Below are 57,671 nucleotides of genomic sequence, written 5' to 3'. Positions count from 1 at the left end.
ATCTGGTACTGGGGTTTCCGGCACTGGACCGACTCCGAGGGTTTCCAGTCGGCGATGGGCGTGGTCTCGCCGCTGCTGGTGCTCCTGTCGTTCGCGGTCGCCTGCGCGGTCGGTTGGCTGCGCTACGAGCGCACCGGGACGTATCCGTGGATCCAGGTGTCGGCGGCGATGTTGTGCGGTTTCCTGCTGCTGCACAAGGTGCATTCACCGCAATACACCTTGTGGTTGTTGCCGTTCTTCGTGCTGGTGTCGGTGCGATGGGGTTGGGTCGTGGCGTACCTGGTGGCGGACTCGGCGATGGGCATCAGCATCTTCCGCTGGCTCTACCTGAATATGGCCGGTCAGCCGAGCGGCATTTCCGACGGTTTCACCTCGCAGGCGTTGATGATCGGGGTGTGGGGCCGGGCCGCGCTGCTGGTCGGACTGTTCGTGGCATTCCTCGCCGCGCGTTCCACTGTGGACAAATTCGGCTCCGTTGCGCGAAGCGACACGAGACTCACGAGGCGTAGCGGGACGCCAGTGCGGTGACGGCTTCGGCGACCGCGGCGCGGAGTTCAGGCGGGCCCAGGACCTCGGCTCCCACGCCGAGCCGGAGCACGTCGGTGACGGCGACGGCTTGCTTTTCGACGGGCAGTTCAACCTGCACCCAGCCGTTCTCGTCCGGCGGCCCGGCTGCCGCGAGGGCCCGGCTGCCGTTCGCGCCGAACTTCGCGGGCAGCAGTTTCTGCGCCTCCGGCGAGATCCGCAGCCGGGCGGTTCCGACGTACATCGCCGCTTCCATTCGGCGGGACGACTCCGCCCAGGTGGCGGCGAGATCGAACCCGGCGGGTCGGGTGAAGGATTCCGGCGTGACCGCCACGGCCAGGAAGCGCGAGATCCGGTAGGTGCGGACGGCCGTGCCCGCCTGTGCTACCAGGTACCAGATCCCGCCCTTGAGGACGATTCCCAGCGGGCCCAGTTTCCGATGCACCTCGCCGCGCCAGCGGCGGTAGTGCGCGTGCAGCACGCGCTGTTCCCACACCGCATGGGCGATGTCGGCCAGGTGCGGGACCGGTTCGACATCCCGGAACCAACCAGGGGCGTCGAGGTGGAACCGGCCCTGGATGCGCCGGGCGCGTTCGGCCAGTTCGGCGGGCAGCGCTGCTTGCACCTTCAGCTGCGCGGTGGCCAGGACAGCGCCCAAGCCCAGGTCGTGTGCCGGACCCGGTGCGCCGGACAGGAACAGCGATCCGGCCTCGGCGTCGGTGAGGCCGGTCAGCCGGGTGCGGTAGCCGTCCATCAGGCGGTAGCCGCCTTCGGGTCCGCGATCGGCGCGAACCGGTACGCCGGCGGACCCGAGGGCCTCGATGTCCCGGTAGATCGTGCGGACCGACACCTCCAGTTCCGCGGCTAGCTCGGTCGCGGTCATCCGGCCGCGGTTCTGGAGCAGCAGGAGGACGGCGAGCAGCCGGTCGGCGCGCATGGCACGGATTCTGCCCGCCGTACCTGACGGGAGGTGTCAGGTACGGCGATCAGGCTTGTCTAGAGACCGATCGAAAGGGTGCCCATGACCAAGCAGACCACCGGGAGCTTCGCCGTCTCGCGCTGGGAGGAGAGCGCCGTAGGCAACCCCGAGCTGCATCCGAAGCTCGCCCACGCCGCGGTCACCAACGACTTTTCCGGCGGCATCGAGGCGGCCGGCGCGAGCTGCGAATACACCATCGCTTACGTCACGGAGGCGACCGGCCGCTTCACCGGCATGCAGCTGCTCAGCGGGACTCTCGCCGGGCGCAAGGGAACATTCATCTTCCAGGAACGGGGCTGGTTCGGCGACGACGGCGTGATCCACAGCGACTTCGAGGTGCTGCCGGGGTCGGGCACCGACGAGCTGGCCGGACTCCGCGGCACCGGTCACTACACCGCGGAACCCGGCAAACAGGTGGCCTACACCTTCGACTACGACCTGGACTGACGGTGCGCACGCGGGCAAGAGCCGACTCCGCTCACGAAGTACGGCTGCGGGGGCCGTGGATCTGCTGGTCACCATCCAACGGACTCACGGCCCCGTTACCGACGGAAACAGCGCCTCAGAAAACGGATTCGTCCAGCTCCATCAGGGAATTGTCGGCCGCCTCGATGATCTTTCGGCGGCCGGTGAGCTCCGGCAGCACGTTCTTCGCGAAGAACCGGGCCACCGCCAGCTTGCCCTGGTAGAACGGCTGGTCCTTGGCGGACGCGCCGGCGTCGAGCGCGGCGAGGGCGATCTCGGCCTGCCGCAGCAGCAGCCAGCCGACGAGCAGGTCGCCCATGCTCAGCAGGAACGAGACCGCGTGCTGGCCCACCTTGTAGATGTTCTTGACGTCCTCTTGCGACGAGGTCAGGAACTCGATCAGCGTGCCGAGCATGCCCTGGGCGTCCTGCAACGCCCGGGCCACCAACGCGCGCTCCTCCTTTAGCCGCTCGTCGGCACCCTCCGCCTCCAGCGCCGCCTGGATCTCGGCGGCGACATGGCCGATGGCGGCGCAGTTGTTGCGGACGATCTTGCGGAAGAAGAAGTCCTGCGCCTGGATCGCGGTGGTGCCCTCGTACAGGCTGTCGATCTTGGCGTCCCGGATGTACTGCTCGATCGGATAATCCTGCAGGTAGCCGGAGCCGCCCAGGGTCTGCAGCGACAGGGTCAGCATCTCGTAGGCCCGTTCCGAGCCGACGCCCTTGACGATCGGCAGCAGCAGGTCGTTGACCTGTTCGGCGGTGCTGGCGTCGGTGCCATCGTGCCTGCTCTGCGCCACCTGATCCTGGAAGCTCGCGGTGTAGAGGTAGACCGCGCGCAGACCTTCGGCGTAGGCCTTCTGCAGCATCAGGATGCGGCGCACATCGGGGTGGTTGGTGATGGTTACGCGCCGCGCGCTCTTGTCGGCGGCTTCGGTCAGGTCGGCGCCCTGCACCCGTTGCTTGGCGTAGTCCAGCGCGTTGAGGTAGCCGGTGGACAGGGTGCCGATGGCCTTGGTGCCGACCATCATCCGGGCGTGCTCGATGACCTGGAACATCTGCGCGATGCCGTCGTGCACCTCGCCGAGCAGCCAGCCCTTGGCCGGGGTGCCGTGCTGGCCGAAGGTCACCTCGCAGGTGGCCGAGGCGTTCAGGCCCATCTTGTGCTCGACGTTGGTGACGAAGGCGCCGTTGCGCTCACCGAGCTCGCCGGTCTCGGTGTCGAAGCGGAACTTCGGCACCAGGAACAGGCTCAGGCCCTTGGTGCCGGGCTTCGCCGCCACGCCCGGCTCCTCGGGGCGGGCCAGCACGAGGTGCATGATGTTCTCTGTCATGTCCTGGTCCGCGGAGGTGATAAACCGCTTGACGCCTTCCAGGTGCCAGGAGCCGTCTTCCTGCTTGACGGCCTTGGTGCGGCCGGCCCCGACATCGGAGCCCGCGTCCGGCTCGGTGAGCACCATCGTGGCGCCCCACCCGCGCTCAATCATCAGCTTGGCCCAGTGGCGCTGCTCCTCGGTGCCGGTGCTCCACAGGATGGTCGCGAAACTCGGGCCCGCCATGTACATGTAGATCGCCGGGTTCGCGCCGAGCATGAGTTCGGCGGCCGACCAGATGACGCTGGGCGGGGTGCCGTACCCGCCGAGTTCGTCGGGCAGGCTCAGCCGCCACCACTCGCCGTCCACTACCTGCTGGTAGGACTTCTTGACTGCCTCGGGCAGGGTCACGGAGTGCGTCGCCGGGTCGAACTGGGCGGGGCTACGGTCGCCCGCGACGAAGGACTCGGCCAGCGGGCCGGTAGCCAGCTCGTTGAGCTCGGTGAGCACGCCGCGCACGGTGTCCTCGTCGGACTGCTCGAAGGCGCCCTTGCCCAGCCGGTCCTGCACCCTGAAGACCTCGAACAGGTTGAACTCGAGGTCGCGGACGTTGCTCTTGTAGTGGCCCATCAAAGGCTCCCTCTTGCGCGCTGCTGCGGGCGGGCCCGGCTCGGCCCTTACTCGTCGGTAACAAGAGGATATTACCTGACGGTAACTTCTGCCAAGACCATTCTTCCCCAAGCCGTCGTCGGCATCGATCACGACCAGGGGATTCCCCGCGAAAATCGGCTCCCGGCGCCAGCCTCCCGCCAGGCAAGTGCGACCACGCGCCGATTCCGGGTTCATCCGAACGGCTGCGCCTCGGTTGCCCGGGTGGCTGCCGAAAATCGGCGGCGGTTTGTCGGGGCGGACTCATACAGTGACGCTGACATTCCCGGCAATACCCCTAACGGAGGACCCGATGACCGCCGTGCGCGCGGAAGCATTGGTGAAAACCTTCGGATCGAACCGCGCGCTCGACGGCGTGGACCTGGAGATCCCGACCGGCCAGGTCCTCGGTCTGCTCGGCCCCAACGGGGCGGGTAAGACCACGACCGTGCGGATCCTGACCACACTGCTCAAACCCGACTCCGGACGAGCCTTCGTGGCCGGCCACGACGTGCTCGCCGAGCCGCAGGCGGTGCGCCGCTCGATCGGCCTGTCCGGGCAGTACGCGGCCGTCGACGAGAACCTCACCGGCTACGAGAACCTCTACATGGTCGGCCGGCTGTATGGCATGTCCCGGGCGGACGCGACCGCACGAGCGCGCCAATTGCTGGACCGGTTCCGCCTGCAGGAAGCCGCCGACCGGCCGTCGAAGGGCTACTCCGGCGGCATGCGGCGACGGCTGGACCTGGCCGGCGCACTGGTCGCCGCGCCCGCCGTCGTGGTGCTCGACGAGCCCACCACCGGGCTGGACCCGCGTGGCCGGATGGACACCTGGCAGGTCATCGGTGAACTCGTCGCCGACGGCACCACCGTGCTGCTGACCACCCAATACCTGGAAGAAGCCGACCAGCTGGCCAACAGCATCGCGGTGATCGACCGCGGCCGGGTGATCGCCAGCGGCACCGCCGACCAGCTCAAGACCCAGGTCGGCGGAGAGCGCCTCGAACTGATCGTGCAGGACGCCGCGGACCTGCCGGTGGTGACGCGGGTGCTCGCCGAGGTCGGCGCCGGGCCGCCGGAGGTCGAGGAGCAGTTGCGGAAGGCGTTTGTCGCCGTGGACGCCGGGCCGAAGGCGCTCATCGAGGCGCTGCGCCGGTTGGACTCCGAAGACGTCGCGGTGCACGACGTCGCATTACACCGGCCCACCCTGGACGACGTGTTCCTGGGTTTGACCGGTCGGCGCACCGAAGAGCAGGAGGGGCAGTCGTGACCGCACTCGCCGGCAGCATGCGCGACAGCAGTGTCGTCGCGTGGCGAAACCTGATGAACATCAAGCGAAACCCGGACATGCTGCTGTCCAGCACCGCGCAGCCGATCATGTTCGTGCTGCTGTTCGCCTACGTCTTCGGCGGCAGCCTCGGCGGCGAGGCGTACCGGGAGTTCCTGATCGGCGGGATCTTCGTGCAGACCGTCGCGTTCAACAGCGCGTTCACCGTCATCGGGCTGGCCAACGACCTGAAAAAGGGGATCGTGGACCGGTTCCGCTCGCTGCCGATGTCGCGGGTCGCGGTGCTGCTCGGCCGCACCTGCTCGGACCTCGTGGTGAGCGTGCTGACGGTGGTGATCATGTCGCTGTGCGGGCTGGTGGTGGGCTGGCGGATCCGTGGCAGCCTGTTCGAAGCGCTGCTCGCGTTCGCCATCCTGCTGCTGTTCTCGTTCGCGATGTCCTGGGTCGGCGCCTTCATCGGGCTGATCTCGCGCAGCGTCGAGGTGGCGCAGAGCGCCGGGCTGCTCTGGCTGTTCCCGGTCACCTTCATCTCGTCGGCGTTCGTGCCCGCGGAATCGATGCCGGGGCCGTTGCGCGCCTTCGCGGAGTGGAACCCGATCACCGTCACCGCCGACGCGCTACGCCAGCTCTACGGCAACCCGCTGCGGGTGACCGGGCCGGTACCGGACAGCTGGCCGGCGCAGCACGCGGTGCTGTACTCGGTGGTGTCCGCGCTGGTCATCCTGGCGATCTTCATGCCGCTCGCGGTCGCCCGCTACCGCCGCGTCGCCAGCCGCTGAGCCCGTGGTCGTGGCCGCCCCGGCGGCCACGACCGCTCACGGCCCGAGCAGGCCGCTGAGGAACTCCGCGACGAGGCGGTCCCGGTCGATTTCGGTTGCCACGTCGATCAGCGGGCCGTCGCGCCCGGAAAACTCGCGGCGGTCGACGACGAGCATGCCGCGAGTCTGAGCGCCCCGGAGTTCCACCTGGACCGGCACCTTTTTGTAGCGCGCCAGGTCGGGGCGCACCGCGAGCACGGCGGCGCTCGGGTCGTGCAGCGGGCAGCCGGGCCGGTCATGCCTGCCCCGGTAGAACGTCAGGTAGTGCCGGAGGATCGAGTGCGCGAACTCGGCGACGCGCCCGGGGGCCGAGGCGATTCGGTCCACATCGGACTGATCGAGCCAGGTGTGCATCGTGACGTCCAGTCCGACCAGGGTCAGCGACCAGCCGGCGCCGAACACCAGCGCGGCGGCCTCCGGGTCGTGCCAGATATTCGCCTCGGCCAGCGGGCTGATGTTCCCGGGCTCCCGCGTCGTGCCGCCCATGACGACCACGTTGCGCACCAACTCCGGCAGCCGGGGTTCGAGCAGCAGCGCCACCGCCAGGTTCGTCAGCGGTCCGGTGGCCACCACGGTGCACTCACCGGGACGCTCCCGCACGATTCGCACCAGCTGCTCGGCGGCCGACACCGGCTCCCGTCGCAGCTCGGGCACCGCGTGCGCCTGCCCACCGAGGCCGTCCTCGCCGTGCACGAGCGCGGAAACCTCCAGCGGCTGAGCCAGCGGTCGCAGCGCACCAACCGCCACCGGAATGTCGCGCCGGCCGGCGATGTCGAGCACCTGCAGGGCGTTGGCCGCGGCGGCATCGGCCCGCGCGTTGCCGTGCACCGTGCCGACCGCGAGGAGTTCGACGTCCGCCCGGCCGGCGAGGAACAGCGTCGCGAGCGCGTCGTCGATCCCATAATCGCCATCGAAGATGACCTTGACCATTCGCTGCCTCGTTTCCTGCGGCGGCGATTTCGATGGAAATCAACACCCTCCCTGATTTCCAGTGAAATCGCTTCCGGTCGGTCACGGGTCGTCGCGCTGCCCGACCGTACCGCTGGCGGGAGAATCGAACCGCAACGGCGGAAAAAGGGGGACCTGATGAGTGACACCACGATCATCAAGGTGGACAGCGCGCACTCGCCGCGCGGCTCCCTCGGCCAGTACTACCTCGCCGAAGGCTTGGGCCTGGCGATGCGGCTGTGGCGGGAGGAACCGCCGGGCGTGGACAAGCCGTCGGCGGCGCGGAACTACGAGACCGCCGGGTACGTGATCAGTGGCCGCGCGGAGCTGCACAGCGAAGGCCAGACGGTGCTGCTCGAACCCGGTGACTCCTGGGTTATCCCCAAGGGCGCCGAGCACCACTACAAGATCCTCGAGACTTTCACCGCCGTCGAGGCCACGCACCCACCGGCCCAGGTCCACGGCCGCGACGAAAAGCCCACCTGACCTGCGGCCGGGCCTGTCATGGTGGCGGTCGAAGTCGTCGAGACGGCGTCGCTGGGCGATCGCAGCTACCTGGTCACCGACGGCGCGGTGGCGGCCGTGGTGGACCCGCAGCGCGACATCGACCGGATGCTCGCCCTCGCCGGTCGCCACGACGTCCGGATCACCCATGTGCTGGAGACGCACATCCACAACGACTACCTCTCCGGCGGCCTGGAGCTGTGCCGGCTGACCGGCGCGGAGTACGGCGTGGCCGCGTCGGACGTCGTGTCGTTCGCGCGCCGCCCGCTGGTCGAAGGCGACGTGGTGGTGATGTCGCAACGGCTGCGACTGCGCACGCTGGCCACCCCCGGCCACACCTTCCACCACCTGTCCTACGTGGTCGAAGACACCGATGGCGCGGTCGGGGTGTTCACCGGCGGGTCGCTGCTGTTCGGCTCGACCGGGCGCACCGACCTGCTCGGCCAGCAGCACAGCGAGGAACTCGCCCGGCAGCAGCACGCATCGGTCCGCAAGCTCGCCGACGTGCTGCCGGACGACGCGCAGATCTGGCCGACGCACGGCTTCGGCAACTTCTGCTCGGCCACCGAGGTGTCCGGCTCCTCCGCGACCGTCGGCCAGCAGAAGAAGGTCAACGCCGTCTTCCGGCTGGGCGAGGACGAGTTCGTCGAACACACCCTCTCCGCACTGGATGCCGTGCCCGCCTACTACGCGCAGATGGCACCGCGGAACATGGCCGGACCGGAGCAGGTTGACCTGCGGGCCCCGGCCAGGGTTCGGCCGGCGGAGCTCGCGCGTCGGTTGCGCCTCGGCGACTGGGTGGTGGACCTGCGATCCCGCCGGGCGTTCGCGCACGCGCACCTGGCGGGCACGATCAGCCTCGGCCTGGACGGTCCGCTGGCCACCTGGCTCGGCTGGCTGGCCGACCGGGGAGCGCCGCTGACCCTGATCGGCGAGACACCGGAGCAGGTCGCGGCGGCCCAGCGCGAGCTGGTGCGCATCGGCGTCGACCGGCCCACCGCGGCGGTGGGTCGTCCGCGAGAACTCGCCGTGGACGCGAGCCTGGTGCGCAGCATGCCGTCCGCGACGTTCGGCGATCTCGCCGAATCCGGTCCGGGAAGCGTCGTGCTGGACGTGCGGATGCGCCGCGAGTGGCGGGCCTGCCATCTCAAGAACGCCGTGCACATCCCGCTTTTCGAACTGCGGTACCGGTCTCACGAACTCGCCGACGGGGTTGTGTGGGTACATTGCAGCGCCGGATACCGCGCCGCAGCAGCGGCCTCGCTGCTCGCGCGCGAGGGCCGCGAGGTCGTGTTCATCGACGATGAGTTCGCCGCGGCGCACGAGGCCGGACTGCCGTTGGTGTCCGATCGCTCACCGCCCGGCAGGTGAGCGACGTCCGGCCGGGCGGAAGTACTGTCGGACGGCCAGCGGCATGCGCTGACATGCTCGAACGCGCGAGTGCGGGCATACACTCGGGAACGACAAGGTGATCGGTGAGTGCGGGCGGTCGTGCGATGACAACCCGACGGGTGGGCAAACTCCCCGACGACCTGACGAGTTTCGTTGGCCGCCGAGGGGCTATTACGCAGATCAAACGGATGCTCGCGGCCTCCCGACTGGTGACTCTGACCGGCGTGGCCGGGGTCGGCAAGTCTCGGTTGGCCACCCGCGTCGCACGCGATCTGCGCCGCGTCTTCCCAGACGGCGTCTGGCTGGTGGAGCTGGCCAGGGTCCGTCCCCGGGACGAGCTTGCCCGCGTGCTGCTGACCAGCCTCGGAATCGACGAGCCAACCGCGGCGTCGCCGAGGAAAGCCCTCGCCGAGCAGCTCGCGGACAAGCGACTGCTGCTCCTGCTCGACGGCTGCGAGCACCTGCTGGACGAATGCGGGCCGCTGGTCAGCGACCTGCTCGCGGCCGCACCCGAGGTGCGCATCCTGGCCACCTCGCGGGCGCCGCTGGCGATCGCGGCCGAACAGGTGTGGCCGGTGCCTCCGATGGTCATGCCCCGGCTCGACCCGCAAGGCCACGTGGTGCAGAAAGCCACCGGCTATGAGGCGCTGGAGCTGTTCGCCGATCGCGCCTCGGCGGTGCTGCCGGGGTTCACCGTCAACCGGGCCAATGAGGCGCTGGTAGTCCGGGTGTGCCAGCAGTTGGACGGCTTGCCGCTGGCCATCGAGCTGGCAGCGGTGTGGATGCGGTCGCTTTCGGTGGAAGAGATCCTGGACCGGCTCACCGACCGTTACCGGCTACTGACCCTGGGCGATCGCAGCGCCGTGCCGCACCACCGCACGTTGCGGGCGGCTATCGAGTGGAGCTTCGACCTGTGCTCGCCGACCGAGCAGGCCCTGTGGACGCGACTGTCGGTGTTCGCCGGAAGCTTCGAGCTGGACGCCGCAGAGGCGGTCTGCGTCGGTGACGGGGTGGCCGCCGAGGACATCTTCGTCGGGGTCTCGGGCCTAGTGGAGAAGTCCGTGCTGTTCAAGGAGGACCTGCCCGACACCCGCACCCGCTACCGGCTGCTGAAGACGATCCAGGAGTACGGGCGGATGCGGCTCGGCGGCGGCACGAAAGAACTGGCGCTGCGGCGCCGACACCGCGACTACTTCCTGCTGCTCGCCGAGCACGTCGACGCGGAATGGGTCGGCCCGAACCAGGTCGAGTGGCTGAGCCGGCTCCAGCAGGACCGCCCAAACCTGCGAGCCGCCCTGGACTTCTGCCTCACCGAACCCGGGGAAGGGCACGAGGGCCTGCGAATGGCCGCCGCGCTGCGGTTCTTCTGGGTGGCCGGCCGATGGCTGCGGGAGGGCCGGTACTGGCTGGACGAAGCGCTCCAGGTGGCGCCGGAGCCCGGGCAGCAGCGGGCGCGTGCGCTGGTGGTCGACGGCCTGGTCAGCGGCGTACAAGGGGACACCGATACGGCCTATCTGCTACTGGCCGAGGCGCAGGACGTGGCGCGGCAGGTCGGGGCAGACGCGGTGGTGAGGCTGGCCGCCTACACCGCCGGGACCATCGAGCTGTTGCGCAACGAGCACCGGTCTGCGGCGGCCCGGTTCGCCGAAGCGCTGCGGCGCGAAGAAATGCTGCGGCACGACGGGGTCGCGCTGATGAGTCTGCCGAGCGTGGCGTTGTTGGCGATCTTCCAGGGCGACTACGAACGGGCCGTCGAAGTGTGCGAGCAGTGCCGGGAGATCTGCGAGGAGCACGGCGAGCTGTGGGGGCGCGCCTGGGCCGAGATGGTGCTAGGACTCGCTCGCTGGCGGCTAGGCGAATTCCCCGAGGCGCTAGTGCACCTGCGCGAATCCGTCCGGATCAAGCACCTGTTCAACGACCGCACCGGGATCTTGATGGCGATCGAGATGGAGGCGTGGATCGCCGCCGCCCAAGGGCGCGCGGCCCGGGCCGCCCGGCTGAGCACGGCGGTCGCGCACCTGTGGAAACCGCAGGGTGGCTACCTGTTCGGCATCGAGCGCTACCTCGAATGGCACGCGGAAGCCGACCTGCGCATCCGCAACGCCTTGTCGGCGGCGGAACTCCGCGCGGCGCGGTTCCGGGGTACCGAGGACACACTGGACGAACTGATCCGGTTCACGCTCGGGGAGACGCCGCCGATGGCGTCGGCGGACGCGCCGATCAGGCTGACCCCGCGCGAGCGGGAAGTGGCGCACCTGGTCGCGCAGGGCATGTCGAACCGGCAGATCGCCGAGCAGCTGGTGATCTCGAAGCGGACCTCGGACAGTCACATCGAGCACATCCTGGCCAAGCTCGGCGCCACCTCCCGCGCGCAGATCGCGGTGTGGGTTGCCGAACAGCCCTGATCGCGAGTGCGTTGCCGGAGCGGCCCCGTCAAGCGGCCACTAACGGCATGGTGTCGGTGCGAGCGCGGCGGGTCGCCGAGAAGATGACCTGCCGCTCCGGTACCGAGCGGTCCGCGCGCGGCGGGTTGATCCAGCGCGGGTCGTCCAGCGGCGGAAGCACCAGTCGGCTGCCGGCCGGCACGACCGCGACCTCGGCGAGGTCGTCCGGGCGGTCGCGGCGACCGTCGCTCTGGGTGAACAAGACCCAGTGGTCGCCGGCGTCCAGCACCGGTCCGGTCTGCAGGTGGATGGACAGGACTTGGTGCACTCGGGCAGCGATTTCGGCGGGCATCCGCAATGCGCTGACGCGGCCGCCGACGATGAGCGTGGTGTTATCGGTCTTCGGGTCGGGTTCGACCCACCAACCGTAGGAACGGTAGTCAGAAGTGTTATTCATGTCGGGTGTTTAGATCGGGGGGGCGTGGGCCTTCGGAGGGTCGGGGGTATGTCGGCGAGGCGGGTGCGGCGGCTCCGTTACCGCCTTGTCGGACGGGAGCACCCACCTCGCCGATGGGAGGGCCGAACAACAGGCAGCTGGGGCAAGTAGCTGCTGTCCGGTCACTGGCTACCTCCTCCCTTTTATGAGACGCCGCTGGAAACTCCGGGAGTCGACCTTGACCGAGCCGACCGGGTGGGCCACGGCCGACCCGGCGATATCGCCGTTCGGCTACCTGGGCTCCCATGCGGTGTTGTCTGGTGCGCCGTTTGTCTCGGCGCCGCGTCCGAACTTCCGGGCGCTTTCAAAAGCATGGACCTAAGACCCTGGTGCCGAAGCGGGACAAGTACCGATGGCCCTACCGATGTGCGGCGCCCCGATATCACCCGTTCGGGGGTCACGACACGCGTCGGAACCCGCCTTCACTGCCGAGGAACGCGCCGCTGACTCCCTAGCCTCGAACATGATCCGCACACCTGAGCGAAAGGAAACGCGCCATGCGTACTGTCTTCATCCACGGCGAAATGGGCCGGTTCGACGCGGCTCGCGGTGAGTTGGTCGACGGGTTCACCCGCAGCCGCCCGGAAATGGCTGCCGGTTGGCTGGTGGAGTGTCTCCTGGACGACAAGTTCAGCAGGGACGGCCTGCTGGCCAGCTGGACCGAAGAAGATCTCGCGCGGTTCCTGGTCGAAGTGGTGCCGCGCCGGTTGATCGTGCCGCGGTGGTCGCTGGTGCCGGACTTCCTGCACCAGTGGCTGGGATTCCTTTCCGACGAGGGCCTGCTGACCTCGCCCAGTTCGGTATCGGCGCTGCACGAGGCGGTCGAGCGAACCGTGCCGGATTACCTGGCTGCGATGGCCGAACCGACCGAGTGGGGCCTGGAGAAGTTCTGGGCCACGACGATGCGCGAGCTCGGCGTGGACACCGGTGATCCGCAAGCAGTCATCGCGTTCTTCGAAGTGGTGGACGCGGGCGAGATCGACTTCGACGGCGAGGTAGTCGAGGAGATCGAGCGCCGGGACTCGCTGGAGGCGCCGCCCCAGCCGGCGCTCTGGTTGCCACCGGTCGACCTCACCCACCTGGAGCCGCACCGGACCATCGCCGCGAAATCGCTGATCATGCAGCGGATGCGCATGGTCCTCGACTGGGTTGGCAACGGCCGGGATCCGTCCGATGTAGACGATCTCGTCATGGCACTCGCGGAGTCTTCGGGCACCGCGGTTCCTTGTGATGCCGAGGAGGCCGACCTGCTGCTGGAGTGGGCCGAGCGGGCGGGCCTGGTCCGGTCGGCCGGGGATTTGCTGGTGCCCACCCAGGTCGCGGAACCACTGCTGGCGGAACCGGAGCTGCTGTGGACGCGGCTCTGGCAGCGCTTCGTGCTGGTCCGCGACGTCTTTCGCGCAGAGCTCGACGGGCTTGCCGACGAGCAGGACGCGCTACCGGAGATCGTCCAGGCCGCATTGACCTTGCTGTACTCGCGGACCGACGCGGTGCCGCTGGAGCTGATCGTCACAATGGTCTGCGACTTCCTGGGCACCGAGGAGCCGGGCGACCGGGAGTCGGTGCGCAGCGTCGTGCGGCGGATGCTCGCCCAGTGGGAGGCGATGCAGGCGGTTCGCTGCCACGTCACCACCGCGCCGGAGGAGATCGAGGCGCTGCGGGCGGACTTGCCGGTGGGGATTACCGCCGATCGCACGATGGTCGAGCTGCTGCCGCCCGGACTATGGGCGGCGCGCGAATCGTTGCGTGCCTTCGGCTTCCAGGTGCCCACTGTGGACGATCTGGTGTCGTGCTCGGCGGAACTGCTGGCACTGATCACGGCGGACACCCCGGTGGACGTGCAGCAGGTGTTGATCCCGCAATGGATCGAGCGGCGCGGTGCCAAGAAAGCGAGCACCGAACTGACTGCCCTGCTGCGGCGCGTGGACGACCCGACGATCCGCCTCGGGGCGCTGGGCCTGCTGGAGCACACCGGCGGCGAAGGCGTGTTGGCGGTGCGCGAGCTGATCGAGGATCCGGTCGTCGGCGCGGCGGCCCGCATGTGGCTGCGGTCCCGGCCGTCCGGCGCGGAGAATTTGACCCGGCCCGGCGACGAACTGCGGTGCTCGCTCGACGGCCTGGCGGCGGCCCTGGACGAAGACGTCGACCTGTTCCTCGCCGAATTGGGCCGGCACCCGGAGCCGGAGCAGCTTTCGCTGGTCGAGGAGATCGCGACGACCGACCACAACAGCGCGAGCGAGATCCTCGCGGCTCTCGCCGAACATCACCCGAAGGAGGTGATCGCGGCAGCTGCCCAAGCCGCCCTGAATCCCTGAACATCCTCGGCCGCAAACCGTTTTCGCTGGTCAAAGCCTCGCGTTCGTGAGCTTGCTCATGTCCGTTGGCCTGCTAAGGAAAAATTGTTAGCATGGCAAACGAATGTCTTCCATTCAGCGAGGGGTGGCGACTGATGAGCGCCGGGCACGACGTTCGGTTACTCGACGTTTTCAAGGGACAGCCGAAGGCGGTGTGGATCACCGCCTTCGCGGCCGTGATCGCCTTCATGGGCATCGGTCTCGTCGACCCGATCCTGCTATCGATCGCGACGTCCCTGCACGCCGGGCCCGAGCAGGTCACCCTGCTGTTCTCGTCCTACCTGGGCGTGCAGGTCGTGGCGATGCTGATCACCGGCGCGTTCAGCGCGCGCTTCGGTGCGAAGCGGACCGTCGTCACCGGCCTGGTGCTGATCGTGCTGGCGACCCTGGCATGCGCGATGGCCGACTCGATCGGCCAGCTCGTCGCGCTGCGCGCCGTGTGGGGCCTCGGCAATGCGTTCTTCATCGCCACCGCCCTGTCGGTGATCGTCGGCGCCGCCAGCGGCGGCCAGCAGGCCGCCATCCTGCTCTACGAGGCGGCACTGGGCATCGGTCTGTCCACCGGCCCGCTGCTGGGCGCTCTGCTGGGCAACATCTCCTGGCGCGGACCGTTCGCCGGTACCGCGGCGCTGATGGCGATCGCGCTGATCCTCTCCGCGGGCTTCCTGCCCAAGGACAGCAACCGCGCCGACCGGCCGAAGATCCGGCTGCTCGACCCGATCCGCGCGCTCGGCCACAGCGGCCTGCTGCGGACCTCGCTCGGCTCCGCCTTTTACACCGCCGCGTTCTTCGTCGTGCTGGCCTGGTCGCCGTTCGTCCTCGAATTCGGCGCGATCGCGGTCGGGCTGGTGTTCTTCGGCTGGGGCCTGTGCGTGGCGGTCGCCGGTGTCACGCTCGCCCCGAGGCTCGCCGCCCGCTTCGGCGCGGTCGGCGGCACCGTCCTCGCAGTGCTGATCTACGCGGTGTTGCTCGGCGTCATGGCGGTCGGCTCCAAGCCCGTCGTGGTCGTCGGGGTGATCCTCAGCGGCTTGGCTTCCGGCCTTCTCAACACCCTGTTCACCGGTTCCGCGATGAGCGTCAGCAACGCACCGCGCCCGGTGGCCAGCGCTGGCTACAACTTCTGCCGCTGGCTGGGCGGCGCGGCGGCGGCCACCCTGGTCGGCCATGTAGCCGAATGGTTCGGCTCGCGGCATGCGCCGTTTGCGGCCAGCGCGGTGTTGTGCGTGATCGCAGCGGGCTTGCTGGTCACGGACCTGCGCACCAAGCCCGACAAGCATGGCGTCCCCGCCGAGGCCGCCCTGGTCGGCGAGGAGCTCTGAGCCAAAACCGAAACGGCCCAACCGAAACGAGCGGCGTGACGCAAGCACTCTCCGAAAATTCCCCGGATTATCGGAATGTGCTCGCCGTTCGTTGGTGGTGTCATACGCTCCAGGCCATTTTCGATCAGCTTGGAGGTTGCGGTGGCACAGTCGGGCGAACGTCGGCGGCTACCACTGTTGTCGACCGGTCGAGCACGGGTGACCTGCCGGTACCGGTGCGGCGACCAGTGCGCCGGGGCCGAACCCACGGCGAACCCGAACTTCGGCGACCTGGTGCAAAGCGTGCTGAGCCGGCGGGGCTTGCGGCGAGCGAGTCGGCGAGTGGATTCCGCTGACGCGCCACGACACCAGCTTCGTGCCTGGCATAAGCGCCGAGGCGCAAGACCGTCGCCGACGAGCCGAATCCGCGCAACGGCAACAAATACGGGCAGGTCCTGGAGCTCGACGACGACCCGACCGGAACCGGCTTCGCCCGGTGTCTGCTCCTGGTCTGCGGCGACCCGAACGACCAGGCCACCTACTTCGCGGGCTTCGACAAAACCCAGATCGGCCCGATCTCATGCCCGGACAACTTCGCCATCTGGCGCTGAAGCCCCGGACGCAGCACCGCCGGCACGATGATCGCCTGCGTGCCCGGGGTGACTTTGCGCCAGCGGGAACCGATCCGCTTGCGCCGGGCTGAAATCTGTTCGCTGACGATTTGCAGCGTGCGGGTTGAGACCGGCAGTCGGACCTGGTGCATAATGGGCTGTGCGCCCTCGGCGAGGTTTCTTTGTGTAGTCACGAACCAATCGAACCCGCCGAGGGCCACTTTTTCGTCCCGGCCGTGATCATGATCACGCTGCCGTGGACCGCGGGACGGCGTCAGATGATCCGCCGGGAAGCGCGCGGGTGCGGATCTACCGCGGCGTCGATGTGGCAGGCGGTGTTTGAACGTTGTTCATCTTCGCGTACCGGAACCATCGCCTGATCGACCTAATGTCCGGTTGATCCCAACAAGTACCTGGAGGTCCGCTTGTCTTCCCGACCGGACAGCGGGCGGGGCATTCCGCTCCCGCTGCTTACCCACCACTCCGCGAACCGTTCCTCGGTGACCTGCGAGTACCGCTGCGGTAACGCTTGTGCGCACGAAGCGCCCAACACCTCGGAAAACGCCTACTTCGGCGACATCGTCGAGAGCGTGCTCAATCGCCGCGGTGCGCTCAAGGCCGGGAGCGTGCTCGCCCTGACCGTCGGCGGTGCAGCCGCTCTCTCGGGCACGGCGGCGGCCGCTCCCGCGCCCGCTCCGCTCGCCCGCCCGAGCCGAGGCAACGTGCCCGGCACCGACTTCAGCCCGGTCGCCCCGAACACCGCGGACCTCGTGGTCACCGCCGAAGGCTACGAGCAGGGCATCGTGATTCGCTGGGGCGACCCCGTGGTGCCAGGTGCTCCCGCGTTCGACTTCAACAAGCAGACTGCGGCGGCGCAGGAGAAGCAGTTCGGCTACAACAACGACTTCGCCGAGTTGGTCCCGCTGGACCCCAACGGCAACGAGAACCTGCTGGTGGTGAACCACGAATACACCACCGAAACGCACATGTTCCCCGGCTACGACGAGAACAACCCGACCGAGGAGCAGGTGCGCATCGCCTGGGCCGCACACGGCCTGTCGGTGGTGTTCGTCAAGCGGGCAGGCGGCGGGCTCAAGCCGCAGCCGAGCAAGTACAACCGCCGCATCACCCTGAACACGCCGTTCGAGCTGCGCGGACCCGCGGCCGGCAGCGACTACCTCAAGACCTCCGCCGACCCGGCCGGCAGGACCGTTCTCGGCACGCAGAACAACTGCTCCGGCAGCCTGACGCCGTGGGGCACGATCCTGTCCGGCGAGGAGAACTTCAACCAGTACTTCGGCAACGCCGACTCGATCACCGAGCCGACCGCTAAGCAGCGCCTGGACCGTTACGGCATCAAGGGCGCCACGAGCACCCGCAAGTGGGAGCGGTTCGACAAGCGGTGGGACGTCGCCCAGGAGCCCAACGAGGTGAACCGTTTCGGCTGGATCGTCGAGATCGACCCGCACGACCCGCAGTCGACTCCGGTCAAGCACACCGCCCTCGGCCGCTTCAAGCACGAGACGGCGTCCATCCAGGTCGCCGACGACGGCCGCGTCGTGGCTTACTCCGGCGACGACGAGCGGTTCGATTACATCTACAAATTCGTCTCCAACGGCAAGATGAAGCGCGGCGCCAGCGCCCTCGCCCGGCGGCACAACATGGCGCTGCTCGACGACGGCACCCTGTACGTCGCGAAGTTCACCGGCAACAGCCCGGCGGGGGAGATCGACGGCACCGGCAAGCTGCCCGCCGACGGCAAGTTCGACGGCACCGGCGAGTGGATCCCACTGGCCAGCGGCAAGAAGTCGTTCGTGCCCGGGTTCACCGCCGACGAGGTCTACATCTTCACCCGACTCGCCGCCGACAAGGTCGGCGCGACCAAGATGGACCGGCCCGAGGACATCCAGCCCAACCCGGTCAACGGTCTCATCTACTGCGCGCTGACCAACAACACCAACCGCGGTTCGGCGGGCCACGCCGGCGCGGTCGAAGCCAACCCGCGGGTCGGCAACAAGCACGGCCACGTGCTGGAGATGGACGACGACACCGCCGGCACCAAGTTCCGCTGGAACCTGCTGCTGGTGTGCGGCGACCCGAATGACCCGAGCACCTACTTCGGCGGATTCGACAAGTCGAAGGTCAGCCCGATCTCGTGCCCGGACAACGTGGCGTTCGACCGGCACGGCAACCTGTGGATCTCCACCGACGGCAACGCGCTGAAGAGCAACGATGGCCTGTTCGCCGTGCCGGTGGACGGCCCGGAGCGCGGTCGGGTCAAGCAGTTCCTGACGGTGCCCAACGGCGCGGAGACCTGCGGCCCGGTGATCCGGGACCGCGTGGTGACCGTATGCGTGCAGCACCCCGGCGAGATCGACGGTGCGAGCGCGGACAACCCGGCTTCGCACTGGCCCGACGGCGGCAACTCGCAGCCGCGTCCGTCGGTCGTGGCGATCTGGCGCAAGGACGGGGGTGAGATCGGCCGACGCTGATCCGCCGTGCGAGCGCGGGGCCTCCGGCTTGACCGGGGGCCCTCGTTGCGTTTCCGGCAGCCAGTACGGTGCTCGACCGGGGCGAGCCAGGGGGACGCGATCGCGGCGGAAGCGCAGGTCTCGAAGCGCACCATCTACAACCACTTCGCCGGGGGTTCGATGCCCGGCCACGGGTGGGTCAGCGAGAGCCGGCCGACGTCGGCACGAGCGGTGTATTCGCCGGGTCGGCGTGCGACGGAGAGGAGCGGGACATCTCCGGTAGCACGCGTTCCGGGAAAGTCGCCTCCGCCAGGACATTTCGGCATGGCGAGCCAGCTCGCCAATGTCCGGGTCGGGGCCGCTTTCAGTCCAGGACCTCGTCGCAGGCGGCCGCCGCTCGCGTTGGGCAGAAAGTGCGGCAGCGACTTGGCGTCCACTACGAACGGTCCCGTCTCGAACCTCGCGCCTGCCCTCGAACTCGCGCAGATCGCGGGAGCCGTCCTGCATCCAGTTGACCAGCGCCAGCAACCGCATCGAGAGCGCCAGGCAATGCCTGACTGGCAGTGGAGGCGGGAGCTCACCGAGCGCTCGCGCTCGCAGCGGGCTCCGCGCAGTGGCCCGGATTCCCCTGGCTAACCAGGACCAGCCCGGGCGTGGCCTAGCCGGGGTCGAGCAGCAGCAGAAACCCGTTGTGCTCGACGAGATATCCGCTGCACGCCTACCCGCGCCCGGCCATGCCGCGCAAGCCACGGAGGGGCGCCGGGTGCACCAGCTTCCCTACTCGGCCCCTTCGGGCTTGTTTGCTCGTGGTGCCGCACGCAGCGAGATCACGGTGAGCGCCGCCGCGACCATCACGATGCCGATCACCCACAGGCCGGACCGCTGGGAGCCGGTGGCGTCCTTGAGCGCCCCAGTGATGTAGGGCGCCGCGAAACCGCTGATGTTGCCCAGTGAGTTGATCAAGGCTATACCCCCCGCCGCGGCTGCACCCGCCAGGAAATTGCTCGGCAACGCCCAGAAGGTGGGCAGCGCGGCGCAGACGCCGACGGCGCAGATTGTCACCGCGACCATCGCGCTGAAGGGATTTCCAAGGTAGAGCGCGACCGGAATACACGCGCCGCCGAGCAGCATCGGGAGCGCGACGTGCCACACCCGCTCCTGCTTCCGGTCGCCGTGCGCGGCCCAGAGCACCATTGCCGCCGCGCCGATCACGTAGGGCACCGCGGTGATTAACCCGGTTTCCATCGTGGACAGGTCGGTGCCGTACTGCTGTTCAAAACCCTTGATGATGGTGGGCAGGAAGAATCCCAGCGCGTACAGGCCGTAGGCGATGCCGAAGTACACGAACGCCAGCGCCAGGATCCGCGGGTGCGTGAGCGCCTTGCGCAACGGCCAGCCGTGAACCGACTCGGTTTGCTTGCTCTCGGCCGCCAACTGCTCGGTCAGCCAGGTCCGTTCCTCCGCCGTCAGCCATTTCGCCTGCGATGGCCGGTCGGTCAGGTAGAACCAGGTGGCGACGGCCAGCAGCATCGCCGGAATGCCCTCGACGAGGAACATAAACCGCCAGCCGGACAGCCCGAAGATCCCGTGCCCGGCACTGATCAGCGCGCTGGAGACGGTGGCGCCTACGGCGCTGGACACCGGGACCGCGGTCATAAACAGCGCGACCGCCTTGGCCCGCTGCGCCGCTGGGAACCAGTAGGTCAGGTACAGGATGATGCCCGGAAAGAACCCGGCCTCGGCCACGCCGAGCAGGAAGCGCAACACGACCAGCGTGGCGGGGTTCGGCACGCACGCCATCACCGTCGCCAACACGCCCCAGGTGATCATGATGCGGGCGAGCCACCTCCGGGCCCCGAAGCGATGCAGGGCGAGGTTACTCGGCACCTCCAGCACCAGGTAACCGATGAAGAAGATGCCCGAGGCGAAGCCGAACACCGTCGCAGTCAGCCCCAGCTCCTCGTTCATTCCGTTCGGGCCCGCGAAGCCGATGTTCACGCGGTCCAGGTAGTTGACGAAGTAGAGCAAGATCAGGAACGGCATCAACCGGAGCGCAACCTTCCGCAAGATCCGGTTCCGGACTTCGCCTGGGGCTGCGTCGACACTGCTCACTCGGGTGACCTAAGACCCATCACTCCAGGGGGTCAAGCGGTAGCACCCGATTGTGATGGCCGGTCGTCGGCGCGAAACCGGCCGACGATAACGTTGTGGCCATGCCCGAACGCCCAATCGCCCTGGTCACCGGCGCCTCACGGGGCATCGGTGCCGCCGTCGCCCGCTCGCTTTCCGACACGCATGATCTGCTGTTGGGCGGGCGCGACACCGCCGCGCTGCAAGAGCTCGTCAACGAGCTCCCCGGCGCCAAGCCGTGGCCGGTGGAACTCACCGATCACGACGCCGTCGCCGGGGCGGTCGCCGACATCCAACGGCTCAACGTGGTGGTGCACAGCGCCGGCCTCATCGAGCTGGCGTCGGTCGCCGACGCGTCCAGCGACTCCTGGCGGCGCACCTTCGAGCTGAACCTCTTCGCGGTCACCGAGTTGACGCGGCTGCTGCTGCCCGCCCTGCGCGCCGCGAACGGCCACGTGGTCCTGGTCAACTCCGGCGCCGGTCTGTCGGCGAAGCCGAACTGGGGCTCCTACGCCGCGAGCAAGTTCGCCCTGCGCGCCTTCGCCGACGTGCTCCGCGCCGAGGAAGCGGCCAACGGCGTTCGGGTCACCTCGGTGTTCCCGGGGCGCACGGCAACGGACATGCAGCGCAACGTCCGCAACCAGGAGGGCGGGGCGTTCGAGCCGGACGACTACCTGCGCCCGGAGTCGGTGGCGGGGTCAATCGTGTCCGCCGTGCGGGCCAGCGCCGACGCGCACCTCACCGAGATCGTCATCCGGCCGTCCTGACCCGGTCCGGTCCGATCCTGCTCCGGTCCGGCCCTCCTGACCCACGCCGATCGTGCTCCGGTCCGGCCCTCCTGACCCGCGCCGATCGTGCTCCGGTCCGCCGTCCTCGTCCGGGCGTCGGGGCCGGGGCTGGGTCCAGGCCGACCGGTGTCGTACCGAACCCGTCCGCGGGCCGCGGCTCGGCGCCGGAATCAGCCTCGGATGTGCTGTGCCGCCGTGCGAGCCGCCGCTTGCACTGCGCGCCGGTCCACCCGGGTGGGCTCGCGCTCATGTAGCACTGCTCCACCCGCGACCCAGACGTCCCGGACGCACCGTGAGCCAGCAGCCCACACCACGTTCGCCAGCACTTGGTCGTCCGGTACGTCCAAACCGGTGGCAAACGCCGGGTTGTCGACGTCCAGGTGCACGATGTCGGCCCAGCGACCCGGCTCCAGAACGCCGATGTCGTCCCGATGCAGCGCCTCGGCCCCGCCCCGCGTCGCGGCAAGCAGCGCCGCCCGCGAGGTGAGCGCCGTCGCATCGCCGGTCACGGTCCGCGCGAACAGTCCCGCGAGCTGCACCTCCTCCCACAGGTCGAGATCGTCGTTGCTGGATGGACCGTCGGTGCCCAGCCCCACCGGAATGCCCGCGTTGAGCAGCTCGACCAACCGCGCGGTTCCCGAGGCGAGCTTCGCGTTGGAGCCAGGGCAGTGCGCCACACCCACCCCACGGCGCGCGAACAACGCGATGTCGTCGTCCGACAGGTGCACCCCGTGTGCGGCGAGCACCCGGCCGTCGAGCACACCGAGCTTCTCCAGCAGTGCAGGCACCGAACCGAACTGCTCGCGCTGATCGACGTCCTCGGTACGGGTTTCCGCCACGTGCGTGTGGACCAGGGCGGCACGCTGCTGAGCGGACTCACCGATCGCCTGCAGCGCTTCCGGTGGCAGGGTGTACGCGGAGTGCGGCCCGTAGGCCAGCTCCACCCGATCACCGGGCCCGAACCTCACACCGTCCGCGTCGATCCACCGGTTGATCCCGTCGACCATGCTCTGCCAGCCACCGAGCTTGTCCAGCGCCGGCGTGGAGATCACCGCCGAGGCGAACACGACCCGAGATCCGACCGCCAGGGTGGCGTCGACGACGGCCTCCCCCATGAAGTACATCTCGGCGCTCGTCGTGACCCCGGCGCGCAGCATCTCGATGCACCCAAGCTCCATACCGGCATGGACGTCCGACGGCCGCAGTCGTGCCTCGGCGGGCCAGATCACCTCGTGCAACCAACGCAGCAGCGGCAGGTCACCACCCATCCCCCGCAGCAACGTCATCGGACTGTGCGCGTGCGCATTGATCAAACCCGGCAACAGGATTCCGCTGCATTCCCGGACGATCGCGTCGTTCGTCCGGTCCGGAGCCCCGGCGCGCGGCCCGCAGTACACAATGCGTCCCTCGCCGTCGACGTCCACCACGGCGTCCCGGATCACTGAGCACTCCGGATCGCAAGGCAGGGCAATCGGGGCGTGCAGGCGTGTTGCGATCGACATGCCCGCATTCTGCCCGACGGCTAGCCGCCGCCAGCCGTGCTAATAACAAGCACCATGATCACCCCCGCGAATACTGCGATACCAGCCAGCACTGTCATGAGAACGATGTCTTGCACCCGCCGTGGCATGACTCCAGCATCGCCGGATTCCGGCGGCCGGGCCTCGGCCGATCGGCCCGTTGACCTCGGCCGATCGGCCACACTCGCAGCCGGACGGCCGACTCGAACGTGTTGGTCCCTGCGCGGGTCGAGCCCACCTGCCGGTCAAATGACGGCTCCCCAGACGCCGGCGGGATGTCCTCGCACTAACCGTGGCCCAGTTGAAGTAGTTGTTCAGGTAGTTCAGGACGGCGGCTAGGGCAATCAGTCACCCGGCCTCGCTGGTGACACCCGCATGTCCATCCGCGAACCGGCACCGGTCCACCGATCTCGGCTGCCAACCCGGAAAGGTCGCTTGCGCTTTCCCGGCGTTGTCCGGCCGCCCTAGTACCCGGCCGTCAGATATCCGCAGCCAACGATTCACCCAGATCTCCGCGACGAACCGTTCGTGATGGCTAGCCACCACGAAGGACACAGCCTGCCCCGGACACGATCACTCGTCGTCCATCAGCCCGCTGCGCCAGGCCCAAGCCGCGGTCTCTACCCGGTTTCGGGCCTTGATCTTGCCCTGCGCGGAGGCGAGGTGCGTCTTCACCGTGGACAGCGACATGAACAGCTCCTGTCCGATCTCACCATTGGTCAGGCCCCGCGCAGTCGCCCGCACGACATCGAGTTCACGTTCGGTTAGTTCCACGGTCGGAGCCTGCACGGCGCGGCGCTGCACCTTGGGCTGGGCGAAATGCTTGAGTAGGCGCACCGTGATCTGGGGCGAGACCAGCGCGTCGCCGCGTTCCGCAGCCCGGATCGCCTCCAGCAGCAGGGTCGGACCCGCGTCCTTGAGCAGGAAGCCGCTCGCCCCGTTGCGCAACGCGCGCTCGACGTACTCATCCAGGTCGAAGGTGGTCACCACGACCACCTTGACCGGGTCGGTGACGTCGGGACCGGCCAGCCGCTTGGTCGCTTCCAACCCGTCGATGCCCGGCATCCGGATGTCCATCAGGCACACGTCCGGCCGTTGCTCGCGCGCGACCCGGATCGCGTCCACGCCGTTCGCGACGTCGGCGACCACCTCGATGTCGTCCTGGGACTCCAGGATCATCCGGAAACCGGCGCGCACCAGCTCCTGGTCGTCGGCGATCAACACCCGGATCATCGCTGCCCCACTTCCCCATTCTGTTCCGCCAACGGCAGCACCGCTTCGACGCGCCAGCCGACGTGCTTGCCCGGACCGGCCCGAAACCGGCCGCCGAGCAGCTCGATCCGCTCGCGCATCCCGACCAGACCGTATCCGCCCGAGCCACCAACCGGTTGGCGGCGTATCGCCGTGCCGTCATCGGTGATACGCGTGTGCAGGTTCGTCAGGTCGGCGTGCACGTCGATCTGGATGTAACTGGCGTCGAGCGCGTGCTTTTCCGCATTGGTCAGGGATTCCTGCACCACGCGGAGAGCGGAGCGGGCGACCTCGGGTGGGATCTCCCGGCCGACATCTACGCGCAGGCTCACTGTCGGGGACCCGGAGTGGTCACCGGCGAGGCGCTGGGTCGCCGCCACGACGGCTTCCAAGTCCGCTTCAAGATCGGTGGTCGCCTGCTCGGTCGCCTCCGAGGCACCGGCGGGCTCGGCGCCGCGCATGCTGGCCACCAGCCGCCGCATCGCGGTCAGCGCTTCGGTGCCGCTGTCGGCGATGCGCGCCAGCGCGTCGGTGGCCGCCTTCGGGTTCTTCGTCGCGACCATCTGCGCGGCCTGCGCCTGCACCACGATGCCGGTGACGTGGTGCGCCACCACGTCGTGCAGCTCCCGCGCCAGCGCCATCCGTTCGGCCTGCTGAGCATCCGTCACGGCGCTGCGCACAGACTTCGCGCGTTCTTCGTCCCGCGCGCGGAAGTACATTCCGGTGCCGACCGAGATCACCAGCAGCAGCCCGCCCATGAAAACGGGTTGGAGGTAGTCGCTCGGATCGTTGTACGTGCGGGAACCGCCGGTGTCCACCGGGGTCAAGAAAAGCGCGAACAACGCGGCACCGACCAGCGCCGCACCGGCCCACACCGCACGCATCGGCTCGGCGTGGCGAACCGCGAAAGTCAACAGCAGCATGCCCGCCCCGGTCGCCGCCAGCGGAACCGGTCCGAGCAGGCCGTCGCCGCTGTTCGCGATCCCCAGCACCCGCATCACGATCGTCGTCAGCACCAGCGCCACTGCCCCGAACCCGGCCGCCTCGATCGGCCGGATGGGCCCGAACACCGCGAGCACCGACAGCGCCAGGCCGCACAGCAGCACGACCACCAGCGCGATCGACGAGAGGTCGCTGCTCTTCGAAAATTCCAGGAAAAGCAGGATGCTCAACGCTGCGATCACCGGCCACTGCCGACGCAACAGCGCGCGCAACGGGCTGTCCTGCCAGTCGTCCCGGCTCGGCCGTCCGCGCAGGTAGCGGCCGGTGCCCACCGCCAACACCAGTTGCAGGAAGCCGAAGCTCATCGTCTGCTCGATCCCGGGTGGCGGGTAGACGATCGACACCCGGTTACGGATCACCACGGCGGCGAGGCACGCCACCACCAGCAACGCGGTGACCGGAACGGCTTTACGCAACGGGTGCAGCCGGAAGAGGTACAGCACCAGCAGCAGACCCACCAGGTTCTCGGTCGGCAGGATGCTCTCCAAGCCGGCCGAGTAGAGGTCCGCATTCACCACCCACGCCACTGCTGTGTTGCCGCCGAGCACGGCGAGCGCGGCGAGCCCGCAGCCGACCGGATGGCGGCGGCCGAAGATCCCCAGCACCGCCATCATGGCGACACCCGGAATCATCAGCAGGCGTTTGCCGCCTTCCGAGAACAGCAGCAGCGTGTCCCCGCACCAGATCAGTCCGAGCAGCGACGCGAAGATCCACTGTTCGCGCAGCAAGGCGCCGACCCGCCGCCACCAGGGGTCTGCGGCTTCGGTCTCGGAATACGGCGCGAAACTGCTCACGGTACGACCGTAGCCCGGGTCCCGATTCGATCACCCCGGCCAATGGGTTTGAAAGCCCTGGCCGATCGGCCGACCTCGCCTTATCGATCAGCAGCCCGCAGGCCGATCCGGAAATGGCCGTCGGTCGCCAATCTCGTATCGAACGGTCCCGCATCAGGCAGGGACATCGCGATCTGACCGCAGCCGCCCGGAACAGCCACGGACGAAGCGCCCTAGTGACTGCGAGCACGGGCACGCACCTGCGAAACGGCACACGCGGCGCGAAACGAGCAGGAGGACGAAAGATGTCGGCTTCTACTGTCGACCGGCGGCCGGGAAAACCATTCCTGATGGGGCGCGGGCTGGTCAAGACGTACGGCGCTGACCGGGCACTAGCTGGCGTAGACCTGAACATCCGCACCGGCGAAGTGCTGGCGATCGTCGGACCATCCGGCTCTGGGAAGACGACGCTGCTGCACGTGTTGGCCGGGATCCTGCGTCCGGACGAGGGCGAGGTAACGCTGGACGGACACCGCATCGACCAGCTCGGCGAGGCCAAGCGCAGCGCGCTGCGCCGGCACGAGTTCGGCTTCATCTTCCAGCAGGGCCTGCTGGTCGGCGAGTTGACCGCGGCGGAGAACACCGCGCTGCCGCTGCTGCTGGCCGGGGCCGACCGCACGCAGGCGCTGGCTGGTGCGCGGGAGTGGTTGGGCCGGCTCGGCCTCGGCGGACTGGAAAACCGGTTGCCCGGCCAGCTTTCTGGCGGTCAGGCACAACGGGTCGCGATCGCGCGGGCCCTTGCTCACCGACCCAAGGTGATCTTCGCCGACGAGCCGACCGGCTCGCTGGACACCCGCACCGCGGCCGAGACCACGCAGGCACTGTTCGCCGCCGCCGCGGACACTGAGGCGGCGGTGGTCATCGTGACGCACGACCGGGAGCTTGCCGCCAAGGCGGCACGGATCGTGGAGATCCGCGACGGCATGATCGTCGGCGGGGTGATGATCGGATGAACCCCGTGCGATTGGCGCTGCGGGTGTTGCGAGTGGACTCCCGCAGCCGCCGTTCGGCCGTGCTTACCGCGGCCGGGGTCGCGGTCGCCACGGCGCTGATCCTGTTTCTGGCAACCCTGCCGAACGCGACGCAGGCCAGGATGGACCGGGCGATGTGGCAGCACGGCGCCGTCGATCCCTCGGGTGCGGTTTCGGTGGCGAGCCGGGATTACATCCAGAACGATCCGATCGTCCGGCTCGACGTCTCCGGCGATCGGGTACCGACCGGCGGCGCGCCGCGCTTCCCCGGCCCCGGTGAGGTACTGCTGTCTGGTCGCGGTGGCAGCGCTCTTCGCTTGTGGACTCGCGGTGGCCATGGAGACCGGTGGCGTCACGTTGCTGCTCGCGTCGCTCGCCGCGGTACTGCTGTCGGCCTCGATCGTTGGGCCGTGGCTGACCGGCGCGCTAGGCAAATTGTTCGCCGCCGTGTGGCGGCGGCCGGCGATGTTGTTCGCGGGTCGACGATTGCAAAGCGATCCGAGGGCTGCCTATCGGTCAGTATCCGGCATCGTCCTCGCGGTGTTCGTCGGGTCGATGGCGATGACAATGCTGCCCAGCTTCGAGTCCTTCGCGGGCGGCGGCCGGTCCTTCAAGGATTCCGTGCTGTACCTGGACGTACCGGCCGCGCACGCGGCCGTTCAGCAGAAACGCATGTCCGACGAACTCACACGCAACGGCGCTAACGCCGCCGTCGCCAGGGCCGAACGAGTCACCCTGGGCAGCCCCGACGTCGAGACATTTCCCGGATTGGTGATCAGTTGTCCGGACGCTGCGGCGGTGACCCGAATGGCGGTCGGCGTATGCGCGGGCCCACCGGCCATTCGGGCAGATCCAGCCACGCGGATACCGACTTCGGGCATGCAGGTCCAGCCCTACTCGATGGGAGGATCCGACGCCGAGCCACCGAAGCTGGGGTTACCGGACGGGGTTGTGAGGCGCCCACTCGGCAGTCAGGAACCGGAGCTGGGTGATTCGGTGCTGATCGACCCCGCATTGGTGCCCGAGCTCGCCAACCTCGGCGAGTCGACATTGGCGGTAAACCCGGCGACGGACGCCGACCGGGAAAAGGTGCGCACTGCGCTCGCCGTGTCGCTGCCCGGGAATAGCTTCGAAAGCCGCGAGCTGTGGCTGGGCGAGCGGCAGATGATATTGGGCGATCTCAAACGGGTGACCGGAATCGGCCTGGCGCTCGCCGCACTGCTCGCGGGAAGCAGCGCGGCCATCACCGCCGCTTCATCCGTGGTCGATCGGCGGCGCACCTTCGGCGCATTGATCGCCGCAGGTGCCCCGGTGCGCATGGTGGACCGCGCACTGCGGACCGAGGCGGCGGCGTTACCCGCGCTGGTCGCGACGATGGGCGCCGGAGCGGGCGGCATCGGGATCGGTGTCGGGATGCTGACGCTGGTCGGCGAAAAAGCCACCGTTGTGATCAACGGCTGGATATTCGCCCCGGTCGTGATCGGCGTGGCGGGCGCGGTACTCGCCGCCTTCAGCAGCGGCCCGATGCTGCGCCGGATCAGCACCGAGCCCATCACAGACGAATAGCGGCAGTGCAGCCCACGGGCAGCTGGCAGCGACCGATCGGCCAATCCGGCCCCGCGCGAGATTGGCCGGATGGCCATCCGGGCCGACCAGAAGACCGATCCCCAACACCCGTGCGGAACGCGAAGATTGCCCTGTCAGAAAGGAAAACCCAGGGAGGTCAGAATTGTTCATCAACGTGCTTTCCGCTATCGGTGCCGTCACCGCCGTCGCCGTGCTGCTGCTCATGTCGGCCAGCTCGGTTCTCCCGGACGCCCTGGACCGGCTCTCGCCGGCCCGGCGCCGCGCCGCGGATGACAGCGCGCAGCGATCGCAAGTCAGTCCGCACAGAACACTGGTGCCAGACGACGGCGGTTTATGCTCGACAGCACGTCACACCGGAGGCGGGCCGGCCCGGGGCACTGGAAGCCGCGGGGTATTCCCCACCATTCGCGCTGGGCCGCTTCCCTAGTGACGGCGAACATCGGCCGGGCGGCAGCGCATCGCGGTCCGGACCCCAGCGGAGCAAACAGGTGCGACGCCTCGGTGCGGCGGTCGATGACCGTGACACGCGGAGTCGAACGAGAACAGCGCAGACCTGTTGATCTCGGCGATCGCCAGGTCCCGCCACGGGGCTTCCTGGGTGGTGCCGATCTCGGTTCCCACCAACGAGGTGTTGAACGACGTCGCGGGATATCTCGGACGCCGCGGATGTGCAGCTGCGTGGTGCGGATCAGCGGCACGGTGTGCCAATGCAGTCCCAGCCCGACGAACCTGGGGCATGCCGCGTGCTCCAACGGGCCCTCCGGCAAGACCTGTCGCGGTGGATGCCCACCAGCGTGGGACCTGCGTGGGCTGTTTCCACCACCAGCGGCAGGTGGTCGAAGCGCCCGCGGGCTCGGCGGTTTCCAGGCGCTCCACCTCGGCCATGAATCCGCTGTACCGGCGCGCCGGGCACGCCGCCATCGAAGAGCGAGTAGCGGACGACCTTTTCGTTCCAGATGCACGGGCCGGGGCGGTCCAAAGGATCCCGAGCGAAAACGAAGACCAACGGCGGGTTTTCGCCGACATTGTCAGCGTGGCGAGCGGTTGACAGCGGTTTCCTCGATCACGTGCACCAACACCCAACGCATCGACGACGGCGGCGTTTCGCGGAGCGATCGAGCGCCGGGCGCGTCGAGGTCGGTGCAGGCTTCCGCGACCGAGTTGGACCGCCGCACTGCTTCCCGGTCAGGCGTCGAGCAGGTCCTCGGCCGACTCGTCCGCGGTCGGTTGGGCGTCAGCATCCCAACGAGGAAGGCCAACAGTGTCGTCTTCTCGCCGGTGTTGAGGTCCGGCGGGCGGAGATCACCGCGTAACTCGGCATCGGTTACACCGCGACCGTATTCAGTGGAGCTTCGCGAATCACGACGCCAACCAGACCATTGAGCCCGGTATGAGGAACTGGGCCACGCCCAGTGCGTGGCGGGCCCACGAGGGGCGTGCTGAATGGCGACGGTCTGGGGCGGGAAGAACGCCGACGTGGCCGTCTTTGCTGCAGCTAGGTCAGACCCCAGGGGTCGACAGAGTGGTCATTCTTCCCGCCGCTAGCAGTGTGGTGGAAGATGCCGGTGGCCGCAAGCAGGTGCGGGGAGCCGGGCTCAGACCAGAGCTCATAACCGCGCACCCGATGATCTTCTTGACCCGCCGATCAAGACGGAGAGAAACCTCGCGGGTCAGTCAGCACATTCCGAGCAGAGCGCGTTGGGCTGGTCGATCACCCGAAGTCAGTACCGTCCCGCTGCCGACGGAGCCGCTTCGACGGTCACACAGCCACCGGCCAACCGCACTGCGGCGAGCGCTCGGTAGCCGTTCCGATCCCGGGCTGCGTTTCACGGGTTCGAACTGGGACTCGGCCGGCACGAGCCCTCCCTCGACGCGCGGATCTGCCGGTGGCCGACGGTCCTGACGACCTGTACGACTAGGACCACGTCGCGTTCGTACGACGCCACCAGTCCCTCGACATCGCCAACGTTGAGCCGCTCCAAGCGGACCCGTTGGGACCACCGGATGCGCCGCGCCGTGGTGACCACTGCCATCGCCTCATCTCCCACTGCAGACGATGGCAGAGGCAATGAGGGGGTCGCCGCCCCAGCCCGCTCGACCAACCCGAGCAACCGCTAGATGCGTTCGAAGATCAGGTCGTGGATTTCGCGGCCCTCGTCGTGCGCCCGGTTCTCGAACTTCGTGACCGGTCGCCATTCCGGCCGCGGTGCCCAACCGCCCGGCTCGTCGGCGTACCGGTTGCGTAATTGCGGCTCCGCCCGGCAGACCTCCAGCATCTGCTCGGCGTAGTTCTCCCAGTCCGTCGCGAGGTGCAGCACGCCGCCCGGCGCGAGTCTGGATGCGATCAGTCCCACCGAATCGGGTTGTACGAGACGGCGCTTGTGGTGGCGCTTCTTGGGCCACGGGTCGGGGAAGTAGATGCGGACCTCGGACAGCGACGCAGGCTCGATGTGCTCGCGCAGCAGCACGATCGCGTCGCCGCGGAGCAACCTGAGGTTGGTTACCTCGAGCTTCTCGGCCCGCAGCATCAGCTGGGCCAGACCGGGCTTGTAGACCTCAACCGCAAGGTAGTTGGCCTCGGGTTGGGCGGCCACGAGCCGCGCGGTCGTTTCGCCCATGCCGGAGCCGATCTCCAGCACCACCGGCGCGGAGCGGCCGAACCAGCCGGAGAGGTCCAGCGGCCCGTCGGGCAGTGCGGTCACCTCGGAACCCAGTTCGGGCCAGTGGCGGTCCCAGGCACGCTGCTGACCCACCGTCATCCGCTCGCCGCGTTGGACGTAGCTGACAACGGTACGACGAAAGGGAACCTGCTGGTCAGACGCATTCACGGGGACTCAGTATCGCAAACCCGCAGCGGGCACCGGCGACCGAACCCGGCTCGGCCGCCACCAGCTCCCGGCACTGCCTGAAGGCCGGACCGGCGGATCACCACACTTCGATCTGCGGCAGCATCGACACTAGGCCGGTTGCCTGCTTGATCGGCACCGGAACCGGCTCGGTGTCGCAGTGCGCCGGCACCACGTTGAGCCAGCCGCGGTGCTCGTCGGTCAGCACCACCGTCGTGGGCATCCGCATCGGCGCCCGGTCCGACGGCGCGTATTCCCAGTAGCCTGTTTCGCCGACCCCGGCCCAGGGCACGAAAACCCATCCTGGCCGGGCGCCGAGCGCCGCGTGCACCTCGTCTTCGATCTCGAAAGCGGCCGCCCGAGACTCGATCTCACCGCGATCCAGCGCCCGCAGCCACCACGGCGCAGGCAGCCGGCGCTTGGCACCCTGCAACTTGCGGAACAATTCGAGCACCTGCTGTTCAGGTGCGGTGTGGATCCAGCTCCGACGCAACGATGCGGGTTTTGCTGCCTCCAGCGCGGGCGGGTGCGCCTCCGTCGCCAGCGACCATTCCAGCCTGGGCACCGGCACCAGCTCGACGTCGCTCACCGATCGCCGAATCAGCGGACTGTTCTGTTGCGTTTGGACTACCGAGCATTCCTTTGAATGCGCCATCGGCCCACCCTTCTGCTGTTGAGAAAGTTGCGAGCCTGCCCAACTCGCCCTCGGCCAGCGCATGCCCCCAAGCAACGCTGGTTTGGGACATCCCTACCTATGCCTTACCACAGCAAAACCAAATAATGACACAGGTGTGTTAATTGTGGCTAAAGTCACAGATTTGCAACGTGTTCGGCTGATCCCCAGCTGGTCGACTCGACAACTCGGGCCGGTGCGGTTGGAGTGGAGGGGTGCCAGATCAGACGATTCAACAGGTGGAGATCGACGGCGGTGTCGTCGTCGGTGTGGACAGTTCCGCATCGTCACTGCGCGCACTACTCGTGGCGGCCGAGGAGGCCCGGCTCCGCAACGGCGTGTTGCACGTGGTGCGGGCGTGGAGCCTGCGGACCGCGCCCCGACCGGCGGACTGCCCGCCGAACGTCGTGCCGAGCCTGGACCAGTTCCAGCAGTCGGTCATCGAGGACACCGAACGCATCGTGTCCAACAAGCTAGGCGACCACACCGACCTCGCGATCCAGATCCACGTGGTCCATTCGCCGTCGCCGCAAGCACTGCTGTCGGCTTCGAAGGGCGCCGACATGCTCGTCGTCGGCCACCGAGGTCGCGGCGGGTTCGCGGGACTCATGTTGGGCTCGGTGGCCGAGCAATGTGTCCGCCACGCGGCCTGCCCAGTCCTGGTAGTCCGCCCCAACGTCTAAGGAGACTGCGGCGACAGCAGTTGGCAGTTCCCGCTTTCCCTGCAACCACCGCCTCGACTCCCCACCCAGCACATCAGCAGCCGCTTAGCCCACCCTGACAACGTGCGCCGCCGCGGATTCTCAGACGTCGCCCGGCGAAGACAACCGCATCGTTGTGCGTTGGGCCACACATGAGTCTGGGTTCCCGGAGTTCACGCGCTGTTCGAGGCTCCGCTACCGGAAGCGCTCGCGAATGTGGTCTGGACCCACAGAGACGGCACAGGGCCCGGGCCATCCCCCGAATGACAGCCCGGGCCCTCCCCCGTCCCGACCGCCGGCGCCCCCGAGCGCTGTTGCAGTCGGTCGATTTCAGTTGTGCCAGTCAGCCACACCGTCAGCCCCCGCACGGTGTCCAATGCGGACACTGCGTGCCGCAATGGTCACGGCGCACCGAGAAGGCGACGTCTGCGGCTCGATCTTGTCGTCGATCCTATCGGTTGACGTGACCAGACTCTCGGCCGGGCCTGGTAACGTTTTGTTATCCGTCCGCCCAACTGGACATTCCTTGGTTTGATCAAGGAATAAGGTTTCAAGATCAATTTTTACTGGTCAGGCATCGCGCCGCCGGACGATGATCAAAGCGATCACCCACAGGCCCACCGCGACCGCAGTGAAGTAGCCGAGCGCGCCCCACGGGCCGAATGGCATGTCGCCCGCCCCGTCGGTACCGGAGAGGAAATGATTGGCGGCGGTAAACGGCATCCACTTCTGCACGTCGGCACCGATCTCGGGGATCAGGCCGACCAGGTTCTCCACCAGCAGCGACCAAATCAGCAGCAGGGTTACCGCGCCGGCGGTCTGCCGCAACAGAGCACCCACCGCGACCGCCAGCACCGCACCGATGGCGAACACCAAGCCGACGCCGGCGACCTGACGCCAATCGCCGGCCGTGCCGAACGCGAGATCGGCCCCCGGCGCCAGCACCTTCGCCACGCCCCAGGAACCGAACGCGGCGAGCTCGCCGATGAGTAGGGCCACCACCGCGACGACCACCGTCTTGGCCAGCAGGGCGGCGGTCCGGTTCGGGACCGCCTGGAAGGTCGCCCGGATCGTGCCGAAGCGGTACTCGGTGGTGATCGACAACGCGGCGAGCACCAGCACCACCATCAGGCCGAATTGGTAGCCGACCTGCGTCATTCGTAATGACATTCGATCGTCGACCTGGGACGCGAACAACGTGGTGAAGCCGATGCTCAAGGCCAGCGCGAGGAAAGTGCACCACCACGGAGAGCGGGTGGAGAAGAGCTTGATGCGTTCAACGGCGAGCAGGGTCATCGGGCCACCCCCGAGGTGGTCAGCGCCGACGAGGCGGCGCGGAGATCTGTCTGGTACTCAACGGCATCGCCGGTCATCTGGATGAAGGCGTCTTCCAGCGAGCCCCGCTGCGCGGTGAGTTCGTGCAGCACGATCTGGTGCTGTGCAGCGAGTTCACCGATCTGCTCGGTGGCCGCATCGTCGATCACGAGGGTGTCCGGGGCCGTCGACCGCACGCTCATCCCCTGCGCGCTCGCCAACTGCTGCAACTGCGCCGCTTCCGGTGAGCGCACGAGCACCCCCTGGGTGCCGGCGTTGTCCACGAACTGCTGGGTGCTGCACTGCGCGATGAGTTGACCGCGGCCGATCACCACCAGTTCCTCGGCGGTCAGGGCCATTTCGGAGAGTAGGTGGCTGGAAACGAATACGGTGCGCCCCTCGGCGGCCAGGCCCTGCATGAACCGCCGGATCCAGTGGATGCCCTCCGGGTCCAGCCCGTTCACCGGTTCGTCGAACAACAGGATCTTGGGATCGCCGAGCAGGGCGGTGGCGATGCCGAGCCGTTGCGACATGCCCAGTGAGAACCCGCCTGCCTTGCGGCGTGCGACTTCCTCCAGGCCGACCATGCCGAGCACCTCGTCGACCCGCTTCGCGGGAATGCCGTTGGACTTGGCCATCCACTGCAGAAGGGTGCGCGCCGACCGGTTGGGGTGCACCCATTTCGCGTCGAGCAACGCGCCCACGGTGCGCAGCGGATGCTTTAGTTCACGGTAAAGCTTGCCGTCGATGCGCACCTCACCCGCGGTCGGCCGGTCCAGGCCGAGCATCATGCGCATGGTGGTGGACTTGCCGGCACCGTTGGGTCCGAGAAAACCCGTGACCCGGCCGGGTTTCACGGTGAACGCCAGGTTGTTCACCGCGACCTTTGAGCCGTAGCGCTTGGTGAGGCCGATCGCCTCGATCATGATCACTCCTGTTGCTGCCGACAACTGCTGCGGCCCACCGGGGCCACACGACAAGCGTGCCTGGCCGACCCGTGCACCGACATCGGCCCGGCGTCTGGGCTTCGGATCAGACTTGGGTAGTAGTGAATCTCGGCCACGGGGATGACGGAATCAGGGTTGTCCCGGAGATCTCACCGGAACAAGCGGTTCAGGGCGGCGGCCAGCCCGTCCTCGGTGACCGTGCCGGTGACCTCGTCCGCCGCGGCGCGCACGGTCTCCGGCGCTTGCCCCATTGCGACACCGTGCGCCGCCCAGCGCAGCATTTCGATGTCGTTGTCACCGTCACCGGCGGCGAAAGTGTCTTCGCGCGCGATGCCGAATTCGGTGCGCACCTTCTCCAGGGCTGCCCCCTTGGTCACGCCCTCCGGCACCACGGTGACCCACGGCTCGTAGTGGTCCAGGGTGAAAGTGCAGTGCGGCAGTCGAACTCCGGTCAGCTCGTCGACGACCTCGGCGGGCTCGTGATCCACCCAGTTGGCGATCAACCGCGGCACCGGTCCGCTCACGAGTTCGTCCAGTGTGGCCAGCTGCTGCGGGCCGTGCAGCTGGTGTTCGTGGAACTTGGTGGTCACCAGGCTGCCGACGCCGAGGGCCTCGGTCGCGAAGATCGCGCCGGGTAGCCTTCTGGCCAGCTCGGCAAGCACGGGGGCGGGTTCGAAGGTCTGGACCGACAGGGCCTCCCGAGTCGCCGCATCCACCAGCACCGCCCCGTTGGAGCACAACGCGACTCCGCTGGTCAGCCCCAGTTCATCGAGGATCGGGGCGGTTCCGAGCAGGCTTCGTCCGGTCGACACGACGACCTGGGCGCCCGCCTCTACCGCGCTGCGCACCGCCGCCTTGACCACGGCGGAGACCTCCTGGGTGGCCGGGTCGAGCAGGGTTCCGTCGACGTCCAAGGCGATGAGTCGGGGCTTCCACGCGGCATCGGTCACCGCCGCAGGCTAACCGCCGATCTGCGCATTGTGGCTGGTTGGAGGCGTAATTCACGCCTCGCCGGGCTTGACCAGACCGGTTTCGTAGGCCAGCACCACCGCCTGCACCCGATCCCGGATGTCCAGTTTGGACAGGATGCGGCCGAGGTGGGTTTTCACGGTGGCCCCGGACAGGAAGAGCTTGCCCGCGATCTCGGCGTTCGACAGTCCCTTCGCGACCAGCACCAGCACCTCGCGCTCCCGGTCGGTGAGCACGTCCAGCACCGACGCGTCCCGCAGTCGGCCGCCGTGCGCGCCCAGGAACCGGTCGAGCAGCCGCTTGGTCACGCTCGGCGCGACCACCGCGTCGCCGCTGGCCACCGACCGCACGGCGGTGACCAGGCTTTCCGGCGGGGTGTCTTTGAGCAGGAATCCGCTGGCCCCACTGCGCAACGCGGACAGGGCGTACTCGTCCAGATCGAACGTGGTCATCACCAGGACTTTCGCGCTGTCGGCCGCGACGATCCGGCGGGTCGCCTCGACGCCGTCGAGCACCGGCATCCGAACGTCCATCAGCACCACGTCCGGCTGCAACGCCTCGGCGAGCTCGACCGCATCCGCGCCGTTTCCGGCCTCGCCGACGACCTCCAGGTCATCCTGCGCGTCGAGCACCATCCGAAACCCCATGCGCATCAGTTCCTGGTCGTCCACCAACAGCACGCGAACCATGCCGACACCCTATCCATCCAGCCATTTTCAGCCTTTTCCTGCGCTTCCGTGGTCGTTGCGGGTGTCCGGCCCGGGCGAGGCAGGTCGCGGGATGGCAATCCCGACGAACATCTTGGGTGCCGGGATTTCCCATTTTCGGCAGTGATGTGGGTGGGTTAACCGTCCCGGGGGGAACCTCTGGCGCGGACGCGCCCAGTCTGCGCCTCAAAGCGCGGAATTCGCACTCGCCATGTCGAGCGGCAGCACTGCACGCACCCGCCAACCACCCTCGGCGCAGGGCCCCGCCTCTAGCGTGCCGCCGTAGATCACCGCGCGTTCTCGCATGCCGATGAGCCCGTTGCCGCCGGAGGTCCTCCCGGTCGGCTTCGGCCGCATCCCGTCGTCCACCACCTCGATCTCGATGTGTTGCCCGTCGTTGTTGGCCCGGACCGCGGCAGTGGTGCCCGCCCCGCCGTGCTTGACCACGTTCGTCAGAGCCTCCTGCACGATCCGGTACGCGCTGAGCCCGATCCCGGTCGGCAGCGCGGTGAAGTCGCCGGTCAGCTCCAGCGACACGGAATGCCCCAGGCCCCGCACCCGGTCGATCAGCTCGTTCAGGTTCGCGCCGGTCGGCTGCGGGATGCGCCCGGGGTCGGGCTCGGCGGTGTCGCGCAGCACGCCGAGCAGGCTCCGCAGTTCGCCGAGCGCCTCGCGACCGGTACTGCCGATCGCCTGCAATGCCCGCTCGGCGAGCTCGGGGTTGCGGTGCAGTGCGTAACCGGCCCCATCGGCCTGCGTGACCATCACGCTGACCGAATGCGCCAGCACGTCATGGATCTCCCGGGCGATCCTGTTGCGTTCCTCGGCGACCGCGATGCGGGCCTGCTGGTCGCGCTCGAATTCCAGGCTGTGCAGCCGCCTTTCCACCTCGGCGTGGTATGCGCGGCGGGCCCCGATGAACTCGCCGAGCACCCAGCAGAAACCGGCCAGCAGCACGAAAAAGCCCAGCTGAATGAAGATCAGCCCGGTCAAGTCCGCCGGCAGTTCCCGGTCGGTGAACAGCCGCAGCAGGAAGAAACCACCGGTCAGCGCGGTGTAGAGCGCGGCGGTGCGGCGCCCCGTACAGGCGACCAGCGTGTAGATCATCAGGCACGCCACCACGGTCGCCGTGGCGAAATCCGAGCCGTGGTGCGCAACCGACATGATCGCCACGCCCAGCAGGGCGACGTACGCCGACCGCACGGGCCAGATGCGCCGCACTGCCAGCGGCACCGTCAGCAGCAAACCCGCCACGACGTGCAGCGCGATCGGCATCCCGCGGGAGCGTTCGCCGTCGCCGCTGAGCTCTCCCAGGTGCACGAGCAGGATGAAGGTGGCGATCCCGCTGTCGCCGACCAACGGGCGCGCCCGCAACCAGAGGCTCAGTTTCCGCACCTCGCGAGGTTATGTGCTCGGCGGGTAAGCCGACGTCATCCCAGGGGCTCGATTCGAGTCAGCCCCTGGTCGCATCTTCCCGGGCCCGGACAACCTCCTCCTGTAGTAACTGGGATTGCTGCCGCGTGCGGATCCGGCCCAGCGTCCAAATCGTCACGCTGTGCGCCAGCGCCAGCACCAACAGCAGCAATCCGAGCCGCGCCACCACCGTCTCCGGCTCGCTGCCAAGGTCCATCGGCAGCACCGAGATCAACGCGAGCAAACCCAGTGCTGCCAGGTGGAATACGACGGCGACCAGCTGGTTTACCGAGTCGGCGACGGCGGAATCGCGGGTGGTGGATCGCAGGTATGTGGTGCCGCTGCGCCGGATCAACTGGCCGTCGACGAACACCAGCGCAGCACCGACCACGAGGAACACCACGAACGAGCTCGTACTCGACATGTTTGCCTCCAACTCGATGCGAAACAGATCACTTACCCAGCGCTACCCGCAACGCTGCGGGCGGTAAACGCCCCGGCGCATCGGGCCTGCGTGGCAGGATGTATCGGGCAGCGAGCCGCACTACCCGGAAAGGTCGGCGTTGACTACGGCAACCGAGCAGCAGCACTGGCCCGGCCCGCTATCGGCTGCGGTCGCCCGCCTGTGTACCGGGTTGCAGCCGCAGGTCTCCGAACGGACCGCGGCCGGGTTCGCCGAGGTGCTGCGCAGGCTGTCGGCGCCGTTGCAGGTGGCCGTCGCGGGCCGGATCAAGTCCGGGAAGTCCACATTGGTCAATGCGCTGATCGGGCGCCGGGTCGCGCCCACCGACGTCGGCGAGTGCACCCGGCTGGTCACCCGGTTCCAGTACGGCACGGTGGATCGCGTCGAGGTCGTCTTCCACGACGGCAACAAGCAGGCCGTGCCGTTCGACGCCGACGGCGGTATCCCGGCCGATCTGGGCGTGGACATCGACGACGTCTCGCACCTGGAGGCATACCTGACCAACGCGGTGCTGCGCGATCTGACCGTGATCGACACCCCGGGGCTGGGCTCGCTGGACGCCGCATCGGTGGCGCGGACCGAGGAACTGTTGGGCACCCGGAAGGAAGCCGACGACACCGACCTGGATCCGGTGTCGCGCAACGCGGTCGCCGGGGCCGAAGCCGTGCTTTACGTGGTGACACAGGGCGTTCGAGCCGATGACGAGCAGGCGCTGGCCGCGTTCACCGCCGCCACGGCCAGCCGGGAGGCCGGGCCGGTCAACGCGATCGCGGTGCTGAACAAGGCCGACACCATCGAGCCGAGCTCGGTCGAGAACGCCGACGGCGACGTGTGGAAGGCCGCCGCGCTGCTCGCCGAGAAGCAGGCGCAGCTGCTCAAGCCCAAGGTCGCCGACGTGCTGCCGGTGATCGGCCTGCTCGCGGAAACCGCCGAATCCGGCGAGTTCACCGCGGCCGATGCGGAGGCGCTGCGCGGCCTGGCGCGGCTGGACGATACGACCCGCGAAACCCTGCTGCTGTCCGCGGACCTGTTCACCAGCTGGGAATGCGACGTTCCGGCCGGCACCCGCAGTCGGCTGCTGGAGCGGATGGACCTCTACGGGGTCCGGTGCGCGCTGGAGGCGATCGATGCCGATCCGGAGATCACCGCGGGTGCTCTGCGGCGACGGCTGCTGGATTCCTCGGGGCTGGCCTCGGTGTTGAACCGCTTGGACACGGTATTCCGCGCGCGGGCCGACGGCATCAAGGCCGCGGCGGCACTCGCCTCCGTGACCGCGCTCGCACACGCCTCCGGCGACCGGGGCGAGCGGCAGCGGGTGCACGACGCGATCGAGGTGCTGCTGGCCAAGCCGGAGGCGCACCAGCTGCGGGTGCTGGAGGCGTTGACGCTGGTGGTGGCCGGTGCCGTGGCGTTTCCAGCGGATCTGGCCGAGGAAGTGATGCGGGTCGGCAGCAGCACCGATGTCGCTGCGCAGCTCGGCCTGCCGGGGCGGCACCGCAAGGAGCTGACCGACTACGCGCTGGAACGGGCGAACTGGTGGCGCTCGTTCTCGTCGTTCGGGGCCACGCCCGCGCAAAGCCGCATCGCGCACGTGGTCCACCGGGCGTACTTCTTGCTCTGGCAGCAACTGCGGTCCGGGTGATGTCGGTGCGGAACTTGCGACGCAAGAAGTCACCCGAACGCGGAACCGGTGCTGCGCCCGATGCGTCTGATCCGGTCGAGGGCACCGCCCCGGACGTTGACGCCGAGTTGGGGACAGACATGACCGCCGTGACCAACGATATCGTCATCAACCCCCTGGACCGCGCGCTGGCCGAACGGGCCACCCTGATCCAGCTGTGCATGTACGCGATGGACCGGGCCCGCAGCGCAGGAGTCGTGGCACGGCTCTCCGAAGGTCTGCGCGGGATCGGGGTCTCGGCGCTGCAGCCGGACGGCACCCGCTTCGACCCGGCACACCATGAGGCTGGCGGCACCACGCCCACCGACAACCCGGCGCTGCACGGGATGATCGCCGAGACCGAGGTGCTCGGCTTCGCCGACCGCGACCGCGTGCTGCGTGCCCCGGTCGTCACCGTCTACCAGCTGCGGGCTCAGTGCAACACCTTCCGGTGATCGCCGGGTTCCGGGACAATTCTCTGGTTTGGTCGCGCGTCGACCACCAGTGGATCCCTCCGCGCGGGGGGCGACGCAGGAATTGAGAGGAGCGGGGCGGACATGACGCCGACTGCACCGGGCGTCGCGGTCGCCGCGGCCCTGCCGCAGCAGGTCAAGCAGACCAGGGAGAAGCTGCACGCACTGCTGCGAGAAGCCGACCCGGCCGCCGCCGAGTGGGTCGAGCAGGTGCGGCGCAGCCGCCCGAAGACGCCCAGCGTGGTCGTGGTCGGGGAGACCAACCGAGGCAAGAGTTCTCTGGTCAACGCCCTGCTCGGCCACCCCGGACTGTCCCCTGTGGACGCTGATGTGGCCACCGCCACGTACCTGGAGTTCGGGCACGGCGAGCAGTGGGCGGCGCACGCCTGCTACCCCGGCCAGCAGGAGCCGGTGCCGTTCGACCTGGCCGAGCTGCCGAACTGGGCGGGTGCCGGGCGGCAACTGCCCGAGGGGCAGCTGCCGCCGCGCTACGTGCGGATCTCGGCGCCGCTGGACGCGCTGGCCAAGGTGACCGTGGTGGACACGCCCGGCGTCGGCGGGCTGGACGCCGTGCATGGCGAACTGGCGATGGAGGCCGCGGCCGCGGCCACGGCGCTGTTGTTCGTCGTCGACGCTTCTGCCCCGTTCACCCGCGGCGAGCTGGATTTCCTGCAGAAGGTCGGCGAGCGTGTCGAGACCGTGGTCTTCGCGCTGGCCAAGACCGACCAGCACCGCGGCTGGCGGCAGGTCCTGGAGGCGGACCGGAAGCTGCTGGTGGAGCACGCGCCGCGGTTTGCCGACGTGCCGATCTTCCCGGTGTCGGCGCGGATGCGGGAACTCGCCGCGAAGGCGCCGAGCGAACAGGCCGCGGACGTGCTGCGCGAGAAGTCCGGCATCGCCGAGCTCGGCACCGAGTTGGAGCGGCTGATCGGCGGACGCTCCGCGATGCTCGGCGAGGCCAATACGATGCGCGCTCTGTCCACTGTGCTCAGTGAGCTGGTCGCGAAGCTGGAGGCGGAGAAACGCGCGCTGACCGTCGGCGAGGACGAAGCGGAGTCGCTGCGCGCGCGGCGCGACGAGCTGTCCACCGCGCGCCGATCGTCGACCCGCGGCTGGCAGGTCAAGCTGCGCGGCGAGATCCAGCGCACCCGCGTCGAGACCAGCCACGAGGTGACCCGCCAGGTCCGGGAGGTGCAGAACTGGTTCCGTCGAGCCATCGACGGCGCCGACCGCCACCAACTCGGCGAGCTGCCCCGGCAGGTCGACGTGGCGTTGCAGATGGCTTCGACCCGGGTCGCGGCGATGCTGTCCGCGCGGCTGGCCACGGTCGCCGAGCAGTCGTTGAAGGAGTTGTTCTCCGCCGAGGAACTGGACGTGATCCGCTCGCAGTTCGCGCGCGGCGTGCAGGCGCCGATCGCGCTTCGCCCGCCGGACAAGCGGCCGCCGACCGCGGAGGACAAGCTCCTGGTGTTCATGGGTGTTTCCGGCGGGCTCGGTGTCGGGCGCGCGGCGGCGATGCCGTTGGCCGGGCTGGGCATCGCGGCGCTGAACCCGGTGGTGCTGCCGGTGACGATCGTGCTCGGGCTTGGGGCGGGCTGGTGGATGGCGCGGACCCGCAAGCACGCGGCGGACAAGCAACACCTCAAGCAGTGGTTGACCGAGGCCATCGCGGACGCCCGCTCGGCGCTGGACCAGCTGGTCGCCGAGCAGTTGATCGAGGCGGAGCAACAGTTGTCGCTGGCCCTCGACGACGCCCTGACCAGGCGGATCGAGGCGATCGAGGGGGAACTGCGGGAGGTGGACAAGGCACTGAAGATGGACGCCGCCGAGCGCAGCCGCCAACTCCAGACGGTCAACCGCCGCCTCACCGAAGCCGCCGCGGGCCGGGAACGCGCCGAGAACCTGCTCGGCGGCATCCGCAACCTCCGCGACACCGCCGCATCGTGATCCGCACGCCGCTGCGGTTGCCCCGTGGCCACGGCCGATATCGCGACCAACTGGTCACCTTTGGAAACGTCGGCTTCAACCGCGGCGCGGTGATCAACGGCGCTGGCGACCGGCCATCCGTTCGGCCGGACGTTGCGATCGAGATGCGGAAAATGCCAGGTCCTTCACGTCGGGAACCGAGGACCTCTACCCTGCGTCGTAGGTTTTGCAGGTGATCGGCCGGCTGAGGGGTAACGGACGTGTACATCGAGGAGACCGGCGCGGGGGACGGTGACATCAAGGTCACCGTCGAGGGCGAGGAGTACACCGCCGAGGCCAACTACGACCTCGATGGTGATGGCGTGGACGAAACCGTCGCGGTACTGACCGACGACGGCTACGTCGCCTACATCGACGAGAACGCCGACGGCCAGGCCGACTTGATGCAGTCGATCAACGCCGACGGCGTGGTGGTCGAGCAGGCCCGCTTCGACGCGGGGACCGGCAAGTGGACCGGCGAGGCGCCCGAGCAGCACCCGGGCGGCGCCGACCCACAGGACCAGGGGCATGGCCAGTCGATGGTCATCGACACCCCGCAGGGCGACATGCAGGTAGGCCCGGCCACCGAGGACACCAACCAGGACGGGATCGCCGACACCGCGGTCGTGGAGACCCAAGCCGGCGGCACCATGCTGGTCACCGACGTCGACGGAGACGGCTCGGCCGACCAGGTCGTGGAGATCAGCCAGACCGGCGACGTGACGATCTCGCACCACACCGGCGACGGCCAGTGGACGGTCGTCGAGCAGGGCAAGGTGACCGACGACGGGCACTACGCCCCGAACCCGGCGGCCGGCGCGACCGACGACGCGGCGTGGACCTTCGACGACACCGCCCAGCCGCATGCGGCCACCGTGGGGACCGGCGATCATGGCGACCCGCGCGGCGGCGACGAGCAGAGCGGTGGCCGACGCGGCGGGGGCGCGGCCGGTAAGGCGGACTCCGACGCCGTCTGGAGCTGACCACCCGACGTAATTTTTTTCACCCGTCCGATTCGCCCACTTCAGGCCATCGGGCGGGTTTTTTTTATTGGCGACCACGGAGAAGAACCGGCATTCGATGGCCGTCCGCGCGTAACCCGACGTTCGCGTCGACGTCCGGATCGCCGGAAAATCTAGGACCGAGCGACCCCCGGACGGCGAGATTTTCGTCCAGACCACCTCCAAGATCGCTACTGTATCGATTCCCTTATCGTTCTTGTGAGAGAACGAACAACGCTGATCTCCATTGAGCGCCCTTCTCGCAGTTAGCCTCAATGCATCCCTTTTTCACTTCGCCCGATCTTCGGGGCGGGCGAAGCTTTCCCTGCAAAGGCCGACGGACCCCGTCGGCAATCCGGGCTGTGGCGCCCAGTCAGGAGACGCGACGCTATGACCGCATTGACCATCCCAGGGCTCGACCAGGCACCGACCACGCACGAGCGCCTGTTGTCGTGGGTGCGTGAGGTCGCCGAGCTGACCACACCCGACCAGGTGGTGTGGTGCGACGGCTCGCAGCAGGAGTGGCAGCGCATGACCGACCGCCTCGTCGAGGCGGGCACCTTCACCCGACTGAAGCAGAAGCCGAACTCGTTCTACGCGGCTTCGGACCCCTCGGACGTGGCGCGTGTCGAGGAGCGGACCTTCATCTGCTCGGTCGAGGAGAAGGACTCCGGGGTCACCAACAACTGGATGGACCCCAACGAGATGAAGGCGATCATGACGGAGCTCTACCGGGGCTGCATGCGTGGTCGCACGATGTACGTGATCCCGTTCTGCATGGGACCGCTGGACGCCGACCCGCCGCGGCTGGGCGTGGAGATCACCGACTCCGAATACGTCGTGGTGTCGATGCACATCATGACCCGGATGGGCGCGAAGGTGCTGGAGCGGCTGGACGCCGACGGTGAGTTCGTACCCGCGCTGCACTCGGTGGGTGCCCCGCTGGAGCCGGGGCAGCAGGACGTGCCGTGGCCGTGCAACGACATCAAGTACATCACCCACTTCCCAGAGGAGCGGATGATCTGGAGCTTCGGCTCCGGCTACGGCGGCAACGCGCTGCTGGGCAAGAAGTGCTACTCGCTGCGGATCGCCTCGGCGATGGCCCGCGACGAGGGCTGGCTGGCCGAGCACATGCTGATCCTCAAACTGATCTCGCCCGAGGAGAAGGTCTACTACGTCGCGGCCGCGTTCCCCTCGGCCTGCGGCAAGACCAACCTGGCGATGCTGCAGCCGACCATCCCGGGCTGGCGGGTCGAGACCCTCGGTGACGACATCGCATGGATGCGCTTCGGGGAAGACGGCCGGCTCTACGCGGTGAACCCGGAGGCCGGGTTCTTCGGCGTCGCGCCGGGCACCAACTGGAAGACCAACCCGAACGCGATGCGCACCATCGCGCAGGGCAACTCGCTGTTCACCAACGTCGCTCTCACCGACGACGGCGACGTGTGGTGGGAAGAGATGGAGGGCGACCCGCAGCACCTCACCGACTGGAAGGGCCGCGACTGGACGCCTGCCAGCAAGGAGAAGGCCGCGCACCCGAACTCGCGCTACTGCACGCCGATGTCGCAGTGCCCGATCCTGGCGCCGGAGTGGGACGACCCGAAGGGCGTGCCGATCTCGGCGATCCTCTTCGGCGGGCGGCGCAAGACCACCGTTCCGCTGGTGAACGAGGCCTTCGACTGGCAGCACGGCGTGTTCATGGGCGCCACCCTCTCGTCGGAGAAGACCGCTGCGGCGGCGGGCAAGGTCGGCGACGTGCGACGCGACCCGATGGCCATGCTGCCGTTCATCGGCTACAACGTCGGCGACTACTTCCAGCACTGGGTGAACGTCGGCAAGTCCGCCGACGCCGCCAAGCTACCGCGGATCTTCTACGTGAACTGGTTCCGGCGCGGCGAGGACAAGCGCTTCCTGTGGCCGGGCTTCGGGGAGAACTCCCGTGTGCTCAAGTGGATCGTGGACCGGCTGGAGGGCAACGCCGCCGCTGCCGACACCGCGATCGGCCGGGTGCCGTCGGCCGACGCCCTGGAGCTGTCCGGGCTGGACACGCCGAAGGCGGATGTCGAAGAGGCGCTGAAGGTCGACGTCGAGGAGTGGAAGGCGGAGGTGCCGCTCATCGAGGAGTGGTTCGCCACCATCGGCGACTCGCTGCCGAGCTCGATGCGCGATGAGCTGGAGGCCCTGAAACAACGTCTCGGTCACTGACCGAGCGACCCCCGGACGGGTGGACTTGGCGAGGCGACGTGGGAAGCTTCGCGTCCACCCGTCCGGCGTGGAGACCCCGCGATGTGTGCGCTTTCGTGCGGCGTTTCCCCAAGATAGCTGAAGCTATTTCGGGGAAACGCCGTTTTCGTTCTTCGGGCAGGTGGATCTACCCAGCTCAGCGGGGTGAATAAAAAGATTCGCAAACGATCAGCAACCAGACGGACACTGTCTGCGTCCCAGTGATAACCGCCAAAAACGGCGCGCCGATATGAGGGGGTGTGTCATGGCTGATCTGGCCATGCTGGCGTTGTCCCTGATCGCGGTCGCTGCGGTGTTCGTTTCGCTGCGCAGCGAGGATGACGAATCCAACGAACAGTCCGAGGCCGGTGAGATCGACCGGATTCACCGGGACAGAGTTCCGATGTAGGGGAGGACACAGCTGCGATGACGGCAAGAAATCTCCAAGGGCCTGCGGGCGGCGAGCGGATCGAGTCCACTCACCGCCCGCAAGTTTTTGCCTGACCGGGCCCTTCGAGGTTTAGCCGAGCAGGTCGGCCAGTCGCTCCAGCGTGGCCGACGGTAAGAGCTCGTCGCCGCGTCGCAGATGTGTTGCGAGTCAATGGAAATCCGCACGTCGATTTCCATTTAAATCGCCCATTCATGGACGCATCGCGGTCTTCCCGCTGGCGATGGTTGCGCCCGACCTGAGATGTGGATCACACTCTGGGCACGTTAATTCCATTCGATCGCACAAGTCGATGATCTTGCCGTTCCCGGGTGAGGAGCGCCTATGGCGAAAACGTCCTGGCAGGGCACGAATCTGCCACGGGTGGGCGGGTTCAACCGCGCGGTCGTGCTCGACACCATCCGACAACACGGGGAAGTCAGCCGGGTGGAACTGGCACAACGGACCGGGCTGACCGCGCAGACGATGTCCAACATCGTGCGGGCGCTGATCGACGACGGGCTGGTCACCGAGAACGGCCACGCGCCGTCCACCGGCGGCAAGCGCCGGGTGTTGCTGAAGGTGGTGCCGGACGCGTACTCGGCGGTCGGCCTGCACCTCGATCCGGAACGGATCACCGGTGTCCTGCTGGACTTGGCCGGCGGGGTGCGGCTACGCAGCCGTCGCCGCGTTCCCGATGATGCCTCGCCCTCGAGCGTCGGGGCCGCGCTGGCTCGCACTTTCCACCAGCTGGTGCGGCGTTCCGGTATCGCCGACGGCCGGGTGCTGGGCATCGGGCTCGCGGTGCCCGGCCCGTTGGACGCGGCGCACCGGCGGGTGCTCTCGCCGCCGAACCTGGCGGGCTGGGCGGAGGTCCCGCTGGCCGACATCGTCGAGGAGCGCGCCGGACTGCCGGTGGTGATGGACAACGACGCGACGGCGGCGGCGATCGGCGAACGTTGGGCCGGGGGAGCTAAGCGCGCTGGCTCGTTCGTGTACGTCTACCTGGGTTCCGGCGTGGGCATCGGGGTGGTGCTGGACGACCAGGTATATCGCGGGATCAGCAACAACGCCGGCGAGATCGGTCATGTGCACAGCGGCGGCGGCCGCGAATGCCATTGCGGTAAAAAGGGATGCCTGGAGGCGTACTGCTCGATGCGCGCGATCGTCGCCGACTGGCAGGTGGCGACCCGCGAAGCCGCGGACGAATCGGTCCCGAAGGCTTACGAGCGGCTGTGCCGGTTGGCCGTCGAGGGCGACACCACCGCGGTTCGGGTCCTGCGCGTGGCGGCAACCCGGCTGGGCCAGGCGCTGGCATCGGTGGTGAGCGTGCTGGATGTCGACCGCGTGATACTCGGCGGCCCTGCCCTGCGGCAGGTGGCGGAACTGGTGCGGTCCCGGGTGGCGAAGGTGATCCAGACGCAGGTGTGGGCGCCCGAGGTTCGGCCGGTGCGGGTGGAGACCGCGCTGATCGGCGCGGACGCCGGTGCCGTGGGCGCGGCGTCGCTGGTGCTCGATCACGCCTATTCACCCCGCCTGGCCACGCTCCTCGGTTCGTGAGGAGCGTGGCCAGGCGTGGATCACCGCCTTCCCGGTCTCACGGGGTAAGCGGTGTTCCCCGGGGAATCGACCCGGATCGGCTTCATATCACCGTGCAGGTAGTCCAACACCTGGTTCGGCGAGCTCTTCCCGAAGTACTGGTGGTAGTCAGGGCCGAGGAACTTGGCCGGGTGCGAGGAGGCGATGTGGGCCAGGACCTGGTCCTGGGTCCAGTTCGCCGGGTACATCGTGCTCTGCTTGGTGTTGTTGGCGCCGATCCTCGTGTAATCGATCTGGTGCACCTTGTTGGGATTGCCAGTCGTGTTCACGACGTTGACATCGTGCGGGAGTGCGCCGCCGGTGTAGGCGTGCAGACCGTTCGCGGTTCCGCCGTGGTTCTCACCTTGGAGGATGTGCACGGCAACACCGGTGTTATTGCGCCGGAACTGGTTGGCCACCTTCTCGATGGCGTTCTTCGCATTGTCTTTCTTGCGCTGCCGATCCGCCTTCTTGTTCACATAGTCCTGGAACTGCTCGGTGGAATTCCAGCCCTTCCCGTTGCAGGGAGCCAAGCCCAACGGGTCCGACCACGCGTGCGGGTTGGTCACGTAGGCATAGTTGTTGGGGCCCGCTTCCAAGCCAATGGGGTCGGGGCTGAGGTACCGAGCGGTCGCCGGGTCGTAGTACCGGTGGAAGTTGTAGTGCAGGCCGGTTTCCGCGTCGAAGTACTGCCCGGGGAAGCGCAGCGGCGTCCCGCCGGTCTCGGTAGCTCCGCCGTCGTGGAAAGCGTTGCCCCACAACGAGGTTCGGTGCACCCAGGCGATGCCGCCCTGGTCGTCGACGAGCTCGGTCGGCGTGCCGAGCAGGTCGGACACGATGACGTGGAACCGTTCGTCGACCCACTCCTGCGGGCTGCGCCGTAGCCGTTCGCGCTGGGCCAGGGGTCGGAAGGTGCCCGGCTCGTAGTCCCAGACCAGCACGCGGCCCTGCTGCGCGGACGCGTCGAACCGCGCCTGTTCGACGAGCTCCTGTCCGTCCCAGGTGAAGTCGACCCGCTCCGTGACGGTCGTGCCGTCGGGACCGAGCCGCTCCTTGGCGATGCGGCGGCCGAACGGGTCGTAGCGGTACTGCCACCGCGACCCATCCGGCCGCAGCACGCCGACCAGGCGATCTTCCGAATCCCAGAAGTAGCGCCAGGTTCCCGACGGGCGTTGCCGGAGGACGAGTCGGCCCTGGGCATCGTGCTCGTACCGCGTGTGACCCGCGCTCTGGACCGCGATGCCGCGGTACGAACGCTCCCCGAGCTGGTCCCCGTCGGTGCGGGTCGGCCAGTCGGCCAGGGACAGGTTGCCGGCGGGATCGTAGGCGTAGCGCTCCGTCCAGCCCGCGCCTTGGACGGCGGTGACCCGGCCTGTTTGGTCCATCGCGTAGCTGCGGGGCCCGGTGAGCTGGTCCTGTAGCCCGGTGAGCACCCCGTCCGCCCGGTAGGCGTAAGAACGCTGTTGCACCGGCCGCCCGCTGGGGGCGACCACCGTCTGCGACCGCAGCTGATCCATCGGCGTCCACGCCTGGTCGACTAGCAGGCCGGAAGCCAGGCTGAGCCGAACCTCACGGCCGAGCGGGTCGCGTTCGAAGCGCATCGTCCGCCCGGCGGTGTGCAGCGCGACCGGCTGATCGTTGGCGTCGAATTCCCAAGCGCTTTCCGCACCGGAAGGCGTCCAGCGCCGCACTCGCCTGCCCAGCGGGTCGAAGGCGGACCTGACGGTGCGGCCGTTGATCGTCTCCGCGACCACGCGCCCCAGCGGGTCGCGCTGGAACGTCACCCGAGTCGCGCCGTCCGCGGCTTCGAGCAGCTGCCCGGTCTCGCTGTAGGCGAACGTCGCCGTGACCTCCCCGTTGCTGCGCTGGACCACGTTTCCCAGCAGGTCGTAGCCGAACCGCGTGACCGCCCCGACCCCGTTGATCCGCTCGACGAGCTGTCCGGCCGCATCGACGCGGTAGGTGACCGTGACGCCGTTGAAGTCGGTTTCCCGCACCAGGTTTCCGGCCGCGTCGTACTCGTAGCGCCACACCTGCCCGAGCTCGTTGGTGACGCTGGTAAGCCGCATTTCGGTGTCATAGCCGTATTCCAGGCGGGTGCCGTCCGGGCGAACTTCGGCGGACACCAGGTCGAAGTGGGTCAGCTCCGTTCGGGTCGTCGCGCCGAGCTCGTCGGTGTTCTCCCGCAGGTTGCCCTCGCCGTCGTAGACGCGCCGTTCGGTCGTGCCGTCCGGTTGCTGCGCCCAGGCGAGTTCGCCGCCCACGGTCCACCCGAACCGCCGCACGCCGCCGATCGGGTAGACGACGGTGGTCAGCCGACCGAAGCGGTCGTGCTCGTACCTGGTGGTCGCGCCCTTCGGGTCGGTGACCGCCACGATCAACCCGGCCGCGTTCCGGTCGATCCGCGACGTGTTGCCGAGCGCATCGGTGATACCGGTGATGTTGCCGCGCTCGTCGTAGGAGTAACGGGTTGTCGCTCCGGCCGCATCGGTTTCAGCGGCGAGGTTGCCACGCTCGTCGTACTCGCAGCGCGAGACCGTGCCGTCGGCTTCGATGTACGCGACCGGCCGACCGGAGTCGTCGTACTCGCAACGGAGTTGGGTCCCGTCCGGCCTGGTGATCGCGAGTAGGTTTCCGTCGGCGGCGTAGTCGTTTCGAATAGTGCGGCCCAGCGCGTCGGTGCGCCGCAGCAGCCGGTCGGCGGCGTCCCACTCGGAGACGACCGCGTTGCCCAGCGGATCGACTTCCTTGATCACCTGACCGGCTTCGTTCATATGGAAGGTGGTCCGGTGCCCGAGCGAGTCCGTGGACCAGGTGATCCGGTTCTCCGCGTCGTACTCCATAGTCCCGGTCAGGAAACCGCCGGAGCCCTCGGTGCGGACGCAACGCCCCAGATGGTCGTAGGTGTAGCGGTACCACTCGCCATTGCGGTCGGTCCACCCGGCGATGCGGCCCGCCTGGTCGTAGTCGAACCGCAGCGGCCGGCCGGAGGCGTTGATCACCTCGGTGAGCCGGTCGCCCTCATAGCGGTAGCGCATCAGTTCCACGTCACCACCCTCGATCCCGGTCGAGTGCAGCGCGGTCACCAGGCCATCGGTCGTCTCGACCCGGATCCGGTACTCACCGCTGTGCCGGATTTCCAGGGGAGTTCCGGACTCATCGTGGACGAACTCGATCCGGTTTCCGTTGCGGTCGCTGATCGACTCCAGCGCGAGCAAGGGGTTGAAGACCAGCGTGCGTTCCCCGCCCAGGAGCACGTACCTGCCGTCGTCCGCGCGCCCGAGACGCTGCTGCGAGCCCCGATCGCTGGTGACCCAAGCACCGGGTGCCGGGTGCGGATAGTGCTGGAGCGTGCCGTCGGCGGCGGCGAAGCTCACGCCATCGGCGTCGGCCTCCAAACGCTGGTCCAGAGTGGACACCCAGCTGGGCCCGAACCACTTGCCCGTCCGGTACGAGGAGAAGTGGGTCCGCTCGAAGACGAAGGGGAGCGCGGCGAAGAACTCCGCATCGGTCTGAGCCAGCACCATCTGGCCCGTGGAGACGTCGATCGGGTCCTTCTCGCACCGCACGTTCTTCGGGGAGCGGGGGTTGGCGTTCTGTCCCCGGAGGGAGTTGGGTTGGGTGCTGGCCGGCTTCGGACCATTCGGCTTGGGGCCCTTCGGCTTGGGACCCTTCGGCACGTTCGGGGAAGGGGGGCCCGACCTCGGCGTCGGGCCGCTGTCGGGCGCGGACCTCGGTGGCGGGCCGCTATTGGGCGCGGGCCTCGGTGGCGGGCCACTGTCGGAAGCCGGATTTGTCGACGCCGGGCCATTGTCCGGTGCGGACCGCGTCGGCGGACCGTCGGCGGAAGCCGGATTTGTCGACGCCGGACCGTTATCGGGCGCGGACCTCGGTGGCGGGCCGCTGTTGGAAGCCGGCTTGGTCGACGCCGGGCCTTTCGGCGGCGGGGCGGACGAACCGTCGGCCTTGATCTTCTTCAGCGCCTTGCCCGCGTCGCCGAAGGAATCCGCGAGCTTCTTCAGCATCGGCGAGAGCGCCTTGAGCGCCTTCACGAGTTTCGTCGTGATGTCGGCGATCTTGGACACGACCTTGGCGACCTCGGCGACCACCTGCGGTACCACCCAGGTCAGCCCGATGCCCAACGTCGCTATTACCTGCAACGCCCAGCTCACCAGGTGGCCGACGAGTTCGGCGATGATGTCACGCACCAGGCTCCGCACCGAGGCGACGACCTCGCCGGCCGTAGCGATACCGCTCGACGCACCGTCGGCCGCGCTCTTCGCTGCCGCGATCAGGTTGGCGGTGTCCTCGCTCCGCGCCCGGTAGGCGTCACCGGCCGCGCCGATCCAGCCCGCCGTGTCGTTCCGCACCAGGTTGGTCATCTCGGTGCCGATGTCGCCCAGCTCCGTCGAGATGTTCTTCCAGGTCTCGGAATGCGCCTTGATCTCGTCCGGATCACCGGTCAACGCGTCCAGCGCGTCCGACAACGGGCCGACGTGCTCCATCAACCAACCCACGCCCGCGGAGATGATCGATCCGAACGGGTCCATCGCCATGCCGAGCGCGTCCAGGCCAGTGCCCACCGCCCCGAGGACGCCCGCGGCCCAGTCCCCGGACGCGATCGCCTGCGAAGTGTCGTTGACCGACTCCAGGATCGGTACACCGGTGAACGACTGGGTCGAATCCTCGCGCTGCGCCACCAACGGATTCGTCACGACACACTCCAAGGGCCAGGTGTCCAGTACGGGGAGTCAGGGCGGAAAGTCAGGGGTGGGGGTCAGTCCCGCAGGGGGTCGAAGTCGGGACCGAAGTCGTCGTCCTCGTCTTCGAACCGGGGCCGCCTCGGCTGCGCGGGACGCGCGGTGGGCGGCGCAGGACGCGCCGTGGGCGGCGCGGGAGGAGCCGTCGGCGGCGGTTTCGGAGCCTTCTGCCCATCGTCCTCGACCTCGTCCTCCTGGAGGCCCCACTCCGAGGACTCCGCCGACGATTCGGGCTCCGTCGGCTGCTCGGGAAACCGCTCGCGCAGGTTGTCCAGCATCATCGAGCGCGTTTGCTGGTCCTCGTCGCCGAGGTGCGCGGCCATCGTCTCGCCGACCCGGCTCGCGATGTCGGACTGCGCCCGGTGCATGGTGGCCAGGATCTGCGTGGCGAGCTCGGCCGGCGCCATTGAGCGGACCTTGTCCGTGAACGCCAGGTCCGTCACGCTGCCATCGGCGCGGACGGTCACCTTGATGCGACCATCCGGACTGGCCGCGGTCAGCCGCAGCTGATCGGTCTGCTCCTGCACCTCCTGGTACCGCCGGGCCTTGTCGGCGAACCCCTGCGCCCACTGCTGGATCCGCCGCTCGGCCTCGTCGGGATCCGCCCCGATCGCGGCGAACCCGCCTTGGTTTTCGCCCGGCATTGCGTTACCTCCATCGAACTAAGCTTGGTGATCTGCCCTGGACCCGTCGCGCACCGGTGCCAGCGCCTCGCTTCGAGTTGGCGTGGCTTACTCGGATTCCGGAGCAGCAGTCCCACGGCGAAACCCGGTCATCCCTCCGCCCGCAGGGCCGACGGGCGGCACCCCGCGCAACGCGACCGCGTCGCCGCGCACTTGGACCGCCTCGCGCAACTGGCCGAGCGACTGCGCGCTCCCGTCGTCGGTTTCCGAGTACTGCTCGGCTGTTTTTCGCACGTTGTCCGCAGTGGTGCTGACGCCCTCCTGCGCGGCCCGCAGCGCGTTCATCCCCTCCTCCTCCATCGGGTTGACGATCGGCGGCAGGAACGAGCACAGCAGTCCGTACGCCTCGTCGGACATGCTCACGGTCTCGGCGGCCGAGACCGCGGTAGCCAACCGGTCGGTCAGGCCGTCCAGATGGCTCGCGTGGGCGGTCAGTTCCTCGACGTGGACCTCGAAAGTCATGGCGTTCCCCCTGGGGTGGTCAGTTCGCTGCGGAGACGACGTCGTCAAGGCGGCGCTCGATGCGCTGGTTGTCGGCCGGCGCGATGCTGAGCCAGGAGTCCGCGCTGACCATCAGGTACCGGCCCTGGTGGGTGTCGAACCAGTTGACCAGCGTCGACGCCCGGGTGGACCGGTGTGAGACGCCGAACTGCCCGCCAGCTTGGCGGGTGTTCGCCAGCTCGGTCAGCGTCGCGGCGTCCTGGGCGGACAGCCCCGCCCTGGTCAGCGCCATCTCGTCGTCGAGGTCGCCGCCGAAGGGGTCCTCGTCGTCCTCGTCGAGCGCGTTCGCCAGCAGTTCGTAGGGCAGCGAAATCGCCCGCAACGGCCCGGGTTCGTTGGGCGGCAGTACGCCAACGACCGACGTAGCCAGCGCCGTGGGGCGAATTTCGGTGAACCACAGCTCGTCGGCCACCAGCTGCGCGAGCACGCCGGCACGCTTGTCGACGGCCGCCAGGGCCCGCACCGGCTGCTCGATGTGACCTACCACGTCCACCGAGGTGAGGTGATCCCCGAGCAACCGGAGCAGCTCCGCCAACCTGGAATCGAGCCGGTCCCCCTCCGCGAGGCCGCGATCGGCCACCGCCCGGAACGCCTCGGCGGCGAGTTCGGAGCGCTGCTCCATCGTCGCCCCGAGGCTGGGCACCTCCAGCGGGAACGGAACGCGCCCCAGCCCGAGTGCGCCGTAGATGAGGTCGAACTCGGCGGCGGACAACACGAAGTCCGGCCTGGTTGTCATGGTCATCCCTGGTCCTGCTTCTTCCGCTTGCCTTCGCCGATCACCGGCGGCGGCAACTCGGCGCCCGGGACCTCCACGATCGGCCCGCCCTCGACGTACTTGCTGGTGCGTTCCTTGTCTTCCTCGCCGCTGCGGCCGCGCTGCGCCCCGCCCTGCGACATCCCGCCGCCGCCCGCCATTCCGGCCTGACCGGGGCCTCCGGCCGATCCGCGACCGCCGAATGCGCCCTCGCCGCCGCGGCCGGTACCCGACGCGCCGCCGGGGCCCACGCCGGACGAGCCGCCGGGGCCAGCAGAACCGCCCAGCCCAGCAGGGCCGCCGCGCGAGCCGGCACCACCAGATCCGGAACCACCGCCAAAGCCCGAGCCGGACACGCCGGAACCACCGCCGATGCCCGGGCGCGACGCGCCGGGACCACCGCCGATGCCCGGGCGCGACGCGCCGGGACCACCGCCAGCGCCCGGACCGGAACCACCGCCAATGCCCGGGCGGGACGGGCTGTCGCCGCCCGGTCCGCCGGTTGGCGGGATTTGCGGGACCTGGCCCCGCCAACTTGTGCGCGTCCCAACAATAAAGGGCTGACTGGGCGGACTCCCGCCCGGTCCGCCGACGGGGACGCCGTCTGGCACCTGGTACGGCCGCAGCGGCTGCATCCTGTCGTCGCCAATGTGGGACGGCTGGATATTCGGGACGGAGGAGGGAGTAGTGCTTTGGGGTGACGTATTGCTGGGCGGGCAATCCGCGGGCTGCGGCCCGCCGTGGCGGGTACGCACGGAAGGTGAGTCAGCGACGGTCGGATCTGGTGCCGCGAACGTCCGCGGCGGCGCATCCGGCGAACCGGTGCCGCCCGGACCTGTCTGATCGCCACCGGACCACCCAGAGGGGGAAACCGCGGCCGGTTGTCCGGCCGACGGTGCGTGATCGGCATTCACCCTCGGGTCCAACCGCTGGGGTTCCGAAACGCTGCCCCCTGATTCCGGCGCGGCAGCCGGGGTGGTCCCCTCGTGCCGCGGCGACAAAGGAATGCCCGGCGTGGTTCTGGGCGTGCCTCTGAGCATGGGCGACGTCCGGGTCTGCACTGGGTTCGGCGGGGGCGTGAACCGCGGAGTGTCGCCGTCGATGGTGCGGGACCGGTCCTCCATCCGCGTCATCACTTCGACCGCCTGCTGGTGGGCGGCGGTTGCCCGCTCCTGGACGACCTTCATGTCAGAGCAGGCCTTGGCGAAGGCTTGCAGGTTTCCGGAGGCGAAGGTCACGGCCGCCACGAGATTGAGCGACTGTTGGGCACCCTCGAGCGGTTCGGGCATCTCGGCCTTCGCGGCCTCCATGACCCGGCCCTGCGTCGAGATCCGTTCGGCAAGCGCACCCGCGGTCGTCCCGGCGTCCGAGTTCCACTCGGCCAACTGGTGGATCGCCGCCCGAGCCGAGTCGGCGGCCCGGCCCTGCCACCCCGTCTCGGTGGCCCGCAGCCGCTCCGCCATCAGCTGGGCGGCATCGCCGAACTCACGGCTCAGCTTGTTCCACTCGTCGGCCAGCTGCCCCACCCGGCCGGGTTCGTTTTCGGTGTGCACCGCGTCGTAGAGCTCGCGATGGCTGCGCGAGGCCCAGTTCTGCGTCTCGGTCAGCACGAAGTCAGCATCAGGACCAGCTGTTCCCTGGGTCATGTTCGGCCTCTTCCCCTCGACTGCGGATCGGCGCGTCCGGCGACACCCGGTCCCATCACGTGATCTTCCGGAGGGAGTCCGCCGCGCGCTCGTCGGTCTCCCGGTACGTGCGCATCGCGTCGTTGATGGCGTCGCGCGCCGACTCAAGGACCTCTCGGTAGCGGTTCAGCACTTCGGTGAAGGAGGTCTCGTCGCCGTCCGCCCGGTTGGCGAACTTCGCCGCCATCGCCGTGCCGACCGGGTTCTGCCCGAGCGGCGCGTGCCGGGCGAGGTCCCCGGCCCTGGACAGCCATCCGTCCACTGTGGTCAGATGATCCTCCAGTGCGGCGCGGATCTGCCCGCCTGTTTCCGGATCCAACCCAAGGTTGCGCGATTCCACTGCATGGCGCAGGGAACTGACCGCAGCGACGGAGCGGGCGAGCGCGCGCGACGCTTGCTCCGGTTCAGCATTGTTCATGAAATCCCCCAGACACAAGCATTACGCCGGATATGATCACACCCGCCGCCAACGCTACCCCAACGCCGCACCAACCCCTAGGGGCAGCGGGCGCGCTCACCTACTCACCCGACGGCTTTTCTCGATGAAGGCAAGTAGGATGTTTCTTCCGGATGGCGGGGCGCCGATGCGGATTCGATTGCTTGGATCCGTGGAATTGCTGCGGGCAGACGGAAGCATCGCAAGGATTGGTGCCGCCAAACGGCGTAGCGTATTGGCCTCGTTGGCCCTCAAACTTAATCAGATCGTTTCCGTGGACCGGCTGATCGACGTCGTGTGGGACGGCCAGCCACCGCCCAAAGCAAAAGCCGCGCTGCAGGGCCACGTTGCCCAGCTGCGAAAGGTTCTCGGCGACGGCGTGGAAATCGTCACACGTTCTCCCGGCTATCAGTTGCTCGCGGACCGCACGCTGCTCGACGTGACGAGGTTCGAGGATCTGGTCGCCGAAGCCAGGAACGCCTCCGACGCCGACGCGGTCGAGCTACTGCGCGCCGCGCTGGCTCTGCGCCGCGGTCCGCCCCTGGCCGACGTCCCGGCGGAGCGGCTGCGCCGCGAGGCATCGGCCTGGCTGGCCGAGTCGGTGGTCACCACGGTGCACGAACTGGCCCGGCGGCTGCACCGACTCGGCCACGCCGCTGAGGGGATCGGCCTGCTCCAGGAGGCCGTCAAGATGCAGCCGCTGCGGGAACCTCTGGTGGAACTTCTGGTGCTAAGCCTGCACCAGGCGGATCGGCAGGCCGAGGCGCTCGAGGTCTACCACGACACGCGAACCCGCCTCGCCGACGAGTTGGGCGTCGACCCAGGGGCCGGTTTGCAGCGGGCCTTCCACATCGTGCTCAACGCAGCGGACGAACCGAAACCAGCCGCTGTTCCCTCGCAACTGCCCAGGGAGAACA

The 57,671-nt window shown here is 68.5% G+C and carries 47 protein-coding genes and 1 pseudogene (2 of these 48 only partly in view); 23 read left to right on the top strand and 25 right to left on the bottom strand.

Annotated elements, in window-relative coordinates; all coding sequences use genetic code 11:
• Positions 1-528, top strand: partial view of a glycosyltransferase family 87 protein gene (locus BJ970_RS09690; protein ID WP_312864442.1) — the end only. The gene continues 801 nt to the left of window position 1, outside the view; 528 of the gene's 1,329 nt are visible here — the last part of the coding sequence; its start codon lies beyond the left edge, outside the window; its stop codon occupies positions 526-528.
• Here the strand turns inward: BJ970_RS09690 and BJ970_RS09685 are convergent.
• Positions 497-1,462, bottom strand: a complete 966-nt coding sequence (locus tag BJ970_RS09685) for a helix-turn-helix transcriptional regulator (protein ID WP_184725960.1) — start codon at positions 1,460-1,462, stop codon at positions 497-499. The two genes, BJ970_RS09690 and BJ970_RS09685, sit on opposite strands and share 32 nt — an antisense overlap.
• 84 nt (positions 1,463-1,546) lie before the next feature.
• Here BJ970_RS09685 and BJ970_RS09680 point away from each other — a divergent pair, with 84 nt between their 5' ends.
• Positions 1,547-1,951, top strand: a complete 405-nt coding sequence (locus BJ970_RS09680) for a DUF3224 domain-containing protein (protein WP_184725959.1) — start codon at positions 1,547-1,549, stop codon at positions 1,949-1,951.
• Between the two features lie 115 nt (positions 1,952-2,066).
• Here the strand turns inward: BJ970_RS09680 and BJ970_RS09675 are convergent, their stop codons facing one another.
• The gene (locus BJ970_RS09675; RefSeq protein WP_184728994.1) at positions 2,067-3,911 is read right to left on the bottom strand and encodes an acyl-CoA dehydrogenase; all 1,845 of its coding nucleotides are present in this window, start codon (positions 3,909-3,911) and stop codon (positions 2,067-2,069) included.
• Between the two features lie 331 nt (positions 3,912-4,242).
• Between BJ970_RS09675 and BJ970_RS09670 the strand changes: the two genes are divergently transcribed.
• Together BJ970_RS09670 and BJ970_RS09665 are read left to right on the top strand one after the other, a co-directional pair.
• On the top strand, positions 4,243-5,199 hold the full coding sequence (locus BJ970_RS09670) for an ATP-binding cassette domain-containing protein (protein WP_184725958.1): 957 nt from the start codon (positions 4,243-4,245) through the stop codon (positions 5,197-5,199).
• Positions 5,196-5,996, top strand: a complete 801-nt coding sequence (locus BJ970_RS09665; RefSeq protein ID WP_312864181.1) for an ABC transporter permease — start codon at positions 5,196-5,198, stop codon at positions 5,994-5,996. The genes BJ970_RS09670 and BJ970_RS09665 overlap by 4 nt, the downstream gene beginning before the upstream one ends.
• A 36-nt stretch (positions 5,997-6,032) precedes the next feature.
• Here BJ970_RS09665 and BJ970_RS09660 read toward each other — a convergent pair whose 3' ends face one another.
• Positions 6,033-6,965 carry a nucleoside hydrolase gene (locus tag BJ970_RS09660; RefSeq protein ID WP_184725957.1) on the bottom strand — a complete coding sequence of 311 codons (933 nt, stop codon included), beginning with the start codon at positions 6,963-6,965 and terminating at the stop codon, positions 6,033-6,035.
• A gap of 156 nt (positions 6,966-7,121) precedes the next feature.
• On the opposite strand from BJ970_RS09660, the gene BJ970_RS09655 reads away from it, so the two are divergent.
• From BJ970_RS09655 to BJ970_RS09645, 3 genes are all read left to right on the top strand, one after another.
• Entirely contained in the window at positions 7,122-7,469 is a 348-nt protein-coding gene (locus tag BJ970_RS09655; RefSeq protein WP_184725956.1) for a cupin domain-containing protein, read from the top strand.
• Between the two features lie 18 nt (positions 7,470-7,487).
• Positions 7,488-8,858: an MBL fold metallo-hydrolase gene (locus tag BJ970_RS09650; RefSeq protein ID WP_184725955.1), complete on the top strand. Its 1,371-nt coding sequence runs from the start codon at positions 7,488-7,490 to the stop codon at positions 8,856-8,858.
• Positions 8,859-8,983: 125 nt separating this feature from the next.
• Positions 8,984-11,284 (top strand): LuxR C-terminal-related transcriptional regulator, encoded by a 2,301-nt coding sequence (locus BJ970_RS09645; protein ID WP_184725954.1) that lies wholly within the window; start codon positions 8,984-8,986, stop codon positions 11,282-11,284.
• A 28-nt stretch (positions 11,285-11,312) separates the two neighbouring features.
• Here the strand turns inward: BJ970_RS09645 and BJ970_RS09640 are convergent, their stop codons facing one another.
• Complete coding sequence (locus BJ970_RS09640; RefSeq protein ID WP_184725953.1) at positions 11,313-11,720, bottom strand: hypothetical protein; 408 nt, start codon at positions 11,718-11,720, stop codon at positions 11,313-11,315.
• A gap of 536 nt (positions 11,721-12,256) precedes the next feature.
• On the opposite strand from BJ970_RS09640, the gene BJ970_RS09635 reads away from it, so the two are divergent.
• The 3 genes and pseudogenes from BJ970_RS09635 to BJ970_RS09625 all read left to right on the top strand — a co-directional run.
• Positions 12,257-14,074, top strand: coding sequence for a hypothetical protein (locus tag BJ970_RS09635; RefSeq protein ID WP_184725952.1), 1,818 nt, complete (start codon positions 12,257-12,259; stop codon positions 14,072-14,074).
• A 134-nt stretch (positions 14,075-14,208) separates the two neighbouring features.
• Positions 14,209-15,432 carry an MFS transporter gene (locus BJ970_RS09630; protein ID WP_184725951.1) on the top strand — a complete coding sequence of 408 codons (1,224 nt, stop codon included), beginning with the start codon at positions 14,209-14,211 and terminating at the stop codon, positions 15,430-15,432.
• A gap of 389 nt (positions 15,433-15,821) precedes the next feature.
• Positions 15,822-16,010: pseudogene (locus BJ970_RS09625) on the top strand (alkaline phosphatase PhoX); the annotation flags it as partial.
• Here the strand turns inward: BJ970_RS09625 and BJ970_RS09620 are convergent.
• On the bottom strand, positions 15,950-16,243 hold the full coding sequence (locus BJ970_RS09620) for a hypothetical protein (protein ID WP_184725950.1): 294 nt from the start codon (positions 16,241-16,243) through the stop codon (positions 15,950-15,952). The pseudogene BJ970_RS09625 and the gene BJ970_RS09620 sit on opposite strands and share 61 nt — an antisense overlap.
• Before the next feature lie 204 nt (positions 16,244-16,447).
• Here BJ970_RS09620 and BJ970_RS09615 point away from each other — a divergent pair, with 204 nt between their 5' ends.
• Positions 16,448-18,514: a PhoX family protein gene (locus tag BJ970_RS09615; protein WP_184725949.1), complete on the top strand. Its 2,067-nt coding sequence runs from the start codon at positions 16,448-16,450 to the stop codon at positions 18,512-18,514.
• Positions 18,515-19,270: 756 nt separating this feature from the next.
• Here the strand turns inward: BJ970_RS09615 and BJ970_RS09605 are convergent.
• Positions 19,271-20,536, bottom strand: a complete 1,266-nt coding sequence (locus BJ970_RS09605; RefSeq protein WP_221467724.1) for an MFS transporter — start codon at positions 20,534-20,536, stop codon at positions 19,271-19,273.
• A gap of 170 nt (positions 20,537-20,706) precedes the next feature.
• Between BJ970_RS09605 and BJ970_RS09600 the strand changes: the two genes are divergently transcribed.
• Complete coding sequence (locus tag BJ970_RS09600; RefSeq protein ID WP_184725946.1) at positions 20,707-21,390, top strand: SDR family oxidoreductase; 684 nt, start codon at positions 20,707-20,709, stop codon at positions 21,388-21,390.
• A 191-nt stretch (positions 21,391-21,581) separates the two neighbouring features.
• Here the strand turns inward: BJ970_RS09600 and BJ970_RS09595 are convergent, their stop codons facing one another.
• From BJ970_RS09595 to BJ970_RS09585, 3 genes are all read right to left on the bottom strand, one after another.
• Positions 21,582-22,913 (bottom strand): amidohydrolase family protein, encoded by a 1,332-nt coding sequence (locus BJ970_RS09595; protein WP_184725945.1) that lies wholly within the window; start codon positions 22,911-22,913, stop codon positions 21,582-21,584.
• A gap of 591 nt (positions 22,914-23,504) precedes the next feature.
• The gene (locus BJ970_RS09590) at positions 23,505-24,164 is read right to left on the bottom strand and encodes a response regulator (protein ID WP_184725944.1); all 660 of its coding nucleotides are present in this window, start codon (positions 24,162-24,164) and stop codon (positions 23,505-23,507) included.
• Positions 24,161-25,978 (bottom strand): sensor histidine kinase, encoded by a 1,818-nt coding sequence (locus BJ970_RS09585; RefSeq protein WP_184725943.1) that lies wholly within the window; start codon positions 25,976-25,978, stop codon positions 24,161-24,163. Before BJ970_RS09585 ends, BJ970_RS09590 begins: the two co-directional genes overlap by 4 nt.
• A gap of 284 nt (positions 25,979-26,262) precedes the next feature.
• On the opposite strand from BJ970_RS09585, the gene BJ970_RS09580 reads away from it, so the two are divergent.
• Positions 26,263-26,970: an ABC transporter ATP-binding protein gene (locus tag BJ970_RS09580; protein ID WP_184725942.1), complete on the top strand. Its 708-nt coding sequence runs from the start codon at positions 26,263-26,265 to the stop codon at positions 26,968-26,970.
• Between the two features lie 348 nt (positions 26,971-27,318).
• Positions 27,319-28,554, top strand: a complete 1,236-nt coding sequence (locus BJ970_RS09575; protein WP_246470802.1) for a hypothetical protein — start codon at positions 27,319-27,321, stop codon at positions 28,552-28,554.
• 709 nt (positions 28,555-29,263) lie between these two features.
• Here BJ970_RS09575 and BJ970_RS39935 read toward each other — a convergent pair.
• From BJ970_RS39935 to BJ970_RS09550, 4 genes are all read right to left on the bottom strand, one after another.
• Positions 29,264-29,626, bottom strand: a complete 363-nt coding sequence (locus BJ970_RS39935; RefSeq protein ID WP_376775115.1) for a nitric oxide synthase oxygenase — start codon at positions 29,624-29,626, stop codon at positions 29,264-29,266.
• Between the two features lie 775 nt (positions 29,627-30,401).
• Positions 30,402-30,608, bottom strand: a complete 207-nt coding sequence (locus tag BJ970_RS09560; RefSeq protein WP_184725939.1) for a hypothetical protein — start codon at positions 30,606-30,608, stop codon at positions 30,402-30,404.
• A gap of 81 nt (positions 30,609-30,689) precedes the next feature.
• Positions 30,690-31,334, bottom strand: coding sequence for a tRNA (guanosine(46)-N7)-methyltransferase TrmB (trmB, locus tag BJ970_RS09555; RefSeq protein ID WP_221467722.1), 645 nt, complete (start codon positions 31,332-31,334; stop codon positions 30,690-30,692).
• A 166-nt stretch (positions 31,335-31,500) separates the two neighbouring features.
• Positions 31,501-32,010, bottom strand: coding sequence for a hypothetical protein (locus tag BJ970_RS09550; RefSeq protein ID WP_184725937.1), 510 nt, complete (start codon positions 32,008-32,010; stop codon positions 31,501-31,503).
• A gap of 299 nt (positions 32,011-32,309) precedes the next feature.
• Here BJ970_RS09550 and BJ970_RS09545 point away from each other — a divergent pair, with 299 nt between their 5' ends.
• Positions 32,310-32,777, top strand: a complete 468-nt coding sequence (locus BJ970_RS09545) for a universal stress protein (protein WP_312864180.1) — start codon at positions 32,310-32,312, stop codon at positions 32,775-32,777.
• A gap of 588 nt (positions 32,778-33,365) precedes the next feature.
• Here BJ970_RS09545 and BJ970_RS09540 read toward each other — a convergent pair.
• The 6 genes from BJ970_RS09540 to BJ970_RS09515 form a co-directional block, all read right to left on the bottom strand.
• A complete protein-coding gene (locus tag BJ970_RS09540) occupies positions 33,366-34,091 on the bottom strand; it encodes a hypothetical protein (protein WP_184725936.1) in 726 nt (241 codons plus the stop codon).
• Entirely contained in the window at positions 34,088-35,035 is a 948-nt protein-coding gene (locus BJ970_RS09535) for an ABC transporter ATP-binding protein (RefSeq protein ID WP_184725935.1), read from the bottom strand. Before BJ970_RS09535 ends, BJ970_RS09540 begins: the two co-directional genes overlap by 4 nt.
• 170 nt (positions 35,036-35,205) lie before the next feature.
• Positions 35,206-36,006 carry an HAD hydrolase family protein gene (locus BJ970_RS09530; RefSeq protein WP_184725934.1) on the bottom strand — a complete coding sequence of 267 codons (801 nt, stop codon included), beginning with the start codon at positions 36,004-36,006 and terminating at the stop codon, positions 35,206-35,208.
• 51 nt (positions 36,007-36,057) lie between these two features.
• Positions 36,058-36,714: a response regulator gene (locus tag BJ970_RS09525; RefSeq protein ID WP_184725933.1), complete on the bottom strand. Its 657-nt coding sequence runs from the start codon at positions 36,712-36,714 to the stop codon at positions 36,058-36,060.
• 204 nt (positions 36,715-36,918) lie between these two features.
• Positions 36,919-38,127, bottom strand: coding sequence for a sensor histidine kinase (locus BJ970_RS09520; protein ID WP_312864178.1), 1,209 nt, complete (start codon positions 38,125-38,127; stop codon positions 36,919-36,921).
• A 58-nt stretch (positions 38,128-38,185) separates the two neighbouring features.
• A complete protein-coding gene (locus tag BJ970_RS09515) occupies positions 38,186-38,569 on the bottom strand; it encodes a hypothetical protein (RefSeq protein WP_184725932.1) in 384 nt (127 codons plus the stop codon).
• A gap of 139 nt (positions 38,570-38,708) precedes the next feature.
• Here BJ970_RS09515 and BJ970_RS09510 point away from each other — a divergent pair, with 139 nt between their 5' ends.
• The 7 genes from BJ970_RS09510 to BJ970_RS09480 all read left to right on the top strand — a co-directional run bounded on the left by BJ970_RS09510 (position 38,709) and on the right by BJ970_RS09480 (position 47,917).
• Positions 38,709-40,250, top strand: a complete 1,542-nt coding sequence (locus BJ970_RS09510; protein WP_184725931.1) for a dynamin family protein — start codon at positions 38,709-38,711, stop codon at positions 40,248-40,250.
• Positions 40,250-40,723 carry a nucleotide exchange factor GrpE gene (gene grpE / locus BJ970_RS09505; protein WP_184725930.1) on the top strand — a complete coding sequence of 158 codons (474 nt, stop codon included), beginning with the start codon at positions 40,250-40,252 and terminating at the stop codon, positions 40,721-40,723. The genes BJ970_RS09510 and grpE overlap by 1 nt, the downstream gene beginning before the upstream one ends.
• Before the next feature lie 102 nt (positions 40,724-40,825).
• Entirely contained in the window at positions 40,826-42,688 is a 1,863-nt protein-coding gene (locus BJ970_RS09500; protein ID WP_184725929.1) for a dynamin family protein, read from the top strand.
• Between the two features lie 239 nt (positions 42,689-42,927).
• Positions 42,928-43,689, top strand: coding sequence for a DUF6802 family protein (locus BJ970_RS09495; RefSeq protein WP_184725928.1), 762 nt, complete (start codon positions 42,928-42,930; stop codon positions 43,687-43,689).
• Positions 43,690-44,097: 408 nt separating this feature from the next.
• Entirely contained in the window at positions 44,098-45,912 is a 1,815-nt protein-coding gene (locus tag BJ970_RS09490) for a phosphoenolpyruvate carboxykinase (GTP) (protein ID WP_184725927.1), read from the top strand.
• A gap of 283 nt (positions 45,913-46,195) precedes the next feature.
• A complete protein-coding gene (locus BJ970_RS09485; protein ID WP_184725926.1) occupies positions 46,196-46,339 on the top strand; it encodes a hypothetical protein in 144 nt (47 codons plus the stop codon).
• Positions 46,340-46,702: 363 nt separating this feature from the next.
• A complete protein-coding gene (locus BJ970_RS09480) occupies positions 46,703-47,917 on the top strand; it encodes an ROK family transcriptional regulator (RefSeq protein ID WP_184725925.1) in 1,215 nt (404 codons plus the stop codon).
• Between the two features lie 20 nt (positions 47,918-47,937).
• Here the strand turns inward: BJ970_RS09480 and BJ970_RS09475 are convergent, their stop codons facing one another.
• The 6 genes from BJ970_RS09475 to BJ970_RS09450 all read right to left on the bottom strand — a co-directional run bounded on the left by BJ970_RS09475 (position 47,938) and on the right by BJ970_RS09450 (position 56,736).
• Positions 47,938-52,650, bottom strand: coding sequence for an RHS repeat-associated core domain-containing protein (locus BJ970_RS09475; RefSeq protein ID WP_184725924.1), 4,713 nt, complete (start codon positions 52,648-52,650; stop codon positions 47,938-47,940).
• 62 nt (positions 52,651-52,712) lie between these two features.
• Entirely contained in the window at positions 52,713-53,339 is a 627-nt protein-coding gene (locus tag BJ970_RS09470; protein WP_184725923.1) for a YbaB/EbfC family nucleoid-associated protein, read from the bottom strand.
• A gap of 87 nt (positions 53,340-53,426) precedes the next feature.
• Positions 53,427-53,840: a type VII secretion target gene (locus tag BJ970_RS09465; RefSeq protein ID WP_184725922.1), complete on the bottom strand. Its 414-nt coding sequence runs from the start codon at positions 53,838-53,840 to the stop codon at positions 53,427-53,429.
• Positions 53,841-53,859: 19 nt separating this feature from the next.
• Positions 53,860-54,615 carry an ESX secretion-associated protein EspG gene (locus BJ970_RS09460; protein ID WP_246470800.1) on the bottom strand — a complete coding sequence of 252 codons (756 nt, stop codon included), beginning with the start codon at positions 54,613-54,615 and terminating at the stop codon, positions 53,860-53,862.
• Positions 54,616-54,617: 2 nt separating this feature from the next.
• Positions 54,618-56,279 carry a PPE domain-containing protein gene (locus BJ970_RS09455; RefSeq protein ID WP_184725920.1) on the bottom strand — a complete coding sequence of 554 codons (1,662 nt, stop codon included), beginning with the start codon at positions 56,277-56,279 and terminating at the stop codon, positions 54,618-54,620.
• 55 nt (positions 56,280-56,334) lie between these two features.
• Positions 56,335-56,736: a hypothetical protein gene (locus tag BJ970_RS09450; protein ID WP_184725919.1), complete on the bottom strand. Its 402-nt coding sequence runs from the start codon at positions 56,734-56,736 to the stop codon at positions 56,335-56,337.
• On the opposite strand from BJ970_RS09450, the gene BJ970_RS09445 reads away from it, so the two are divergent.
• Positions 56,735-57,671, top strand: partial view of an AfsR/SARP family transcriptional regulator gene (locus BJ970_RS09445; RefSeq protein WP_446689085.1) — the beginning only. Its footprint extends 1,361 nt past the window's final position; only the first 937 of its 2,298 coding nucleotides appear in the window; its start codon is at positions 56,735-56,737; its stop codon lies beyond the right edge, outside the window. The genes BJ970_RS09450 and BJ970_RS09445 overlap by 2 nt on opposite strands.

This window comes from Saccharopolyspora phatthalungensis (assembly GCF_014203395.1).
Lineage (GTDB): Bacteria > Actinomycetota > Actinomycetes > Mycobacteriales > Pseudonocardiaceae > Saccharopolyspora > Saccharopolyspora phatthalungensis.
This window is presented reverse-complemented; position numbering and strand designations above follow the sequence as displayed.

What these genes read in the sequence shown, in the direction of transcription:
- BJ970_RS09590 (WP_184725944.1), bottom strand. Translation starts at nt 24,164, where the DNA reads ATGATCCGGGTGTTGATCGCCGACGACCAGGAGCTGGTGCGCGCCGGT.
- BJ970_RS09540 (WP_184725936.1), bottom strand. Translation starts at nt 34,091, where the DNA reads ATGACCCTGCTCGCCGTTGAACGCATCAAGCTCTTCTCCACCCGCTCT.
- BJ970_RS09500 (WP_184725929.1), top strand. Translation starts at nt 40,826, where the DNA reads ATGACGCCGACTGCACCGGGCGTCGCGGTCGCCGCGGCCCTGCCGCAG.
- BJ970_RS09635 (WP_184725952.1), top strand. Translation starts at nt 12,257, where the DNA reads ATGCGTACTGTCTTCATCCACGGCGAAATGGGCCGGTTCGACGCGGCT.
- BJ970_RS09595 (WP_184725945.1), bottom strand. Translation starts at nt 22,913, where the DNA reads ATGTCGATCGCAACACGCCTGCACGCCCCGATTGCCCTGCCTTGCGAT.
- BJ970_RS09580 (WP_184725942.1), top strand. Translation starts at nt 26,263, where the DNA reads ATGTCGGCTTCTACTGTCGACCGGCGGCCGGGAAAACCATTCCTGATG.
- grpE (WP_184725930.1), top strand. Translation starts at nt 40,250, where the DNA reads ATGTCGGTGCGGAACTTGCGACGCAAGAAGTCACCCGAACGCGGAACC.
- BJ970_RS09640 (WP_184725953.1), bottom strand. Translation starts at nt 11,720, where the DNA reads ATGAATAACACTTCTGACTACCGTTCCTACGGTTGGTGGGTCGAACCC.
- BJ970_RS09515 (WP_184725932.1), bottom strand. Translation starts at nt 38,569, where the DNA reads ATGTCGAGTACGAGCTCGTTCGTGGTGTTCCTCGTGGTCGGTGCTGCG.
- BJ970_RS09650 (WP_184725955.1), top strand. Translation starts at nt 7,488, where the DNA reads ATGGTGGCGGTCGAAGTCGTCGAGACGGCGTCGCTGGGCGATCGCAGC.
- BJ970_RS09645 (WP_184725954.1), top strand. Translation starts at nt 8,984, where the DNA reads ATGACAACCCGACGGGTGGGCAAACTCCCCGACGACCTGACGAGTTTC.
- BJ970_RS09450 (WP_184725919.1), bottom strand. Translation starts at nt 56,736, where the DNA reads ATGAACAATGCTGAACCGGAGCAAGCGTCGCGCGCGCTCGCCCGCTCC.
- BJ970_RS09470 (WP_184725923.1), bottom strand. Translation starts at nt 53,339, where the DNA reads ATGCCGGGCGAAAACCAAGGCGGGTTCGCCGCGATCGGGGCGGATCCC.
- BJ970_RS09655 (WP_184725956.1), top strand. Translation starts at nt 7,122, where the DNA reads ATGAGTGACACCACGATCATCAAGGTGGACAGCGCGCACTCGCCGCGC.
- BJ970_RS09525 (WP_184725933.1), bottom strand. Translation starts at nt 36,714, where the DNA reads ATGGTTCGCGTGCTGTTGGTGGACGACCAGGAACTGATGCGCATGGGG.
- BJ970_RS09455 (WP_184725920.1), bottom strand. Translation starts at nt 56,279, where the DNA reads ATGACCCAGGGAACAGCTGGTCCTGATGCTGACTTCGTGCTGACCGAG.
- BJ970_RS09535 (WP_184725935.1), bottom strand. Translation starts at nt 35,035, where the DNA reads ATGATCGAGGCGATCGGCCTCACCAAGCGCTACGGCTCAAAGGTCGCG.
- BJ970_RS09660 (WP_184725957.1), bottom strand. Translation starts at nt 6,965, where the DNA reads ATGGTCAAGGTCATCTTCGATGGCGATTATGGGATCGACGACGCGCTC.
- BJ970_RS09465 (WP_184725922.1), bottom strand. Translation starts at nt 53,840, where the DNA reads ATGACTTTCGAGGTCCACGTCGAGGAACTGACCGCCCACGCGAGCCAT.
- BJ970_RS09490 (WP_184725927.1), top strand. Translation starts at nt 44,098, where the DNA reads ATGACCGCATTGACCATCCCAGGGCTCGACCAGGCACCGACCACGCAC.
- trmB (WP_221467722.1), bottom strand. Translation starts at nt 31,334, where the DNA reads ATGACGGTGGGTCAGCAGCGTGCCTGGGACCGCCACTGGCCCGAACTG.
- BJ970_RS09670 (WP_184725958.1), top strand. Translation starts at nt 4,243, where the DNA reads ATGACCGCCGTGCGCGCGGAAGCATTGGTGAAAACCTTCGGATCGAAC.
- BJ970_RS09460 (WP_246470800.1), bottom strand. Translation starts at nt 54,615, where the DNA reads ATGACAACCAGGCCGGACTTCGTGTTGTCCGCCGCCGAGTTCGACCTC.
- BJ970_RS09680 (WP_184725959.1), top strand. Translation starts at nt 1,547, where the DNA reads ATGACCAAGCAGACCACCGGGAGCTTCGCCGTCTCGCGCTGGGAGGAG.
- BJ970_RS09485 (WP_184725926.1), top strand. Translation starts at nt 46,196, where the DNA reads ATGGCTGATCTGGCCATGCTGGCGTTGTCCCTGATCGCGGTCGCTGCG.
- BJ970_RS09605 (WP_221467724.1), bottom strand. Translation starts at nt 20,536, where the DNA reads ATGCCGTTCCTGATCTTGCTCTACTTCGTCAACTACCTGGACCGCGTG.
- BJ970_RS09675 (WP_184728994.1), bottom strand. Translation starts at nt 3,911, where the DNA reads ATGGGCCACTACAAGAGCAACGTCCGCGACCTCGAGTTCAACCTGTTC.
- BJ970_RS09560 (WP_184725939.1), bottom strand. Translation starts at nt 30,608, where the DNA reads ATGGCAGTGGTCACCACGGCGCGGCGCATCCGGTGGTCCCAACGGGTC.
- BJ970_RS09685 (WP_184725960.1), bottom strand. Translation starts at nt 1,462, where the DNA reads ATGCGCGCCGACCGGCTGCTCGCCGTCCTCCTGCTGCTCCAGAACCGC.
- BJ970_RS09480 (WP_184725925.1), top strand. Translation starts at nt 46,703, where the DNA reads ATGGCGAAAACGTCCTGGCAGGGCACGAATCTGCCACGGGTGGGCGGG.
- BJ970_RS09600 (WP_184725946.1), top strand. Translation starts at nt 20,707, where the DNA reads ATGCCCGAACGCCCAATCGCCCTGGTCACCGGCGCCTCACGGGGCATC.
- BJ970_RS09630 (WP_184725951.1), top strand. Translation starts at nt 14,209, where the DNA reads ATGAGCGCCGGGCACGACGTTCGGTTACTCGACGTTTTCAAGGGACAG.